This is a genomic window from Neobacillus sp. DY30, assembly GCF_030123065.1.
GTDB lineage: Bacteria > Bacillota > Bacilli > Bacillales > Cytobacillaceae > Neobacillus.
Map to the genome: position 1 here is coordinate 35,001 of NZ_CP126093.1, position 57,671 is coordinate 92,671.

General features: G+C 39.3%; 53 protein-coding genes and 1 rRNA gene (2 of these 54 cut by a window edge). 49 read left to right on the forward strand and 5 right to left on the reverse strand.

Features of this window, described 5'->3' with window-relative positions:
- The 4 genes from rrf to tmk all read left to right on the forward strand — a co-directional run.
- Nucleotides 1-91 (forward strand): 5S ribosomal RNA (gene rrf, locus QNH29_RS00170); it begins 25 nt to the left of the window's first position.
- Between the two features lie 260 nt (nt 92-351).
- Nucleotides 352-567: a sigma factor G inhibitor Gin gene (locus tag QNH29_RS00175; RefSeq protein ID WP_283862941.1), complete on the forward strand. Its 216-nt coding sequence runs from the start codon at nt 352-354 to the stop codon at nt 565-567.
- An 83-nt stretch (nt 568-650) separates the two neighbouring features.
- The gene (locus tag QNH29_RS00180) at nt 651-2,096 is read left to right on the forward strand and encodes an aminotransferase class I/II-fold pyridoxal phosphate-dependent enzyme (RefSeq protein ID WP_283862942.1); all 1,446 of its coding nucleotides are present in this window, start codon (nt 651-653) and stop codon (nt 2,094-2,096) included.
- Between the two features lie 27 nt (nt 2,097-2,123).
- A complete protein-coding gene (gene tmk, locus QNH29_RS00185; protein ID WP_283862943.1) occupies nt 2,124-2,747 on the forward strand; it encodes a dTMP kinase in 624 nt (207 codons plus the stop codon).
- A gap of 57 nt (nt 2,748-2,804) precedes the next feature.
- Here tmk and QNH29_RS00190 read toward each other — a convergent pair whose 3' ends face one another.
- Together QNH29_RS00190 and QNH29_RS00195 are read right to left on the reverse strand one after the other, a co-directional pair.
- The gene (locus QNH29_RS00190; protein ID WP_283862944.1) at nt 2,805-3,791 is read right to left on the reverse strand and encodes a glycoside hydrolase family 43 protein; all 987 of its coding nucleotides are present in this window, start codon (nt 3,789-3,791) and stop codon (nt 2,805-2,807) included.
- Between the two features lie 193 nt (nt 3,792-3,984).
- A complete protein-coding gene (locus tag QNH29_RS00195; protein WP_283862945.1) occupies nt 3,985-4,746 on the reverse strand; it encodes an IclR family transcriptional regulator in 762 nt (253 codons plus the stop codon).
- A gap of 244 nt (nt 4,747-4,990) precedes the next feature.
- Here QNH29_RS00195 and QNH29_RS00200 point away from each other — a divergent pair, with 244 nt between their 5' ends.
- The 7 genes from QNH29_RS00200 to QNH29_RS00230 all read left to right on the forward strand — a co-directional run bounded on the left by QNH29_RS00200 (nt 4,991) and on the right by QNH29_RS00230 (nt 14,217).
- Entirely contained in the window at nt 4,991-6,982 is a 1,992-nt protein-coding gene (locus QNH29_RS00200) for a YjhG/YagF family D-xylonate dehydratase (protein ID WP_283862946.1), read from the forward strand.
- A 105-nt stretch (nt 6,983-7,087) separates the two neighbouring features.
- On the forward strand, nt 7,088-8,023 hold the full coding sequence (locus QNH29_RS00205; RefSeq protein ID WP_283862947.1) for a dihydrodipicolinate synthase family protein: 936 nt from the start codon (nt 7,088-7,090) through the stop codon (nt 8,021-8,023).
- A 28-nt stretch (nt 8,024-8,051) separates the two neighbouring features.
- Nucleotides 8,052-8,891: an aldo/keto reductase gene (locus QNH29_RS00210; protein ID WP_283862948.1), complete on the forward strand. Its 840-nt coding sequence runs from the start codon at nt 8,052-8,054 to the stop codon at nt 8,889-8,891.
- A gap of 78 nt (nt 8,892-8,969) precedes the next feature.
- Nucleotides 8,970-10,355 carry a glycoside-pentoside-hexuronide (GPH):cation symporter gene (locus QNH29_RS00215; RefSeq protein WP_283862949.1) on the forward strand — a complete coding sequence of 462 codons (1,386 nt, stop codon included), beginning with the start codon at nt 8,970-8,972 and terminating at the stop codon, nt 10,353-10,355.
- An 8-nt stretch (nt 10,356-10,363) separates the two neighbouring features.
- The gene (locus tag QNH29_RS00220) at nt 10,364-11,965 is read left to right on the forward strand and encodes a glycoside hydrolase family 43 protein (RefSeq protein WP_283865495.1); all 1,602 of its coding nucleotides are present in this window, start codon (nt 10,364-10,366) and stop codon (nt 11,963-11,965) included.
- 30 nt (nt 11,966-11,995) lie between these two features.
- Nucleotides 11,996-13,477, forward strand: a complete 1,482-nt coding sequence (locus QNH29_RS00225; RefSeq protein ID WP_283862950.1) for a glycoside hydrolase family 5 protein — start codon at nt 11,996-11,998, stop codon at nt 13,475-13,477.
- A gap of 212 nt (nt 13,478-13,689) precedes the next feature.
- Nucleotides 13,690-14,217 (forward strand): glycerate kinase, encoded by a 528-nt coding sequence (locus QNH29_RS00230; RefSeq protein ID WP_283862951.1) that lies wholly within the window; start codon nt 13,690-13,692, stop codon nt 14,215-14,217.
- Between the two features lie 121 nt (nt 14,218-14,338).
- Here QNH29_RS00230 and QNH29_RS00235 read toward each other — a convergent pair whose 3' ends face one another.
- Complete coding sequence (locus QNH29_RS00235) at nt 14,339-15,484, reverse strand: ROK family protein (RefSeq protein WP_283865496.1); 1,146 nt, start codon at nt 15,482-15,484, stop codon at nt 14,339-14,341.
- Nucleotides 15,485-15,599: 115 nt separating this feature from the next.
- Here QNH29_RS00235 and QNH29_RS00240 point away from each other — a divergent pair, with 115 nt between their 5' ends.
- The 7 genes from QNH29_RS00240 (at nt 15,600) to QNH29_RS00270 (ending at nt 23,581) form a co-directional block, all read left to right on the forward strand.
- Nucleotides 15,600-16,673, forward strand: a complete 1,074-nt coding sequence (locus tag QNH29_RS00240) for a Gfo/Idh/MocA family protein (protein WP_283862952.1) — start codon at nt 15,600-15,602, stop codon at nt 16,671-16,673.
- A 177-nt stretch (nt 16,674-16,850) separates the two neighbouring features.
- Complete coding sequence (gene xylA, locus QNH29_RS00245) at nt 16,851-18,182, forward strand: xylose isomerase (RefSeq protein ID WP_283862953.1); 1,332 nt, start codon at nt 16,851-16,853, stop codon at nt 18,180-18,182.
- Nucleotides 18,183-18,260: 78 nt separating this feature from the next.
- Complete coding sequence (gene xylB / locus QNH29_RS00250) at nt 18,261-19,760, forward strand: xylulokinase (protein ID WP_283862954.1); 1,500 nt, start codon at nt 18,261-18,263, stop codon at nt 19,758-19,760.
- Nucleotides 19,761-19,847: 87 nt separating this feature from the next.
- Nucleotides 19,848-21,218: an MATE family efflux transporter gene (locus tag QNH29_RS00255; RefSeq protein ID WP_283862955.1), complete on the forward strand. Its 1,371-nt coding sequence runs from the start codon at nt 19,848-19,850 to the stop codon at nt 21,216-21,218.
- Nucleotides 21,219-21,284: 66 nt separating this feature from the next.
- On the forward strand, nt 21,285-21,941 hold the full coding sequence (locus tag QNH29_RS00260) for an SGNH/GDSL hydrolase family protein (protein WP_283862956.1): 657 nt from the start codon (nt 21,285-21,287) through the stop codon (nt 21,939-21,941).
- A gap of 40 nt (nt 21,942-21,981) precedes the next feature.
- A complete protein-coding gene (locus tag QNH29_RS00265) occupies nt 21,982-22,965 on the forward strand; it encodes an aldo/keto reductase (protein ID WP_283862957.1) in 984 nt (327 codons plus the stop codon).
- Nucleotides 22,966-22,978: 13 nt separating this feature from the next.
- Complete coding sequence (locus tag QNH29_RS00270) at nt 22,979-23,581, forward strand: polysaccharide deacetylase family protein (RefSeq protein ID WP_283865497.1); 603 nt, start codon at nt 22,979-22,981, stop codon at nt 23,579-23,581.
- 202 nt (nt 23,582-23,783) lie between these two features.
- On the opposite strand, the gene QNH29_RS00275 is transcribed toward QNH29_RS00270, so the two are convergent.
- Nucleotides 23,784-24,401 carry a YesL family protein gene (locus QNH29_RS00275; protein ID WP_283862958.1) on the reverse strand — a complete coding sequence of 206 codons (618 nt, stop codon included), beginning with the start codon at nt 24,399-24,401 and terminating at the stop codon, nt 23,784-23,786.
- Between the two features lie 174 nt (nt 24,402-24,575).
- Here QNH29_RS00275 and QNH29_RS00280 point away from each other — a divergent pair, with 174 nt between their 5' ends.
- The 11 genes from QNH29_RS00280 (at nt 24,576) to rsmI (ending at nt 34,949) form a co-directional block, all read left to right on the forward strand.
- Nucleotides 24,576-26,345, forward strand: a complete 1,770-nt coding sequence (locus tag QNH29_RS00280) for a sensor histidine kinase (protein ID WP_283862959.1) — start codon at nt 24,576-24,578, stop codon at nt 26,343-26,345.
- Nucleotides 26,314-27,099 (forward strand): response regulator transcription factor, encoded by a 786-nt coding sequence (locus tag QNH29_RS00285; protein WP_283865498.1) that lies wholly within the window; start codon nt 26,314-26,316, stop codon nt 27,097-27,099. Before QNH29_RS00280 ends, QNH29_RS00285 begins: the two co-directional genes overlap by 32 nt.
- Before the next feature lie 137 nt (nt 27,100-27,236).
- A complete protein-coding gene (locus QNH29_RS00290) occupies nt 27,237-28,529 on the forward strand; it encodes an extracellular solute-binding protein (RefSeq protein WP_481858804.1) in 1,293 nt (430 codons plus the stop codon).
- An 88-nt stretch (nt 28,530-28,617) separates the two neighbouring features.
- Nucleotides 28,618-29,493: a carbohydrate ABC transporter permease gene (locus tag QNH29_RS00295; RefSeq protein WP_283862960.1), complete on the forward strand. Its 876-nt coding sequence runs from the start codon at nt 28,618-28,620 to the stop codon at nt 29,491-29,493.
- A gap of 17 nt (nt 29,494-29,510) precedes the next feature.
- Nucleotides 29,511-30,404: a carbohydrate ABC transporter permease gene (locus QNH29_RS00300; protein ID WP_283862961.1), complete on the forward strand. Its 894-nt coding sequence runs from the start codon at nt 29,511-29,513 to the stop codon at nt 30,402-30,404.
- A gap of 194 nt (nt 30,405-30,598) precedes the next feature.
- Entirely contained in the window at nt 30,599-30,928 is a 330-nt protein-coding gene (locus tag QNH29_RS00305) for a cyclic di-AMP receptor DarA (RefSeq protein ID WP_179603582.1), read from the forward strand.
- Nucleotides 30,929-31,041: 113 nt separating this feature from the next.
- On the forward strand, nt 31,042-32,049 hold the full coding sequence (gene holB / locus QNH29_RS00310; protein WP_283862962.1) for a DNA polymerase III subunit delta': 1,008 nt from the start codon (nt 31,042-31,044) through the stop codon (nt 32,047-32,049).
- Entirely contained in the window at nt 32,042-32,869 is an 828-nt protein-coding gene (locus tag QNH29_RS00315; protein WP_283862963.1) for a PSP1 domain-containing protein, read from the forward strand. Before holB ends, QNH29_RS00315 begins: the two co-directional genes overlap by 8 nt.
- A gap of 12 nt (nt 32,870-32,881) precedes the next feature.
- On the forward strand, nt 32,882-33,253 hold the full coding sequence (gene yabA / locus QNH29_RS00320) for a DNA replication initiation control protein YabA (RefSeq protein ID WP_283862964.1): 372 nt from the start codon (nt 32,882-32,884) through the stop codon (nt 33,251-33,253).
- Between the two features lie 58 nt (nt 33,254-33,311).
- The gene (locus QNH29_RS00325; protein WP_283862965.1) at nt 33,312-34,052 is read left to right on the forward strand and encodes a tRNA1(Val) (adenine(37)-N6)-methyltransferase; all 741 of its coding nucleotides are present in this window, start codon (nt 33,312-33,314) and stop codon (nt 34,050-34,052) included.
- An 18-nt stretch (nt 34,053-34,070) separates the two neighbouring features.
- Entirely contained in the window at nt 34,071-34,949 is an 879-nt protein-coding gene (rsmI, locus tag QNH29_RS00330; protein WP_283862966.1) for a 16S rRNA (cytidine(1402)-2'-O)-methyltransferase, read from the forward strand.
- Between the two features lie 51 nt (nt 34,950-35,000).
- On the opposite strand, the gene QNH29_RS00335 is transcribed toward rsmI, so the two are convergent.
- Entirely contained in the window at nt 35,001-35,285 is a 285-nt protein-coding gene (locus tag QNH29_RS00335) for a transition state genes transcriptional regulator AbrB (protein WP_283862967.1), read from the reverse strand.
- Nucleotides 35,286-35,768: 483 nt separating this feature from the next.
- Between QNH29_RS00335 and metG the strand changes: the two genes are divergently transcribed.
- The 20 genes from metG to QNH29_RS00435 all read left to right on the forward strand — a co-directional run.
- On the forward strand, nt 35,769-37,733 hold the full coding sequence (gene metG / locus QNH29_RS00340) for a methionine--tRNA ligase (RefSeq protein WP_283862968.1): 1,965 nt from the start codon (nt 35,769-35,771) through the stop codon (nt 37,731-37,733).
- Between the two features lie 119 nt (nt 37,734-37,852).
- Nucleotides 37,853-38,620, forward strand: a complete 768-nt coding sequence (locus QNH29_RS00345) for a TatD family hydrolase (protein WP_283862969.1) — start codon at nt 37,853-37,855, stop codon at nt 38,618-38,620.
- Nucleotides 38,621-38,857: 237 nt separating this feature from the next.
- Complete coding sequence (locus QNH29_RS00350) at nt 38,858-40,036, forward strand: resuscitation-promoting factor (protein ID WP_283862970.1); 1,179 nt, start codon at nt 38,858-38,860, stop codon at nt 40,034-40,036.
- Nucleotides 40,037-40,220: 184 nt separating this feature from the next.
- Nucleotides 40,221-40,781 (forward strand): ribonuclease M5, encoded by a 561-nt coding sequence (gene rnmV / locus QNH29_RS00355; protein ID WP_283862971.1) that lies wholly within the window; start codon nt 40,221-40,223, stop codon nt 40,779-40,781.
- Nucleotides 40,774-41,652 (forward strand): 16S rRNA (adenine(1518)-N(6)/adenine(1519)-N(6))-dimethyltransferase RsmA, encoded by an 879-nt coding sequence (gene rsmA / locus QNH29_RS00360; RefSeq protein ID WP_283862972.1) that lies wholly within the window; start codon nt 40,774-40,776, stop codon nt 41,650-41,652. The genes rnmV and rsmA overlap by 8 nt, the downstream gene beginning before the upstream one ends.
- 925 nt (nt 41,653-42,577) lie before the next feature.
- Complete coding sequence (gene yabG, locus QNH29_RS00365; protein ID WP_283862973.1) at nt 42,578-43,462, forward strand: sporulation peptidase YabG; 885 nt, start codon at nt 42,578-42,580, stop codon at nt 43,460-43,462.
- Between the two features lie 202 nt (nt 43,463-43,664).
- Complete coding sequence (gene veg, locus QNH29_RS00370) at nt 43,665-43,928, forward strand: biofilm formation stimulator Veg (protein ID WP_132097037.1); 264 nt, start codon at nt 43,665-43,667, stop codon at nt 43,926-43,928.
- 125 nt (nt 43,929-44,053) lie between these two features.
- Nucleotides 44,054-44,239 carry a small, acid-soluble spore protein, alpha/beta type gene (locus tag QNH29_RS00375; protein WP_283862974.1) on the forward strand — a complete coding sequence of 62 codons (186 nt, stop codon included), beginning with the start codon at nt 44,054-44,056 and terminating at the stop codon, nt 44,237-44,239.
- Between the two features lie 193 nt (nt 44,240-44,432).
- The gene (ispE, locus tag QNH29_RS00380) at nt 44,433-45,302 is read left to right on the forward strand and encodes a 4-(cytidine 5'-diphospho)-2-C-methyl-D-erythritol kinase (protein WP_283862975.1); all 870 of its coding nucleotides are present in this window, start codon (nt 44,433-44,435) and stop codon (nt 45,300-45,302) included.
- Between the two features lie 56 nt (nt 45,303-45,358).
- On the forward strand, nt 45,359-46,189 hold the full coding sequence (gene purR / locus QNH29_RS00385) for a pur operon repressor (protein ID WP_283862976.1): 831 nt from the start codon (nt 45,359-45,361) through the stop codon (nt 46,187-46,189).
- A 3-nt stretch (nt 46,190-46,192) separates the two neighbouring features.
- Nucleotides 46,193-46,567 (forward strand): RidA family protein, encoded by a 375-nt coding sequence (locus QNH29_RS00390; protein ID WP_283862977.1) that lies wholly within the window; start codon nt 46,193-46,195, stop codon nt 46,565-46,567.
- A gap of 182 nt (nt 46,568-46,749) precedes the next feature.
- Nucleotides 46,750-47,040 (forward strand): septation regulator SpoVG, encoded by a 291-nt coding sequence (spoVG, locus tag QNH29_RS00395; RefSeq protein ID WP_003347151.1) that lies wholly within the window; start codon nt 46,750-46,752, stop codon nt 47,038-47,040.
- A 191-nt stretch (nt 47,041-47,231) separates the two neighbouring features.
- Complete coding sequence (gene glmU / locus QNH29_RS00400; RefSeq protein WP_283862978.1) at nt 47,232-48,605, forward strand: bifunctional UDP-N-acetylglucosamine diphosphorylase/glucosamine-1-phosphate N-acetyltransferase GlmU; 1,374 nt, start codon at nt 47,232-47,234, stop codon at nt 48,603-48,605.
- 21 nt (nt 48,606-48,626) lie between these two features.
- Nucleotides 48,627-49,583, forward strand: a complete 957-nt coding sequence (locus tag QNH29_RS00405; RefSeq protein WP_283862979.1) for a ribose-phosphate diphosphokinase — start codon at nt 48,627-48,629, stop codon at nt 49,581-49,583.
- Nucleotides 49,584-49,677: 94 nt separating this feature from the next.
- Nucleotides 49,678-50,313, forward strand: coding sequence for a 50S ribosomal protein L25/general stress protein Ctc (locus QNH29_RS00410; RefSeq protein ID WP_283862980.1), 636 nt, complete (start codon nt 49,678-49,680; stop codon nt 50,311-50,313).
- Nucleotides 50,314-50,476: 163 nt separating this feature from the next.
- Complete coding sequence (pth, locus tag QNH29_RS00415; protein WP_283862981.1) at nt 50,477-51,037, forward strand: aminoacyl-tRNA hydrolase; 561 nt, start codon at nt 50,477-50,479, stop codon at nt 51,035-51,037.
- Between the two features lie 129 nt (nt 51,038-51,166).
- Nucleotides 51,167-51,397 carry an anti-sigma-F factor Fin gene (gene fin / locus QNH29_RS00420; RefSeq protein WP_283862982.1) on the forward strand — a complete coding sequence of 77 codons (231 nt, stop codon included), beginning with the start codon at nt 51,167-51,169 and terminating at the stop codon, nt 51,395-51,397.
- Between the two features lie 100 nt (nt 51,398-51,497).
- Nucleotides 51,498-55,031: a transcription-repair coupling factor gene (gene mfd, locus QNH29_RS00425; protein ID WP_283862983.1), complete on the forward strand. Its 3,534-nt coding sequence runs from the start codon at nt 51,498-51,500 to the stop codon at nt 55,029-55,031.
- A gap of 202 nt (nt 55,032-55,233) precedes the next feature.
- Nucleotides 55,234-55,770, forward strand: coding sequence for a stage V sporulation protein T (gene spoVT, locus QNH29_RS00430; protein ID WP_283865500.1), 537 nt, complete (start codon nt 55,234-55,236; stop codon nt 55,768-55,770).
- A gap of 409 nt (nt 55,771-56,179) precedes the next feature.
- Nucleotides 56,180-57,671 carry the 5' portion of a putative polysaccharide biosynthesis protein gene (locus QNH29_RS00435; protein WP_283862984.1) on the forward strand. 131 nt of this gene lie beyond the right edge of the window, so the window shows 1,492 of its 1,623 coding nt (coding positions 1-1,492); the start codon lies at nt 56,180-56,182; its stop codon lies off the right edge, out of view.

A 57,671-nucleotide genomic window follows, 5' to 3' on the forward strand; every position in this document is an offset into this window, starting at 1 on the left:
CACCCGTTCCCATACCGAACACGGAAGTTAAGCTTCTCAGCGCCGATGGTAGTTGGGACTTTGTCCCTGTGAGAGTAGGACGTTGCCAGGCACACGAAGCACAACCTGATAAGGGTTGTGCTTTTTTTATACGACAAAAAGACAGTAAGAGAATCGTGCCCGTGCAGCGACGTTATTAAACTAAAGCAGTAGGTTTATAAAAAAATAAAAAAAGTACGAAGTGTTTTTCAATAAATCGTTACTAGACATACACCCAAAAGCATTTACCTACATAAGATATATCGAGGGATGCCCTGAAGATGATAATTCTAAATATTGTATACAATTGAAAATGTCGGGAACAATAGATGTATGGAGGTGGTGTGGTTGAGTTCAGCAGCACATAGTCATTATCACGAAACATGCGTTATATGTGAGGATCTAAAACCAAAAGGGATACATCTATATACCTCGTTTATATGTACTGATTGTGAAAAAGACTTAATTCAAACAGAAACACATGATCCAAAATATAAATATTATCTTAAACAGTTAAAGAAAGTAACAACGCCAGAAATTTTTTCATAAAAAGTCCATTTGGACTTTATTTTTTTGCTTAAAAAGGGAGAGGTCATGTAAAATGAATGAGACTCTTTTAAAGGAGTATTCCAATGAATAAACAAAGTCGAATTCCGTTATATGAAGCATTGATTCATTATAAAAATACAGATCCAATTTCATTTCACGTTCCAGGCCATAAGTCCGGAGTTGTTTTAAACAAGCAATCCCAAAATATCTTTAGGGAACTTCTGAAACTTGATGCAACAGAACTATCTGGTTTGGATGATTTGCACTCCCCTGAAGGCGTAATTAAAGAGGCTGAGGAGCTCTTAGCAGCACTTTATCAGGTTAAGAAAAGTTTTTTCTTGGTAAATGGATCAACTGTCGGCAATATAGCTATGATCCTGTCAGTTTGTGAGAAGGATGATGTTATCCTTGTTCAACGAAATTGCCATAAGTCAGTCTTAAATGCTATAAAGTTAGCAAAGGCCAGACCCATTTTTTTAGAACCTGAATATAATCCAGAATGGAAAACGTCAACTGGAGTTTCGAAAGAAATCGTGGAAAAAGCCATTTCCCTCTATCCAAATGCGAAAGCGATTGTCTTAACCTATCCAAACTATTATGGTTTGGTATATGATTTAAAAAGTATCATTGACCTTGCTCACCTAAAAAACATACCAGTATTAGTAGATGAAGCCCATGGCCCTCATTTAATTATTGGTGAGCCCTTTCCGGCGTCCGCAATACAATTAGGGGCGGATATGGTGGTGCACTCAGCACATAAAACCTTGCCGGCCATGACTATGGGTTCTTATTTACATATAAACAGTGAAAGAGTCAACCTCGATAAGGTAAAGGACTACTTGCAAATGCTTCAGTCTAGCAGCCCATCATACGTTATCATGGCTTCACTAGATTTAGCGAGAAACTACTTAGCAACGTATTATGAGAACGATTTAGTCTACTTAAAACAAGAAATATCGAAATTTAAAAAAGAGCTGGCAGCGATTCAAAGCATTAAGGTACTAGAGTATCCTGACTTACCTGGAGATACATTAAAAGTAACCATACAGTCAAGGTCTAAGTTAAGTGGATTTGAACTCCAGAAAAGATTAGAAGATATAGGCATCTATACAGAATTAGCAGATCCTTATAATGTCCTTTTTATCCTTCCCTTATTGAAGGATAACCAAGAATATCCATTAGAAAAAGCAGGTAAAAAAATAAAAGAGCTACTAGAGGAAATACCATATTATCCAGTTGAGGAAGAGGCAACCCTAGTCAGTACAGGAAAGATATCTGAGTTAGCAATTTCCCATGACAAGTTGTCTAATATGGAGAAACGGCTATTACCCATTTCAGAAGCAGCAGGGCAGGTTTGCGCGGAGACAATTATTCCATATCCGCCGGGTATTCCACTTTTGTTAATGGGGGAGTTAATTACGGAGGAAAAGGTGAAACAGCTTACCCAACTAATGAATGCAGGGGCGAGATTTCAAGGAGGCTCTTTCCTCAACCGTAATCAAATCAAAATTGTGAGAGTAAGTTTTTAAATTGAATACATGAATGGAGAAGTTTATATGAGTTACTTTATTACCCTTGAAGGAGTCGAGGGATCTGGCAAATCAACCATCATTAATTTCATAAAAGACTCATTAGAGACTGGTGGAAAAAAGGTGGTTGTAACAAGAGAGCCGGGGGGAATTGATATTGCAGAGCAAATTCGTTCTGTTATACTAGACAAAAAAAACACTAAAATGGAGGGTAGGACAGAAGCTCTCCTTTATGCAGCAGCAAGAAGACAGCATTTAGTGGAAAAGGTAATACCTTCACTTAATGAAGGCTATATTGTATTATGTGATAGGTTTGTAGATAGCAGCTTAGCATATCAGGGATATGCTAGAGGGTTAGGTATTAATGAGGTCTATTCCATTAACAAATTTGCTATTGGAGACTTAATGCCGGATTTAACTTTGTACCTGGATTTGGATCCCCAGATCGGGTTAAGTCGAATTGCCAAAAATAAAGAAAGAGAAATAAATAGGTTAGATTTAGAAGAAATAAATTTCCATGTTAATGTTCGGGAAGGCTATGAAGAAGTAATGAAGATGTTTCCCGAAAGAATGGTAAGAATAGATGCAAATCAAGAAGTTGGAAAAGTTATGGCAGATATCACTGAAGTATTAGCTACGAGGATTAAATAGTATACCTGAAAAAAGGCTGGCTTCAACTAGAAGTCAGCCTTTTTTCTGCTTATTTGCTTATTTATCTCCATATGGATCAATGGTTTGAATCGTTCCATCTTCATTATATTTTAGTTCAGTGTATTTCACAGAGCGCTTGTGGTTTACACCATCTGATAACTCGCAATCATGATAGAACAGGTACCATTTGTCGTTAAACTCAACAATCGAATGATGTGTTGTCCAGCCAATAACTGGAGTAAGAATCGTTCCTTTGAAGACAAATGGCCCTTGTGGATTCTCACTCACTGCATAAACAATTTTATGAGTTGTACCAGTTGAATAAGATAGATAGTAAAGACCATTGTATTTGTGAACCCATGGACCTTCAAAATATCTTCTGTCTTCGTCACTTGCAAGAATTGGGTTGCCCTCTTCGTCAACAATGGAAATTTCTTTTGGCTCACTTTTGAAAGTAAGCATGTCATCACTTAGTTCAGCTACTCTAGGTCCTAATGCAGGTGCATCTGGTGCGGGACCTTCAGCGTCTGGAACAAATGTACCAGTCTGCCACTTTTCCAACTGACCTCCCCAAAGGCCGCCGAAATAAACATAGGCCTTTGAATCTTCATCCACCAATACAGCTGGGTCAATGCTGAAGCTGCCTGGTATGTAGTTTTCCTCTGGCGTAAAAGGACCTGCAGGATTAGGGCTTGTTGCGACACCGATTCTAAAAATGCCATCTTTATCTCTTGCCGGGAAGAATAAATAATACGTGTTGTTTTTATAAGCTGCATCAGGTGCCCACATTTGTTTAGATGCCCATGGAACATCCTTTACATGAAGCGCTTCCCCGTGGTCAACAACAGGTGAAGTTACATCATCCATAGATAGGACATGGTAATCTTCCATTTTATATTGGTCGCCATTATCATTTGAAGGTTCATCGTGATCAAGATCATGAGATGGATAAATATAAAGTTTTCCTTCAAACACATGCGCGGAAGGATCTGCGGTGTAAATGTGAGTAACTAAAGGCTCATTTGGTTTTGAGTTTTTTTCCATAATATCTCCCCATCGAATAGAATAGTGATTTACAAATATATTATAACTGATGTTCCATAACTTTGTATATCCAAACAACTAACTTTTTTTATTACCAATTGGATATAGAATTATGCTCCGGTTTTCCTCAGTTAAAAATAGAAAACAAAAAAGCAAGTGAAGATAAAGGATTCTCCACTTGCCTTATTAGGGATTATTCATTTACATATCTCATTTGTTCCGAAAGTTCGATACAGGATGTTTTGAGGAGCTGAACAAATTGATTCATTTCCTCATCATCTACACGCGAAATTAAGGTGGAAATACTGATTGCTGCTAGTACCTGACCCTTTCCATTGAAAATGGGCACAGCTGCACACCGCACACCTTGTTCATTTTCTTGGTCATCTATTGCAAATCCCTGTTGCTTAACCTTTTCAAGTTCCTTTCGAAAAATGACCTCATTCATAATGGTGCTGGTGGTTTGATACTGAAATTCATAATCTTTTAATAAGATTTCTGTTTCATTCAGTGGTTGATAGGCTAAAAGGACTTTTCCAATGGCAGTAGAGTGCAGGGGAAGCCTTCGACCAATACGAGAATAACGAATAATGGATTGTTCCCCTTCTACTTTATCGATATATACACCTTCCCGGCCATCCAAAATCCCCAAATGGACAGTTTGCCCTGTTTTGGTAGAGAGATCGAGCAGGTACTTCCTTGCAGTTTTTCTTATATCCATATTGTTGATGACTAAATTTCCTCGTTCCGCTAGTTTGAGTCCTAATCTGTATTTTCCATCCTCAGGGTTTTGATCAATATAGGAATGTACCTGAAGTGTTTTTAATAGGGAGTGAACAGTACTTTTATGAAGCCCCATCATCTCACTAATTTCGGTAATTTTAAGCTCTGACTTATGCTCATCGAATAAATCTAGAATTTTCAAAGCCCGTTCAACAGACTGAATAATTGGCATAAATGACTCCTTTTTTGTTTTATATTATAAAATTATATCTTATTATAACAAACAATAGATATAAACATATGTAAATCAAAATGGTCAAAAAAACTGATTTGTAAAGTAATAGGCACATTTTCCCTTTCTACAAAGAAATAGGTATGCTATAATCAACCCGAAACAATATAATAGAACATGGTTTTATATTATAAAACCAAATAACATTCAAAAGCTGTAAATCGTTATTACATGGGAGGTTACGATGTCATTACAATTAATTTTTGGAGAAGAAAATCAATCCATCTATAGCATAAAGACTCATGGTGCAGGACCGAAGGGTTCACTACCACTGACTCCTGAAATGTTGCGTGAACTGCCTAGCGGCGATATTTTTGGAATGACCCAAAATGCCGGAATGGGCTGGGAACCGGCTAAGCTCCTTGGTAAACAAGTACTGATTATTGGAACTTTGGCAGGCATTCGGGATCACGATGGAACACCGATTGCCTTAGGATATCATACCGGAAATTATGAACTAGGATTACAAATGAGAGCAGCTGCTGAAGAGGTTACTAAACTAGGCGGTGTCCCATTTGCTAGTTATGTAAGCGATCCCTGTGATGGCCGATCCCAAGGGACAACGGGGATGTTTGACTCCCTTCCTTATCGTAATGATGCAGCTGTTGTGATGAGGCGCCTAATCCGGTCTATTCCGACAAGGCGGGCGGTTGTAGGGGTTGCTACATGTGATAAGGGTTTGCCGGCGGTGATGATTGCTCTGGCATCCATGCACAATCTTCCAACCGTTCTAGTTCCAGGTGGTGCAACACTTCCTCCTACAGAAGGAGAAGATGCTGGCAAGGTTCAAACAATTGGTGCTAGATTTGCCAATAATGAGCTTACATTGGAGGAAGCAGCAAGACTTGGCTGTGTAGCATGTGGCTCTAGCGGAGGGGGATGTCAATTCTTAGGAACTGCCGGTACCTCGCAAGTAGTGGTGGAAGCATTAGGATTAGCATTGCCTCATTCTGCTTTATCACCATCCGGCCAGCCTGTTTGGGAAGAGATTGCCAAACAGTCAGCTCGCGCCGCGTTGGAAATGGAGAAAAAAGGCATTACAACAAAGGATATCATTACTGATAAAGCGATTGAAAATGCCATGATCCTACACGCTGCTTTTGGTGGTTCAACCAATTTGCTCTTACATCTTCCAGCTGTAGCACATGCTGCCGGCTGCAGAATTCCTACGGTAGATGATTGGGAAAGAATTAACAAGTTAGTACCACGCTTAGTAAATGTATTACCAAACGGACCAGATAACCATCCAACCGTTCGAGCGTTTTTAGCCGGAGGAGTACCAGAAGTAATGCTTCATCTAAGGAAACTAGGTCTGCTGCATGAGGATGTCCTTACCGTTACAGGGGAAACACTTGGAGCAAACCTTGATTGGTGGGAAACCTCAGAACGACGTGCAAAATTTAGAAAACTGTTGGTGGAACATGATGGAATACAACCGGATGAAGTGATTATGAGTCCAACCCAATCAAAACAACGTGGGTTAACCTCGACGGTTACCTTTCCGAAAGGAAACCTTGCACCTGAAGGCTCAGTTATTAAATCAACTAGCATTGATCCATCTGTGGTTGGGGAAGATGGTATTTATCGCCATACTGGCGCAGCAAAGGTTTTCACATCTGAAAAAGCAGCAATCAAGGCGATTAAAACAGGTGGAATTGAAGCGGGTGACATTATGGTAGTTATGGGAGGAGGACCACTTGGGACAGGAATGGAAGAAACCTATCAATTAACTTCTGCCTTAAAGCATTTATCCTATGGAAAACATGTTTCATTGATTACAGATGCCCGTTTTTCAGGTGTATCGACTGGTGCTTGTATTGGCCATGTAGGTCCAGAAGCCTTGGCGGGGGGACCAGTTGGTAAATTACGAGATGGTGATGTAATTGAAATTATAGTGGACAGAAATCAATTAATTGGTTCCGTTAACTTTATTGGAACAAAGGATAAGCAGTTGTCGATAGAAGAGGCAGCTAGAGTATTAGAAGAACGTGAGACTCATCCAGACCTTAAACCTGATCCAGGTTTACCGGATGATACACGATTATGGGCTGCACTTCAAGCCGCTAGTGGCGGAACCTGGCGCGGAAGTGTCTATGACACCGATCGAATCATAGAGGTGTTGAATGCAGGAATGAAAGCGCTAGCGGACGATAATAAGGAAAAAGTTACCCATTAACTTGTATTTATACTAGCAAATGAAAGAAACATTTTTATTATTATTAGGATCTACAGCAGGCTTTGGTAGATTGAGGGCCTGGTAGATTCCAAGGAGAGAGGTCTATTGAAAAAAGCTCAATTTTTAACGCCTGTGGTATCGGCTTTTGATTCTGAGGGCAATTTGGACTATCAGGCTAACAAAAATATTTATGATTTCCTAATAAATGGGGGAGTAGACGGTTTGGTAATTATGGGCAGTACCGGTGAATTTTCCTTTATGGAAGATGCCCAGAAAAAAGAGTTGATTGACTTAGCGGTAAGCTATGTGAATCACCGGACCAAAGTATATATCGGAACTGCGTGCATGACGGTAGAAGATACGGTTCAACTATCCAACTACGCAATTGATGCAGGCGCTGATGGTGTGATGATAATTAGCCCTTATTATTATTATCTCTCGGATGAGAGTGTGGAGTTCTATTTTGACCAATTGGCTCCAAGGGTAAAGGGAGATATTTACTTATATAATTATCCTGCTAGGACTGGTCACGATTTGTCCCCTGAGGTGACGCTTAATCTTTTGCGGAAACATAAAAATATTAAAGGATATAAAGATACTGTTACGGAAATGGGACATACAAGAAAATTAATCCAAACGGTACAGAAGGAGTTCCCGGATTTTATTATCTATTCCGGATTTGATGAAAACTTTGCGCATAATGTTCTTAGCGGCGGAAATGGCTGTATTGGCGGCCTTTCTAACATATATCCAGAAGTATTTTCCGCATGGGTAAATGCAATTAACGCAAAGGACTTGAAAAAAGTGGCTGATATTCAGAGCATTGTTGATAAAATGATGGAGCTATACGATTTTGGCCCAACCTTTATCCCATTTACGAAACAAGCGATGGTCTCTAGAGGAATTAGATTAGAGGGATATTGTCAAAAGCCTCTCATTCAGCCAAATGAGGAACTAACAGAATCTATCAATATGCTTTTACAAGAGTTAGATGCGAGAATCGTTCAGGTCATACCTGACTATAAAAGTGTTTTAGCATAAGATAACAGATGGAAAAGGAGTGTAGCTGATGCTGCAAGGTTTACAAAGTACAACAATATTAACTAATGGTGTGGAAATGCCATGGGTTGGCTTGGGAGTTTTTAAAGTACAAGACGGGGAAGAAGTTGTCAGCTCGGTAAAGGCTGCCGTTGAAGTGGGATATCGAAGTATTGATACTGCTGCCGTTTACGGAAATGAAGATGGTGTGGGCCAAGCAATCGCCGAGTCGAATATACCTCGTGAAGAATTATTTATTACCACAAAGGTTTGGAATGCCGATCATGGTTATGAAGCAACATTAGCAGCATTTGATGTTAGTATGAAAAAGCTGGGGCTGGATTATTTAGACCTTTATTTGATACACTGGCCTCTGCCGTCTCAAGGAAAATATATGGAGACATGGAAAGCGCTTGAAAGACTTTATAAAGATGGTCGTGTCCGCGCTATTGGTGTAAGTAACTTCAAAATTCATCACTTGGAAGACATTATTGCCAACTGTGAAATTAAACCAATGGTCAATCAAGTGGAATATCATCCACGCTTTAATCAAAGGGAGTTGCATGCTTTTTGTAAAAAACATGGGATTCAGCTTGAAGCATGGTCTCCATTAATGCAGGGTGGACTTTTTGAAGAGCCTGTCCTTGTAGAAATTGCCAAGAAATACAATAAGTCAGTAGCACAAATTATCATTCGCTGGGATATCCAAAATGAGGTAGTGACGATTCCAAAATCAGTTAAACCTCACCGGATTGCAGAGAATGCTAATGTCTTTGATTTTGAACTTTCACATGAGGACATGGACAAAATAAATGCCCTCAACACAGATGAACGAATGTTTGCAGATCCTGATGACTTTAGCCGAGTGTAAGAAGGCTTATTATTATCCACTTAGTTTATACACTGTATAAACTAAGTGTTAGCAATTATCATGTAGAGGGGAATCGAAATGAGTACAAGTCTAGCTGAGAAAATAACAGTAGTAGAAGCACCAGAGAAAATTAAAATGAAGGAAAAGGTCGGCTATGCTACCGGGGATTTAGCCTGTAACTTCATTTATCAAACTGTAAGTAGTTATCTATTATTTTTCTATACAGACGTTTTTGGAATTACCGCCGCTGCAGCTGGATTAATGTTCCTAGTAGTTCGATTGGTTGATGCGGTTCTCGATCCATTTATCGGAGCGGTTATTGATAAAACCAATACTAAATATGGAAGATTTCGTCCCTATCTTTTATATGGTGCGTTTCCGTTTGCAGGGGTAGCGATTCTGTGCTTTACCACTCCTGGATTTTCTGATCCTATGAAACTCGTTTATGCCTATGCTACGTATATTATGTTATCGATTACATATTCCGTGATTAACATTCCTTATGCAGCGCTTACTTCAGCGATTACACAAGATAACAAAGAGGTTGTCAGCCTAACTTCAGTACGGATGCTGTTCGGCAACATGGGTGGATTAATCGTTTCATTTGGTGTACCGCTTTTAGCCGGAATTTTTACAAATATGACGGGTGAAACAGGTTCTGGATGGCAAATCACCATGACAATCATGGGAATTATTGGGGCACTCTTATTGTTGTATAGCTTCTATAACACAAAAGAACGTGTTCCGCTTAATCATTCAAAAGAAGCAGAAATTAACTTTAAAGATATCTGGGTTCAATTAAAAACCAATCGTCCACTTTTAATCGTATGCTTTTTCTTTATTCTTAACTTTGGTGTAAACTCGATTGTTAACTCTGTTGGTATTTATTATGTCACGTATAACGTTGCAAAACCGGAATTAGTTAAATGGTACGGTTTAATGGGAACACTTCCTGCACTAATCCTAATGCCATTAATGCCAATGATGTATAAACGGATGGGTAAGAAAAAACTATTGTTTACGGCTTTGTCTTTAAAAGCAATTGGATTATTAGCTCTATTCTTGATTCCGCCAACCTTGGTTCCACTTGTATTTGCAGGACGTTTAATTGCAGCACTTGGTACCATCACAGCAGGTGCGTTTACATGGGCGTTAATTCCTGAAACGATTGATTATGGTGAATATAAGACTGGCAAGCGTGCAAGCGGTGTCATTTATGCATTGGTTGGCTTCTTCTTCAAGTTTGGTATGGCAATTGGAGGAATTGTTCCAGGTTTGATTTTGGCCAACTTTGGTTATGTTGCGAACCAAGCTCAGACTCCAGAGGCTTTGAACGGGATTTTGATTACGATGACCGTCATTCCGGCTGTATTCGTTATCATCGAGCTTGCAGCGATCTTCTTCTATAACTTAGATGAAAAGGAACATAAACGAATTCTGAATGTATTAAGAACGAGAGGATAATGAACACAATGAAAATTCAAAATCCAATATTAAAAGGCTTTAATCCCGACCCTAGCATTTGCAGGGTCGGAGAAGATTATTATATTGCCGTCTCTACCTTTGAATGGTTTCCTGGAGTTCAAATCCATCATTCTAAGGATCTAGTGAACTGGCATCTTGTATCACGTCCGTTGAACAGGGTTTCCTTAATCGATATGAAAGGAAATCCGAACTCAGGCGGTGTGTGGGCACCATGCTTAACCCATGCTGAAGGCAAGTTCTGGTTAATTTACTCCGATGTAAAAATGCATTCTGGTGCGTGGAAAGATACACACAATTACCTGACTACCTGTGACACGATTGATGGTGAGTGGAGCGAACCGGTTTATTTAAATAGTTCAGGTTTTGATCCGTCCCTATTCCACGATGTGGATGGAAGAAAATATATCGTCAATATGTTATGGGATCAAAGAACGTATAAGCATTCCTTTGGAGGAATTGTTCTACAAGAATATTCCCATGAGGAAAAACGTTTGATCGGCAAACCAAAGAACATTTTTGAAGGAACAGATATTAAGTTGACAGAAGGACCGCACTTATACTTTATTGATGGTTATTATTATCTGCTGACAGCAGAAGGCGGAACTCGTTACGCTCATACTGCGACTCTCGCAAGATCAAAAAATATTGACGGGCCGTATGAACTTCATCCGGATCATCCGTTCCTTTCTTCTTGGCATGATCCTCGCAATCCGTTGCAAAAATGCGGACATGCATCGATCGTTCACACTCATACGGATGAATGGTACCTGGCCCACCTGACTGGCAGACCGTTATCTCATGAGGATAAACCAGTGCTTGATTATCGTGGTTTTTGTCCGCTGGGAAGAGAGACTGCGATTCAAAAATTGGAATGGCGGGACGGCTGGCCATATGTTGTCGGCGGCAAACAAGGGTCGCTTGAAGTAGAAGCTCCGAAAATGGAAGAAGTGAAATGGGAGAAGGATTATGATGAGGTCGACCACTTCGACAGCCAAAGCTTGAACCATCATTTTCAGACATTACGGATTCCGTTAACAGAGGACTTTCTGTCATTGACCGATCGACCTGGAAACTTGCGCATTTATGGCAAAGAGTCGTTAACGTCGTGCTTTACTCAAGCGTTGGTGGCACGTCGCTGGCAGTCAATGCATTTTGATGCAAGTACGGCGGTAGCGTTCAAGCCGGATACATTCCAGCAGGCAGCGGGCTTAACATGCTATTACAATACGGAAAATTGGACATCTGTTCAAATTACCTGGAATGAGGAAAAGGGCTGCATCATTGATATTATGACTGCCGATAACTTTACTTTCTCGCAGCCGCTCCAGGGGAAAGAAATTCAAGTTCCGAAATCTGTGGTGTATGTCCACCTAAAAGTGAAGGTAAGGGAACATACCTATCAATACGCTTATTCTTTCGATGGCGAAACTTGGACGGATATTCCAGTAACTTTTGAATCTTATAAACTATCAGATGAATACGTTCGCCTAAACGGATTCACAGGCGCCTTCGTCGGCATGCACTGCCAAGACACAAGCGGCAGAAATCTGCCAGCCGACTTCGACTACTTTACCTATAAAGAACTATAGTATTAATTTTTAGAAGGGAAGGGATATATAATGGAAATGCTTCAGGTGAAAAATAATAAAATTACCGATACATCAGGCAATCCCATTCAACTTAGAGGTACATGCATTGGCGGCTGGATGAACATGGAAGACTTCATCAATGGCTACACTGGTACAGAGCACGCTCTTCGTCATACAGTTATGGAAGTCATTGGAAAAGAAAAAGCGGAATTCTTATTTGATAGAATGCTCCATTATTTCTTTGGTGAGGACGACATCGAGTTTATTAAAAGCTGGGGTGCAACCACCATCCGCATTCCATTAAACTATCGTCATTTTGAGGACGATGAAGCACCGTTTACGTATAAAGAATCAGGCTTCGAGCGCCTGGACAAAATCATTGATCTATGCGAAAAGCACGGCCTATATGTTATTCTCGACCTTCATGCAGTACAGGGCTTCCAAAATACTCACTGGCATTCAGATAACGATGTGCGTCACAGCTTTTTCTGGCATGACAAAACCTATCAAGATCGATTTATCGCTCTATGGGAAGAGTTTGCACGCCGTTACAAAGGCAGAGGCGTCATTGTAGGCTATAATGTCATGAATGAACCTGCGGTGAACACCCCTCACGGTGATTTTCCGCAGACCTTCTTTGGTAATTATAAGCCGGATTGGGAAAGAATGAATCGAATCTACAGACGTGTGGTCGAAGCAATCCGAGCAATCGACCCTGATCATATCATTTTCCTTGAAGGAGATAACTACTCGAAATTATTTGATGGTCTAGAAGCTCCTTTTGCGAAAAATTTGGTGTACAGCAGTCATAACTATACAGCAGCCGGATTCGGGCCTGGGCCATACCCAGGAGTGGCCGATGCCAAAACACCGCGCGTCGTCAGCGGCCAGTATTGGGATAAAGATGTTCAAAAGGAAGTCTTTTATAACCATGAAGGCACCAAATATGCAGAGAAGTATAATGTCCCACTTTGGGTAGGGGAGTTTGGTTCTGTTTATAATGGTCCGGAAAATGAAATTTCTGACCGTTTAAGTGCAATGGATGATCAACTAGACATCTTTGAGGAATTTGGGGCCCATTGGACCACCTGGACGTATAAAGATGTCGGTGTTATGGGCTTAGTGACCCTCGACCCAGAGTCAGAGTATATGAGAAAAGTTGCTTCGATTTTTAAAATGAAACATGCGTTAAATACAGATGATTGGATGATTTGGCTTCCAGGCTTTAAGGCAAGAGAATTAGCGACCGAATTGGCCAGCCATTTGGAAGCGGTAGTCAATCCGGAAATGCACCATGGTTATAACCTGGCCAGCCTTTCCCAAGCCATTTTTACCATCTATGCCGGGGCCTTAATCCAGCCAGAGTATGCAAAGATTTTTAAAGATCTTTCTGAAGAGGAAATTGATCTTGTTATGCAGTCATTTGCCTTCAAAAACTGCAAGATTAACGAAGGGCTGCTAGATATTTTAAAGAAACATTCAAATGAAAGAGTACAGGTAATAAAAAACTAATTTTATGAACCAGTTATTATAAAATCTAGTAGTTCTTGTGCAAAACTTCCTGCACTAAATAAAAAGGCTGATTTCAAAAAAGGTGGCCCGATAGGACCTTTATGGAATCAGCCTTCTCTTTACATATGTTTAAGTGAACTTTAGAAGTAACTGATAATCAGGGGTTTGAATTCTACAGAGCAGATTAATGAAAAGGATAGAATGTGAGGGAAATGGTGGAAAGATATGAAAAAAACTTTGTTATAGTGTTGGCACCAGATTCATTTAAAGAAAGTATGACGGCAAAAGAAGCATGTGAGGCAATGGAACGAGGAATAAAGAAAGCAAATGACCAGATTACGTTTATTCAAGTTCCAATGGCAGATGGTGGAGAAGGCACGATGCAATCTCTAGTCGATGCAACCGGCGGTGAAATCTATAAACTAAAAGTAATCGGTCCTCTTGGGAATGAGGTAGAAGCGTCCTATGGTATTTTAGGAGACAGTGAAACAGGGATAATTGAAATGGCTAGCGCAAGCGGAATTCATTTAGTACCAAAGGAAGACAGAAATCCACTTATTACCACCACCTACGGTACAGGTCAATTAATAAAAGCCTGTTTAAATCATGGTGTTAAAAAACTATTAATTGGTATTGGCGGAAGTGCAACAAATGATGGCGGAGCAGGTGTTATACAGGCATTAGGCGGAAAATTACTTGATGAAAAAGAGTTTAGTATAGAGAAAAAGTTACAGATATGAGGCTAACCAGAAGTATCAAACTGATGGCAGGCCATAAACCATGCATAAAAAATAACCCTGCTCTCGTAAAAAAGCAGGGTTATTTTATGAAAGGATGTAGTAATTTTTTTCAAAACAACAATTAAGAAGATTTTACTTCTTCTTTAATAAATTTCTCAACAACAAAAGCAGACACGCCTAATGCAGTCGAGTATTTTCCAAGCCTCGAAAAATCAATTTGCAACTCTTTTTGGTGATGAGTGAGAGTATGTTTTTGTATCGTTGTCCGGATGGGCTGCTCAATCCATTGCTTTGCCAATGCTAACCGATTTCCTATAATTACTTGGTCGGGGTTAAAGGTGTTAATAATATTATTGATACCATATCCTAGGTAGGTGCCGATTTCCCCTAGAAGTTTATGAGAGGTTTGGTCACATTCCTCTGCTAAAGTAATCATTGACTCAAGTGAATCGGTAGTAGCCTTTTCTAGCAGAGCATGTTCAGATGCGTATGCTTCCCAACAGCCCCGGCTCCCACAGCTGCAAGGTTTTCCGTCGATGTCAATGATCATGTGTCCTAACTCGCCAGAGAATCCATTTTTTCCTTGATATAACTCTTTGTTTAAGATAATACCTACACCGATACCAATTCCAGCGCTTATATAAATAATGTTTTGATAGTCCTGACCAGCACCAAACTGTTGTTCACCAAAAGCCCCAGCGTTTGCCTCGTTTTCAATAATGACAGGAACTTGGAATAGCTTCTCAAGGTCCATTTTCAACTGTATGTTGGTCCAGCCTAAGTTTGGAGCCAGAAGAACAGAACCCTCTTTGTTTACAATTCCAGGTACACCCACGCCAATGCCTACAACTCCATACCTGCTGCCAGGCATTTCATCGATGAGTGACTGAACCATATTTTGAACAGTGCTTAAGATAGTTGGATAGGGGGTTCGGTTAACTCTCTGATTATTCTCAATTAAAATATTGCCTTTCAAATCGGTTAATACACATAACACATAGTTTACCCCGATATCAACTCCAATCGCATATCCTGCGACTTTGTTAAAATGAAGGATCACGGGACGCCGCCCGCCGCTTGATTCCCCTGGTCCTGATTCAAAAATAAGTTCTTCTTCTAGTAACTCATTTACTAGAGAAGATACCGTAGCCTTGTGTAAACCTGATACTTGAGCAATGTCCGCCCTTGAAATGGGCTCTTTTTCCATAATCAATTGTAGTACAAGTGCTTTATTATTCTTTTTAACTACTTGCTGATTCCATGTCATGGTCTCCACTTACAAAAACTCCTTATTTGGTAGTACCTTAATAGTACCATAAACTTTGTTCAATGAATATACAATCATTCGGAACGGTGTTATAATGGGCTCGTTATTATCTTTTGTGAATTATAGACAAGAAAACATGCTTTTATCCTATATTTATCAAGAAGGAGCGATTCCATTGAGAAAAGCCCGTTGGGGAGTTATTAGTACGGCAGAAATTGCCCAGACACAGGTCATTCCAGCCATTTTACGTTCAGAAAACGCTGAGCTAGTCGGCATTGCCAGCAGGGATAATAAAGCAAAGGGTGTGGCAGAAAAATTCTCAATTCCTAATTATTATTTATCCTATGAGGAACTGCTTAGAGATCCAGAAGTTGAAGCTGTATACATACCTCTTCCGAACCATTTACATAGCAAATGGGTAAAAGAGGCAGCCAAGAATGGGAAACATGTCCTTGTTGAAAAGCCAGCCGCCCTAACAACTGAAGAAACAGAAGACATGATTAAAGTTTGCAAAGACAATAATGTAAAATTCATGGAAGCATTTATGTATCAATTTCATCCTCAGCACAAAAGGGTACAAGAAATAATGAAATCGGGCGAGATAGGTGAAATCAAATTCATAAGAGCTGGTTTTTCTTTTTTTCTTGAAGACCGAAAAGGTAATATCCGGATGAATAAAGAAATGGGCGGAGGCAGTATTTATGATGTGGGCTGCTATTGCATCCATGCAGTCCGTAATATCCTTGGTTCTGAGCCAGTTACGGTAGAGGCATTTGCAGAAATTTGTCCTCAAACTGGAATTGATCTATCAGCAATCGTCCATATGAAAATGGAAAATGGCGTGAATTGTGTCATTGATTCTGGTTTTGATATGTCATTTAGACAGGAATACGAGATTGTCGGGACAAAGGGCAGAATCATTGTACCACATGCCTACCGACCTGATGTGGTCAGTCATGACGCTGTTATTAACATCGGAGACAGGTCTGAGAGTATAGCCGGAGATCAATATAAAGTGCAAATTGAACATTTTTCAAAGGCTATTATCAATAACAGTGAACCTTCCTACTCAGCTGAAAATACCCTTAACAATATGCGTGTTATTGAAGCTTGTTATAAATCAATTGAAGAAGGAAAGGCCGTCACTTTAAACAAAAGGCTATGTGAACAAAGCTTAACAAAAAATTAATTTAAAGCGATTTAAAAATTTTTTTAAAAATCTTAGTTTATTCAATAGACAAACTAAGATTGCCTTGCTATAATCTGATTAAACAAAGGTTACAGATTAGTAGAGAAATAAACTTGTAAGCAGTTACATACTAAATCTGAAACCTAAAACCAACCAACTACTAGGAGGAATAACCAAATGGCTTATTTCGAAACAGTTAACAAAATCAAGTATGAAGGTGCTTCATCTAAGAATCCTTTATCATTTAAGTATTATAATCCAGAAGAAGTAATTAACGGCAAGACTATGGAAGAACTTCTTCGTTTCTCTGTTGCTTACTGGCACACATTCAATGCAGATGGATCTGATCCATTTGGTGTAGGTACGGCAATCCGCCCTTGGGATCGTTTCACTGGCTTAGACCAAGCAAAAGCACGTGTAGAAGCTGCATTTGAATTTTTTGGAAAATTAAACGTCCCTTTCTTTGCTTTCCATGATGTGGACATCGCTCCAGAGGGAAGCACATTAAAAGAAACTAATGAAAACCAAGATGTTATCGTTGGTATGATTAAAGAATACATGAAGACTAGCAAGACAAAACTTCTTTGGAACACTGCTAACATGTTCACAAACCCACGCTATACTCACGGTGCGGCAACTTCACCAAATGCAGATGTGTTTGCTTACTCTGCAGCGAAAGTGAAAAAAGCGTTAGAAGTAGCAAAAGAACTTGGCTCAGAAAACTATGTATTCTGGGGCGGCCGTGAAGGCTACGAAACACTTCTAAACACTAACATGCAACTTGAGCAAGACAACTTAGCACGTTTCTTCCACATGGCAGTTGACTATGCAAAAGAAATCGGCTTAAACGTTCCATTCTTAATCGAGCCAAAACCAAAAGAGCCAACTAAGCACCAATACGATTTTGATGTAGCTACTGGTATTGCATTCTTACAAAAGTATAACCTAACTGACTACTTCAAGTTCAACATCGAAGCGAACCACGCTACATTAGCTGGCCACACATTCGAGCACGAGCTTCATGTTGCACGTATCAACGGTATGCTTGGATCTGTTGATGCTAACCAAGGTGATACATTACTTGGATGGGATACTGACGAATTCCCAACTGATCTGTACACTAACACATTAGCAATGTACGAAATCTTGAAAAATGGCGGCCTAGGCAAAGGCGGCTTGAACTTCGACGCGAAAGTACGTCGTGGCTCATTCGAACCAGAAGATCTATTCCACGCACACATCGCTGGTATGGATGCATTTGCAATCGGCACAAAAGTAGCGAACAAGTTACTTGAAGACAAAGTTCTAGAAAGCTTTATCGAAGAGCGCTACAGCAGCTATACAAAAGGAATTGGTTTAGAGATCGTTGAAGGAAAAACAAACTTCCGTGAGCTTGAAGCATATGCTCTTCAGTTAAATGAAATCAAAAATCAATCAGGCAGAACAGAGCGTTTAAAGGCTATCATCAATCAATATTTACTAGAAACACTTTCAAGTGTAACAGTTTAATCTATACTCAATATAAACATGAAAAAAAGTGCTGGCAGCCTATTACTCCAGCACTTTTTTTAGAAAAGGATGATATGGATGAAGTATGTAATCGGGGTTGACCTTGGAACGAGTGCGGTAAAAATTTTACTTGTTAATCAAAAAGGTGAAATGTGTAAGGAAGTTTCTAAATCATATCCTTTAATAATTGAAAAATCTGGTTATAGTGAACAAAACCCAGAAGAATGGGTAGAAAAAACAACTGCAGGAGTAAAGGAACTGATCAATCAATTCGATGGAGATGTAAACGATATTGAAGGAATCAGCTTTTCCGGCCAAATGCACGGCTTAGTTTTATTAAATGAAAGCAATCAAGTACTAAGAAACGCGATCTTGTGGAATGACACGAGAACCACAAAACAATGTCAGGAAATCTACAATGTTGTTGGCAGAGAACGTTTATTAGAAGTAACGAAAAACCCTGCATTAGAAGGCTTTACTTTGCCTAAAATTCTATGGGTGAAGGAAAATGAACCAGAAATTTTTCAACGTGCAAGTGTGTTTGTGCTCCCAAAAGACTATCTACGTTACCGGCTTACAGGAAATATCCACATGGAGTATTCTGATGCCGCGGGAACGTTATTGCTAAACGTAGCTCAGCGTGAGTGGAGCGGTGAAGTGTTAGAAGCTTTTGGACTTTCAGGAGAATTGTGTCCTCCTTTGGTAGAATCCCATGCGTTCGTTGGTACGATTAATGCAGAATTTGCGCAAGCAACAGGATTAACAGAAGCAGTTAAGGTATTTGCAGGCGGAGCAGACAATGCTTGCGGCGCGATCGGGTCAGGGATTTTAACGGAAGCAAAAACGTTAGCAAGTATCGGTACCTCTGGCGTTGTACTCTCTTATGAAGAAAGAAATGATTTGGATTTCGAGGGTAAGGTTCACTACTTTAATCATAGTGAAGAAAATGCTTACTATACAATGGGAGTAACTCTGGCTGCCGGCTATAGTTTAAGCTGGTTTAAAGATACATTTGCGCAAGAAGAGGCGTTTGAACAATTGTTAGCAGGTGTGGATGAAGTTCCGGCTGGAAGCAACGGATTGTTGTTTACACCATATATCGTTGGTGAAAGAACTCCACATGCTGATTCTAATATTCGCGGCAGCTTTATCGGTGTTGATGCAGCTCATGAGCGTAAGCATTTTGCTCGTGCAGTCCTTGAGGGGATAACCTTCTCGTTAAATGAATCCATTGAGGTTTTTAGAAGCAGTGGAAAGATCATTGACTCAGTTATCTCAATTGGCGGAGGTGCTAAAAATGATACCTGGCTGCAAATGCAGGCGGACATTTTTAATGCGAAAATTGAAAAGCTTACGAGCGAACAAGGACCTGGAATGGGTGCTGCAATGTTAGCAGCATATGGCTGCGGCTGGTATCCATCATTAAAAGAATGTGCAGAGGTATTTATCCAAACGGCAAAGACATATTACCCTATACAGGAAAATGTTGATGCCTATAAGAAACTATTTGCCATCTATCAACAAGTATATTCTCAAACGAAGGAATTAAATGAGCAATTAAGAGAGTTTAGAAAATAATACTATATCAATAAAATAATTTCGGTTGGGTGATATACAATTAGAGGTTTATTTAAAAAAATAATAGGGTAAAAAAGAGGATTTATAATGGAAAAATCCGTAAATAAAAACACCCCGCCCATAAGTTTACTCACCATTACTTGGCCAATTTTTATAGAATTATTTCTCCAAGTTATAATGGGCAGCACTGATACGATTATGCTTTCGCATATTTCGGACGATGCTGTCGCAGCCGTGGGTGTGGCAAATCAGCTTATATTTTTATGCATCCTTATCTTTTCATTTGTTTCAAGTGGTACTGCTGTTGTGCTTTCTCAGTACTTGGGTGCAGGTTTAAAAGACGAAGTGAAAACAGTAACAGCCATCTCGATTACACTCAACCTTGTGATTGGCCTGGTAATCAGTTTATTAATGGTTATTTTTAGAACAGAACTATTAAGCTTATTCCACCTGCCAGGACATATCGCAGGACTAGGAGAACAGTATCTTGCAATTGTAGGAGGAACAGTATTTCTTCAAGCAGTTTTGATAACTGTTTCTTCTATACTAAGAGCGAATGGCTATACTAGGGACGCTATGATGGTTTCTATTACAATGAATGTTATTCACCTAATTGGAAATGCCATCTTAATCTATGGATTACTGGGAGCCCCAGAAATGGGGGTAATCGGAGTTTCAATTTCAACTGCGATTAGCAGGGCAATTGCCTTGGCTCTAATTTTAAAGTTATTGTATGATCGCATCCCGATAAATCTTAAATTAAAAGATTATATAACAATTGATGGTATTCAAATTAAGAGAATTATGAAGATTGGGGTACCAGCGGCTGGGGAACAAATTTGTTTCAATCTCAGCCAGCTTGCAATTACGGCCATCATTGCACTGTTGGGTGCTGCTTCGTTAACAACTCGGGTATACACACAAAATATTATGTCTTTTATACTTGTTTTCGGGCTTGCAATGGGACAGGGGACGCAAATTTTAATTGGCTACAAGGCAGGAGCCAGAGATTTTAATGCTGCTTATCATCAATTACTAAAAAGCCTGCGATATAGTTTAATTATGACAGTGGCAATTGCTTTAACAGTAGCGTTCTTTAGAGAACAGCTGTTGAGTTTTTTTACTAAAGATCAAGAAATTGTGTCTATGGGTAGTACATTATTATTGCTATGTCTCATTCTCGAGCCGGGAAGGACCTTTAATTTAGTTGTTATAAATTCTTTACGTGCAACAGGTGATGCAAATATATCTCTTATTATGGGGTTTATATCGATGTGGGGAATAAGTGTCCCATTAGCCTATTTTTTAGGGATACACCTTGGGTTTGGACTGCCGGGAATCTGGATTGCCTTTATTGTAGACGAATGGTTTAGAGGAATTACAATGTACTTTAGATGGAGAAGCCGGGTTTGGGAGAAGAAAGTCTTGGTTCAGAATCAAGTCACGACCACTGTCTAATTATTTTTTATACATCTAGAGGGCTGGCTTTTGCTAGCTCTCTTAAGCTGCAGGGAGGGAAAAGAAATGAAATTAGACCAAGGCCATAAACTTTTATTTATTGGTGACTCAGTAACCGATTGTGAACGAACAAAACCAGAGGGTGAAGGTTTATTCGCTGCTCTAGGTAAAGGATATGTCTCATATATTGATGGACTGCTTCAAGCCGTTTATCCGGAATTAGGAATTCGGATAGTAAATAAGGGTATCAGCGGCAACACCGTTCGTGACTTAAAAAATAGGTGGCAGGAGGATGTACTCGATCAAAATCCAGATTGGTTATCTATTATGATTGGAATTAATGATGTGTGGCGTCAATATGATACTCCATTCATTAGAGAGTGGCATGTATACATAGATGAATACGAAAATACGCTTAGAGAACTGGTGGCAGAGTCAAAGCCGTCTGTAAAGGAAATCGTTTTAATGACTCCATTTTATTTGGAAAGCAATGAACAGGATCAAATGCGCCAGACAATGGATCAGTACGGAAAGGTTGTCAAAAAAATAGCAGAAGAAACAAATTGCTTATTTGTTGATACCCAGGCAGCATTTAATCATATATTAAAAGATTTATATCCAGCATCCATAGCCTGGGATCGTGTTCACCCTTCTACTGCGGGACATATGGTACTAGCCCGCGCCTTTTTGAAAGCAATTGACTTTAATTGGAACCGCTCGTAGAAAAGTATCTAAATCAAATACCGGTAAAGGAGTTATGAATATGAATTATCGTGAGCTAGGTAATACAGGAATTATGATCAGTGAGGTCAGCTTTGGAACATGGGCAATAGGCGGTTCGTGGGGCAGTACGAATGATACAGAAGCTCTGAAATCCTTACAATATGCAATGGACCAGGGTGTTAACTTTTTTGATACTGCTGATGTTTATGGGGACGGTCATAGCGAAGAGTTATTAGCAAAGGCGACAAAGGGGAAAGAAGACCAAATTTATATCGCAACCAAGTTCTGCCGCCAGGGCGACATTTTCGACCCTCAAACTTACAGCTACGAAACCGTCAGCCGTTATGCTGAAGACAGCCTGCGCCGTTTAAATAGAGAAGCAATTGATTTATACCAAATTCATTGCCCTGCAACAGAGATTTTGAAAGATGGAAGTGTCTTCGAAGTGCTGGATCGTCTGAAGAAAGAAGGAAAAATTCGCCACTACGGTGTCAGTGTAGAAACCGTTGAAGAGGGGCTTATTTGTCTAGAACATCAAAATGTTAAGAGCCTGCAGGTTATATTCAATATGTTCCGTCAGAAGCCATTAGAAAAATTAATCCCTGAGGCTTATCAAAAAGGGGTAGGTCTGCTTGTTCGTTTACCGCTTGCCAGCGGGCTGTTAACTGGTAAATTTACCACTAATCATGTTTTTGAAGCCGATGACCACCGCCGTTTTAATGAAAATGGAGAGGCTTTTAATGTTGGGGAAACCTTTGCTGGCCTTGGATTCCGTAAAGGTGTCGAATTAGCAGACGAATTAAAATGGATTGCAGACGGCCGTAAATCAATGGCTAGTGCAGCATTGCGCTGGATATTAGATCAAAAAGAAATTACGTGTATCATTCCTGGATTTAAAAATGTTAAACAAGTAGAAGACAATCTCTCAGCCCTAGATACAAAGCCATTCTCAATAGAAGAACAAAAAGAAATTCAACGTTTCTATCAGGAAAAAGTAAAGGACTTTGTAAGAGGTCCATATTAAGGGGGCGTACATGATGATTAACGAAATTCCTACATCGCAAAGGGCAATTGCGATTACTTTTGATGATGGACCTAATCCTGTCTACACTCCACAGGTATTAGAAATTTTTTCGGAAGCAAAGGGGAAAGCGACTTTCTTTATGATCGGTGAACAAATGAGAAATCATCCAGAGATTGTAAAGCAGGTTGCTGCTGAGGGGCACGAAATTGGAAACCACACCTTTACTCACCCGAAACTTTCTCAGTTGAGTAAGGCAGAATGTTTAACTGAAATTGAACAAACAGAGAAATTAATAGAGGAACTGGCTGGGCAAAAACCAGTTATTTTCCGTCCCCCCTATCTTGATTATAATCAGGAGACGGTAACCTTACTTCAGAACAAGGAATACCCAATGATTGGTGCACTTAATCTAGAGGCGCAAGACTGGGAGCAGCCTGGGGTAGAGCATATTTTTGAAAAATCAAGAGAGGCTGTGAAAAACGGCAGTATTCTTATTTTTCATGATGGTTATGGCGACCGTTCACAAACCATAGAAGCTGTTCGAATGCTTGTTTCCGAATTAACCTTACAAGGCTATAAATTAGTAACGGTCAGCGAACTTTTAGCTCGAGCATAAAAAAGAGGAAGCACAACTATAGTGTTTGTGCTTCCTTTTTTAATCTAGCTCCCGCGGCTAGCCAGTTTTCATCTTCGAGTGGGCTTCTAGAATATCTTGCGAGAAGCGTTAGCTTTGAGCAGCTCGGGGTCAAATAATCTTCGGCAATAAAAGTCAAAAGGCAGACTTTTTTTGCCGAAGATTATTTGCCTGTCGGGGCTGGTCAAGTCGCTTCCGCTTTTTGTCGTTTTTTTTCTATTTTTTGAAATGCTAGATAACAAGATGACATGATAATTCCTGCAGATAAGCTTCCACCGAAGAAGATTGACAGCGCTGGTAAGAACTTCATGACAAAGAATAAAGCCACAAACCCAATTAGCATCATGATACTTGAAACTGGATTCACCATCATAATAAAGAATGAGTTTTTAAACAATTGAAAGAACGTAACGTTATAGTGGACGTAAACAGGAAAGATATACAAAAGTGTCATGATGATTGCAAAAATAATAAGGTATAAAGGAATTTGAATGATTGTATCGAGCTTTATATAGTTCAAATCAATAAAAATAATATAAGCGAGCAGGGCTATGACGATTCCTACTCCATTGCTTCTGAGAAACTCCTTCTTATAGGTATTCCAAAAAGTTTTAAATACAGGAATGTCACTATCACCCATGATCCATTTACGAATAATCGTAAACATCGCCACGGTTGCAGGGCTAATACCAAAGAACATCAGACCAAGAAGCGAGAAGCCAATCCATAATATATTTACATAGGCAAATCTAGTGATCCACTCGGTAAGAGTATAAAGACCATTCATTGATAGCTTATTCATAATCATTCCCCTTATTATGGTACTTACTTTTTTTTACACTATTATAGACGACTGTGTGCATATTGAACATGGTTAAATTTTATAATTGACAGTTTTTTTAGGTATCTTAAAATAATAATACTTAATTCAACAAAAAGCGTTATAGTAGAAAAATCATCTTGGAAGGGCGATTGTATGTTCTCAAGATTACACAAATGGAACACCTTACGAAATCAAATACTGGTCGTGTTCTTAGTAGTCATGCTGATTGTTTTATCTATAGTCAGTTTAATCACTTTTAATAAAGTGTCAACACTATTGAAAACGAATGCAGAAAAACAAATTAATCAAACCGCAGTTGAGGCGAATGGAAGATTAGAATCCTTATATAAACAGATTAGCACCTCATCTAAAATAGTCATGACAAATGACGCAATTCAAAGGACCTTAACAAAAGCCAAGCAAGGAGAGACGATTAGTTTTGCTGAACGGCAGCAATTAGAGGGAATTGTCACCACGATGCAGGCAACTACGAATGGGATTTTTTCTTTTGAGCTCTACACCGATAATATGAATCGCTTAGTCCCTATAGACAACACGAACCTAGTTACTAGACTTGATGGGAAGTGGATCAAGCAGGCAGATAAAGCAAATGGAAGACTAGTTTGGATCGGTGATGATCCGAGTAATTCAGATAACATCCTTGCTCTAAGACGTGTTAATTTAATCAATCGCGGCTTTGAGGATGGCGGATATTTGCTTATTAGTATTTACAGGGGCTATCTTCAGTTTGCCAATCAAGACGTAACCACTATTAAAAATCAATATTCGATTTTATTAGATCAGGATGTAAAGCCGCTAATATCAAACTTCAATGGATCACTTGCTCCGATTATAAAAAGCGATGCTCCCACAATTACATTGGATAATGAGGAGTATATGGTGACCAAACAAACGTCAAATGAAACCGATTGGACATTGGTAATCTTAACCCCTGTTAATGCACTTACAGAAGGAATCACTGTATTACGATCAGGAATTATCATTGCCGGTATCATCGGATTTATTATCTTTTTAGTCAGTACACTCGTCCTATCGACTTTTATTACAAGACCGATTGTCAAATTGACAAAAACGATGCAGCAGGCCAGTGCAGGCTCCTTAACGTTGAATCCTAGTGTTACTGCTGTTAATGAAATTAATGAGTTAAATAGTACTTATAACCAACTGGTAAAAGAAACAAACCATCTGATAAAAATGGTGTACCAAAAGGAAATAACCCGAAGCCGGAGCGAATTGAAAGCATTACAAGCACAAATTAATCCGCATTTTCTCTTTAATACATTGGACGCGCTTAAATGGTCGCTCGAAGATAAAGATGAGGATGAGTTGGCAGAGCTTGTAGTCGCGATGTCCAACTTATTTCGTTATACCATCACCAAGCAAACCGATAGCGATTGGGTTCCAATCCTTGCCGAAATTAAACACATCGAAGACTATATGGAAATTATGAAAATGCGCTTCGGCAATCACTTGGAGTGGAATCTGGACATGCCATGTGAATTAGGGCACGTCAGAATCCCTAAACTGATGATTCAACCGTTAGTCGAGAATGCGGTCCTGCATGGGGCAGGAAATACGATGAAACCATGTACGATTTCCGTATCAATTCATCCAACAGAGGACCAGGGACATTTGCAAATTATTGTAGAAGATAATGGCCCGGGAATCAGCGAAGAAAGGCTAGAAGCGATCCAAAAGGCGATGCAATCAGGCGGAGTCATCTCGAAAACTGGCAGTGGAATAGCGATTTCGAATGTACACAAACGCCTGGAATTATACTACCAAAAATGTGGTCTGACCATTGAGAGTGAAGAAAATAACGGGACAAAGGTTTCGTTTGTCATACCTGTAAAAGGAGAGGAAACCCATGTTGAATACAAAGACCATTTTGATCGTGGATGATGAACCAAGAACCCGTCAAGGGCTGAAAAAGAACTTGGATACCTGGGGAAATGGAAACTACCAAATTATGACCGCAGCTAATGGAGAAGAAGCCATCCAGCTGATGAAAGAGCACAAAGTCCATATCCTCATCACCGACATCCGGATGCCAGAAATAACAGGATTAGAATTATTAAAAATCGCAAAAGAACTTAATATTTTTCCTGTAATCATCGTGATTTCGGCATACTCTGAGTTTGAGTATGCCCAGGAAGCCCTTCGACTAGGGGTAATAAACTATCTCCTAAAACCAATCAGCAAAAAAGCGTTAATTGAGGCTGTAGAAGAGGCGCTTAAGGAGGTTGAGAAAAAACAACGGGCGGGCTTAATAGAAAAAGTAGTCGATACCAAACTCGTGGAAGCCAATACCCAAAATCCATCGAATCGTGAGCCAATCAGAGAAGCAATTGACTATATCAACTACAATCTTAAAAATGAGTTAACTCAGAAGGAAGTTGCGGACCATGTTCATTTAAATCCAAGCTATCTAAGCTCGCTTTTTAAAGAACATGTGAAATTAACATTCAGTGAGTATGTAACCCGCCGGAGAATCCAGCGGGCAAAAGAATTGTTGATGACAACGAATCTTCCAATTAATGATATTGCTGAAGAATCCGGCTATAAAACGGCGAAATACTTCATTAAAATCTTCAGGGAATTAGAAGGTACAACACCAAGTGCTTACCGAAAAAACAATAATGAAAAGGCTTTCTAAAAATAGTGGCATTTTTCCTAATCGTTGTGACCTATTTTTCAGAACTCTCTGAATGTAAGATATATTTGTAAGCGAAATCATAGAAAAGGTCATAGGGGGAATCACAATTGTTTAATAAGAAAACGGTTGCAATCTTCATGTCAGTCATTATGCTGCTCTCTCTAGCACTTGCAGGATGTTCTTCTTCAAGTTCTTCAGAAGAAAGCAGTGCAGATGGTAAAAAGGTTATTAAATTTATGCATTTATGGCCGGAAGGCAGCTCAAATGCTCAATTCACAATCGTAAAAGATGTGATTGCAGAGTATGAAAAAGAGCACAAGGATATTAAAATCGAAACTGAAATCCTAAACCCAGATCAATACCGTGAAAAGCTTAAGGTATTAGCTTCTTCTAATGAACTGCCAGATATCGGTATGACTTGGTCAGATGGTTTCATCAAGCCTTACGTTGAAGGTGACATGTTAGCTCCACTAGACGATGTCGTTGCAAATGATGCAGAACTTAAGGATGCATTCATCCCTGGTGTAAAAGAATCCTATGCAGTAGATGGCAAGACATATGGTCTTCCACTTGAGTTAAACATTTCGTACGTGTTCTATAACAAAGAAATTTTTGAAAAATATGGTCTGGAAGTTCCAAAGACTTTCTCAGAGTATAAAAAGGTAGTAAAAACGTTAGCTGACGATGGAGTTGTTCCTGCAACTGTAGGTGCGAAAGACGGCTGGCCAGCATCATTCTGGTTCATGTACCTTGCTGACCGTATCGGCGGATCTACAATCTTAACAGACGTTATCAAAGGTAAAGCAAAAATGGACGACCCCGCGATTGTAAAAGCAGCTGAAGAAATTCAAAACCTAGTGGACATGGGCGGTTTCGTTAAAGGTGCAAGTGCATTATCGAACGACGATGCAAAAGGTTACTTCATGAACGAACAAGCAGCTATGTTCTTAACAGCTACTTGGGAATTACCAAACTACACAACAAGCCCTGATGTAACACAAGAATTCAAAGATAAGATTGGCTACTTCAAATTCCCGACTTATGAAGGCGGAAAAGGTACAGAAATTAACAGCTATGTTGGCGGACCTGGAGTTGGTTTATTCGTAGCAAAAGATTCTAAAGTTCAAGAAGAAGCAAAAGATTTCGTTGGATACCTTGTGAAGAGATGGGGAGAAAAATCAGTGGTTGACGCTGGCGTAATCCCTGCAACAAAAGTAGACACTGCTAGCTTAAATCTTGCTCCAATGTACATTGAAATCTTAAAAGATCTTGGTGAAGCATCAAACGTTACTACGTACTTTGATACTCAATCCAGCCCAGCAGTATCTGAATTACATCATGATTTAGTAACGGCTCTATTCGGTAAACAAGTAACTCCGAAAGATTTCGTAAAACAACATGCAGATGAACTTGCATCAGAGAAAAAGTAAAACGGCCTAATTAAAATTAGTGAAGAGGGCATACAGGATATGCCCTCTCCCTTTTATCCGCTTTTCAAAAAAGAAGGGAGTATATGAAATGAAAAGTGTAATGTCTAACAAATGGGTTATCAGCCTCTACGTACTTCCATCGTTACTACTTATTCTTCTATTAATTTATATTCCAATTGTCCTGACAGGTTATTACGGGTTAATGGACTGGAACGGCATCGGCAAGATGAAGTTCATCGGTTTAGAGAATTACATTGAATTAGCAAAGGACACAAAATTTTGGCAAAGTGCATGGCATTCCCTATTACTCGGTCTTTTTTCCGCATTGAGCATGGTTGGTTATTTAATTTTATCCTTAATTTTAGCAAGTAAGATCAAAGGAGCTAACTTTTTAAGAAAAATCTACTTAATTCCGATGTTATTATCTTCTGTAGCGATCGGACAGCTTTGGGCGAAGATTTTTGACCCATCGAACGGTATGCTTAACAGATTGCTAGTGTTGGTTGGCGTTGACAATCCTCCGCTTTGGTTAGCGGATTCGAATATCGTATTATATGCCCTGTTCATTCCAATCGTCTGGCAATATGCAGGCTTCTACATCATCATTTTCTATGCAGCATTAAAAAATGTTCCAGAAGAACTGATCGAAGCGGCGAAAATTGACGGCGCAACTCCTATTCAGATTTCGTATAAAATTAAGGTTCCCCTCATTGCAGGTGTCATCAAAGTCATGGTCATCCTGGCAATTGTCGGTTCATTAAAATACTTTGACTTAATTTTCGTCTTAACAGGCGGAGGACCTAACGGTGCATCTGAGGTTATGGCCTCTTACATGTATAAAGAAGCGTTCAGCAAATATAACTTTGGTTACGGAAGTGCAATTGGATTCGGCTTATTGGTCATCTGTATTGTGGCAACTTGGGTAATCCAAAAATTACTTAATACAAAAGATGTTGACTATTAAAAAGGGGAGTGGAACGGATGAGTAAGGTTGCTGTTGAAACACAAAATACGACCCTATCAGCTTCTTATAAAACCAGTAACACACTAGGAAATAAGATTGGATACGGAATTTTATACTTCGTCCTTGCAGTAATTGCGATTGTTCAGGTTTATCCGTTGGTATGGTTATTCCTGTTTTCCTTGAAGACGAATCAAGAGGTTTTCGGGATGTCCCCGTTTGCGCTGCCACAAGATCCTCAGTGGGGCAACTATGCGAAGGCGTGGACAACAGGTCACATTGATGTTTACTTCTTTAACAGTGTATTTTACACGGTTGCTGCGGTTGTAATAACCGTGATTCTTGCAAGCTTTGTTACATTTGCTATTACAAGAATGGAATGGAAATTAAGTGGATTAGTACTAGGTTTATTCATGGCCGGATATATGATTCCACTTCATTCAACCTTAATTCCATTGTTCAATTTCTTTAAATCTGCTAATATGATTGACAATCCATTGTCGGTTATCTTATCGTATGTAGCGTTTAACTTGCCAATTACGATCATGATTTTATCAGGATTTTACAGAACGATCCCTAGGGAGATTGAAGAAGCGGCGGTCGTCGATGGATGTTCCATTCACCGTATTTTCTTCCAGATCACACTGCCAATGACAGTACCAGTGCTTTCAACTACTGTCATCATCAATATGATCTACAACTGGAACGAATTTGTATTTGTTAACACGTTCCTAAGCTCCGACAAATGGAAAACCATTACGGTAGGGGTAAACAATTTCGTAGGACAGTATTTGACTGATTGGGGAGCAATTGGTGCTACTCTGATGATTAGTATTATACCGGTATTGATTGCTTACTTTATTTTAAGTGATCGTATTGTTGAAGGTATTGCAGCAGGTTCTGTAAAAGGTTAATGATAAAGAAAAGGCTGACTTGAAATGGGTCAGCTTTTTTTGTATATAAAACACAAAGACAACTGCTGAGCAGCCTAAAATAAGATTTCAGACAACTTTCAAAGACAACCGATGTCGAATATCAATGTAACAGGGACAAATACCTGTTATAATATAGGAAAGATAAATGAATGTTGACGAAGGGGTTGGTTTAGATGAAACTTATCATCGCTGTTGTGCAGGACCAAGATAGCAATCGGTTATCAAAAGCACTGGTTGATAATAATTTTAGAGCGACAAAGCTGGCGACTACAGGCGGCTTTTTAAAATCCGGCAACACCACCTTTATGATTGGAACAGAAGATATTCGTGTAGACCGTGCCTTGCAAATCATAAAAGATAACTGTAGAGCCCGGGACCAATTAGTGGCGCCCGTTTCCCCTATGGGAGGAAATGCAGACTCTTTTGTACCTTATCCAGTTGAAGTTGAGGTTGGCGGAGCCACAGTCTTTGTACTTCCAATTGAACAATTTATGCATTTTTAATTTAATGGCTGTGTTAAAGGATACTGTTGATTTAAAAACCTGTTGATTGGAGCGCAAATCAACAGCCTTGTTTAACACAGCCAATTCATAATAAATCTAAGTGGGTGATGAACTTGGTGAAAACATGGGACCAACTAGAAGAACTGCAGCCTGCCGTGCTAAAAATGTTAAAGAACAGTTTGTTGAAGACTCGAGTCGCCCACGCCTATTTACTTGAAGGAATCAGAGGGACTGGAAAAAAAGAAATTGCCTTATTAATTACAAAAGCATTATTTTGTGATTCTTTAATAGAAGGCTTTAAACCATGTGAGGCCTGTCATAACTGCCGCCGTATTAATAGCGGTAATCACCCGGACGTCCATAAGGTTGAGCCTGATGGGTTATCAATTAAAAAACAACAAATTCAAGATCTCCAAGAGGAGTTTTCAAAAAAAGGTGTGGAATCGTCAAGAAAGGTTTATATGATTATTGACGCCGATAAGATGAGCGTAAGTGCAGCAAATAGTTTATTAAAGTTCTTAGAAGAACCAAACTCGCAGACAACAGCTTTTCTATTATCAGAGCAGCCGCAGCAACTGCTGCCAACGATCCTCTCACGGTGCCAAATTTTATCATTTAAACCATTATCTCCTCTAGCCATGATTAATCAACTGACTCAAAATGGCGTAAATCCAATGAAAGCACCCTTATTAGCACAGCTAACGAATAACCTTGAGGAGGCATATGAATTAAATGTCGATGATTGGTTTGCACAAGCCCAAAAAATAGTGTTAAAATTATATGAGGTGTTGAGGAAAAATCCTTTAGAAGCAATGGTTACTCTTCAAGGAGATTGGTTCTCACACTTTAAAGAGAAAGAACAGATTAATCGTGGTTTAGATCTTTTACTTCTTATTTTTAAGGATTTATTATATATACAATTAGATAAACAGGAGCAAATTGTCTTTAAAGCTGAAAGTGAACGGTTAAGACAATATGCTCTTGAAACATCCGGACGGCGGTTATCGGATCAAATGTCGGCTATTCTCGAGGCAAAAAGGAAGCTTGCGGCGAATATGAACCCGCAGCTAATGATGGAAGAGCTTGTGTTGAATTTGCAGGAGGGATCTTCATTTGTATGATGTTGTAGGAGTACGCTTTAAAAAAGCGGGTAAAATCTATTATTTTGATCCTGGAGACCTCTCAATTCAAAAGGATGACTTTGTAATCGTTGAAACAGTGCGCGGCGTAGAATACGGCAGGGCAGTTGTTCCACGTAAACAGGTTGAAGAGCACGATGTCGTTTTACCTTTAAAAAAGGTAGTGAGAATTGCAGATCACAAGGATCGAATGATCGTTGAGGAGAATAAACAAGCTGCCCAGGAAGCTTATGATGTTTGTAATGAAAAAGTAATCGGACATCAGCTAGATATGAAACTAGTGGATGTTGAATATACATTTGACCGAAATAAAGTGATCTTCTACTTTACTGCTGACGGAAGAGTAGATTTTCGTGAGTTAGTAAAAGATTTAGCGTCTATTTTTCGGACAAGAATTGAATTACGCCAAATCGGAGTCCGGGATGAAGCAAAAATGCTTGGGGGAATTGGTCCGTGCGGAAGAATGCTATGTTGTTCCACATTTTTAGGTGATTTTGATCCCGTGTCCATTAAGATGGCAAAGGACCAAAATCTTTCACTTAATCCTACTAAGATATCCGGTTTATGCGGCAGACTTATGTGCTGTTTAAAATATGAAAATGATGAATATGAAGCTGCTAAGGAACAACTGCCTGATTTAGGCGAAATAATCCAAACTCCTCAAGGTCGAGGAAAAGTGGTAGGATTAAATATATTAGAACGGGTACTTCAGGTCGAATTAAAGGAACAGGAACGAGTTCTGGAGTATACATTAGACGAAATCATTAAAGAGGGCGCCTTGTCAATACAGTCCACAGATTAAGAGGTGTGCGACGTGGATAAAAAAGAGATATTTGAATCAGTAAGTAATATGGAAACACAAATTGGCCATCTTTACCAACAGCTTGGGGAATTAAAGCAGCATTTAGCCGAGATACTAGAAGAGAATCATTATTTAAAGCTAGAAAATGAACATCTAAGACGCCGTTTAGATGTAACCACGGACAAAGAAAAGAAAGATGAGAAAGTAAAAAAAGGGACAACTTCTCGAGAGTCTGCCGGAGACCGGACACTAGATATCGGAGAGGGCTATGATAACCTTGCTCGTCTATATCAAGAAGGATTTCATATTTGTAATCTCCATTTTGGAAGCCTGCGTAAGGAAGGCGATTGTTTATTTTGTCTCTCCTTCCTTAATAAGAAATAATTTAAAGAGGTTGACTCAGGTCAGCCTTATTTTTTTACATATTTAGAGGTGTATAGGTATGGTTCTGTTAAAGGGTGATGAACGGCTTGATTACTTGCTGGCTGAAAATCTAAGGATAATCCAAAGTCCGTCAGTTTTTGCTTTTTCACTAGATGCGGTTTTACTCGCACGGTTTGTGTATGTCCCAATACAAAAGGGGAATTTAATTGACTTATGTAGTGGGAATGGTGTAATCCCCTTATTTTTAAGTGCCCGTACAAAGGGGAATATTATAGGTGTGGAAATACAGGAACGTCTTTATGACATGGCAGTAAGAAGTATTGAGTATAACAATCTTCAGGAGCGCCTTCAGATGATTCATGGTGATATAAAGGAAATGCCAAAACAATTAGGTTATGGAAAATATGATGTAGTCACCTGCAATCCTCCTTATTTTACAACAGCTTCAAAAGATGAAATAAATCCCAATGAACACCTGGCGATTGCCCGCCATGAGATACTATGTACTCTTGAAGATGCGGTAAAGGCATCAAGCCAGTTGGTGAAACAGGGCGGAAAGGTGGCATTTGTCCATCGTCCAGGAAGATTAATGGATATTATTACGGTTATGCGGCAGTACCGCCTTGAACCGAAGCGCATCCAATTTGTCTATCCAAAGCAGGGGAAAGAGGCAAATACATTATTAATTGAAGCGATTAAAGACGGCAGTCCAGATTTAAAAATTCTTCCACCTTTATTTGTCTATAATGAACAGGGTGATTACACAGCTGAGATTAGTAAGATTTTATATGGAGAATAAGGACAGGGAGTTGTTAGCATGTGGCAGCAAAAAAGCTTTGAAAATGAGGAACAAAAGGGTATCCTTTATCTTGTCCCAACACCAATTGGCAACCTTGAGGATATGAGTTTTCGTGCAGTAAGAATATTAAAGGAAGCAGATTTGATTGCAGCGGAGGATACAAGAAATACGAAGAAGTTATGCAATTATTTTGAAATTCAAACACCAGTTGTCAGCTATCATGAGCATAATAAAGAATCCAGTGGTGAAAAGCTTATTCATAAAATTAAGGAGGGCATGAAAATTGCCTTGGTGAGTGACGCTGGAATGCCAGCTATTTCAGACCCGGGTTATGAGCTTGTAGAGGCAGCAATAAGCGAAAGGGTCCCTGTAGTGCCATTACCGGGAGCTAATGCAGCCCTCCCGGCATTAGTTGCCTCAGGACTTACCTGCCAGCCTTTCTATTTCTATGGATTTTTAAATAGAAGTAAGAAGGAAAAGAAATTAGAGTTAGAGAGTTTGAAAAAGCAAACCGGAACACTTATTTTCTATGAGTCACCTCACCGGCTTAAAGAAACCTTAACCGTCATGAATGAAATTCTCGGAAATCGAAAAGCTGCGATTTGCAGGGAATTAACGAAGAAATTTGAGGAATTCATAAGGGGAAGTTTAGCTGAAGTACTGGAATGGGCTCAAAGGAATGAAATTCGCGGAGAATTTTGCTTGATTATTGAAGGTGCTGATGAAAGCAAGGTAAACGAAGAAGAAAGTACCTGGTGGGAAACCTTGTCGATTGAAGAACATGTAAATCATTACATAAGTTTAAAAAATCTCCCATCAAAAGAGGCAATAAAACAAACAGCAAAAGATCGAGCTATAAATAAACGAGATGTATATCAGTCCTACCATATCGACTAATCATCATAAAAAAGGCTTCTCCCGCTAGCAGCAGGAGAAGCTTCATTTATATTATTTAGCTAATTCAAACTGGCTTTTGATTTCATTAACTAATTGTTCTGCACCTTCGCGGCTAAGGATTAACTTTCCGCCAGCAAGTGCTAAGTTATCATCAGAAACTTCACCAGTTACTTGGCAAGTCATATTAGGCTTATATTTCTTTAAGATAATGCGCTCATCATCAACATAAATTTCTAGTGCATCTTTTTCGGCAATACCAAGTGTTCTTCTTAATTCGATAGGAATTACTACACGACCTAATTCATCAACTTTACGGACAATACCTGTAGATTTCATTTTATTAGCTCCTCTCGTATTTAACCTATTAATTTATTTCTCTATCAATTCGTCATTATTCGACAATATTTTTATAAATTTATAATACCAGCCATTCCCATTTCCGTCAATTATTTTATGGTAAAGAAATGGTGGAAAATATTATCAATTCACAAAAATGTTGATATACCAATAAAAAACTGAATGACTATTCAGATAAAGTGAGATTTTAATATTTTTGTTTTGTAGAAATTACATTTTTTTTTATTATTTTCAATTCGACAAAAAACTACAATAACCAACTATTTACTTCATATAATTTCGACAGAGGGCTCAGTTTTTTGGGGGGGGCGATGGAAAAATAATAAAATAAATCTACTGTTTATAAATGGGCTTTATTGCACATTTATGGTTTTTTGGGTATATTTTGATGATATAAGAGGATGAAATAAGGTAATAATGTTTTAATAGAAATGCCGATTGTCTACTATAGGAGGGTATCAAATGCAAGAAAAGTTAAAAACCTTTTATCTCACCACTCCGATTTATTATCCGAGCGGAAATTTACATATTGGTCATGCCTACACCACTGTAGCTGGAGATGCCATGGCACGTTATAAACGGATGCGTGGCTTTGATGTTATGTATTTAACAGGAACAGATGAGCATGGGCAGAAGATACAGCGCAAAGCAGAGGAAAAGGGGATCTCCCCACAGCAATATGTTGATGAAATTGTTGATGGAATTAAAGACTTATGGAAGAAACTTGATATCTCTTATAACGATTTTATTCGAACAACAGAAGAGAGACATAAACAAGTGGTTGAAAAGATTTTTGCTAGACTGCTTGAACAAGGGGATATTTATCTAGACAAGTATGAGGGCTGGTATTGTACACCTTGTGAATCTTTTTACACTGACCGCCAGCTAGTTGAAGGAAATTGCCCTGATTGCGGCAGAGGAGTAGAGATTGTTAAAGAAGAATCCTACTTTTTTAAAATGAGTAAATATGTTGATCAATTGCTGCAATACTATGAAGAAAATCCTGAGTTTATCCAGCCAGAGTCGCGGAAAAACGAAATGATTAATAATTTTATCAAACCTGGATTAGAGGATTTAGCTGTTTCTAGAACGACATTTGATTGGGGCGTAAAGGTACCGGGAGATCCAAAGCATGTCATTTATGTTTGGATTGATGCGTTATCTAATTACATCACAGCTCTTGGATATGGAACAGATAATGAAAGCAAGTATTTAAATTACTGGCCTGCAGATGTTCATCTTGTTGGGAAGGAAATTGTCCGATTCCATACGATTTATTGGCCAATCATGTTAATGGCTCTAGATCTTCCCCTTCCTAAAAAGGTTTTTGCTCACGGCTGGCTTTTAATGAAAGACGGAAAAATGTCTAAATCAAAAGGAAATGTAGTGGATCCTGTTACATTAATTGATCGTTATGGTCTTGACGCTCTTCGCTATTATTTATTAAGAGAAGTCCCATTTGGGGCGGATGGTGTATTTACACCCGAGGGATTTGTTGAAAGAATTAATTTTGATCTAGCCAATGACCTAGGCAATCTGCTAAACCGTACAGTGGCGATGATTGATAAATACTTTGATGGTGTCATTCCTGTTTATGCTGGTTCTACGGGTGAATTTGATGAGACTTTGCTTCAAGTTAACCGTGAAACAGTTGCTAAATATGAAGAAGCTATGGAGAAAATGGAATTCTCGGTTGCCCTAACATCCATATGGCAGTTGGTGAGTCGTACGAATAAATATATTGATGAAACACAGCCATGGACATTGGCGAAATCGGAAGAGAATAAGAATGAGCTGGCTAGTGTTATGGCGCATTTAGCTGAATCATTAAGAAGAACAGCAGTTCTGCTTCAGCCATTCTTAACCGTGACGCCGAATGGTATTTTTGAACAACTGGGAATTAATAATGAGGACCTCAAAACATGGGATAGCTTAGCTAATTTTGGAATTATTCCAAGCGGGACGAAGGTTTCAAAGGGAAATCCTTTATTCCCACGCCTAGAAATTGCAGAGGAAGTAGAATTTATTCGTGCAAAAATGGGAGGCGCAGCTCCAGTCGTTGAAGAGAAGAAAGTAGACCACGTGGAAAAGCCAGAGGAAATAGATGAAATTGCGATAGATGATTTTATGAAAATTGATTTGAGAGTAGCAGAGGTAGTTCAAGCTGAACCGATAAAAAAGGCAGATAAACTGTTAAAGCTGCAGTTGGACTTAGGTTATGAAAAACGGCAAGTGGTTTCCGGAATTGCTCAATATTATAAACCGGAGGATTTAGTTGGAAGAAAAGTAATTTGTATTACAAACCTAAAGCCAGTGAAACTACGTGGTGAATTATCACAAGGTATGATACTAGCTGGATCAAAAGATGGGGCCTTATCGCTAGCTACTGTTGACCAAACATTACCTAACGGTTCAAAGGTAAAGTAGGTACATGTAGAAATTTTGAATGGAAATGTTCCACGTGAAACAAATTTCGTGGCATTTCCATTTTTTCTTTATTGGTTCGACATGTGAAAGCAATAATATTCTACAAAGGAGTTTGATTTATGTTATTTGATACACATGTACATTTAAACGCGGAACAATATGAGGAAGATCTAGAAGAAGTTATTCAAAGAGCACAGGAAGCGGGAGTATCACATATGGTTTGTGTGGGCTTTGACAGACCAACAATAAACAAAGCAATGGAGCTTGCTGAAAAACACGATTTTATTTATGCCTGCATAGGCTGGCATCCGGTAGATGCCATTGACATGACAGAGGAGGACTTGATTTGGATTGAAGAACTTGCTTCCCATCCAAAGGTAGTCGCAATTGGAGAAATGGGCCTTGATTACCATTGGGACAAGTCTCCGAAGGATATCCAAAAAGAGGTGTTTCGAAAGCAAATCCAGCTGGCTAAAAAGGTAAAACTTCCAATTGTAATCCATAATCGGGAAGCAACAGCTGATATCGTAGAAATATTACGGGAAGAGGGTGCAGCTGAGGTTGGGGGAATTATGCATTGCTTTAGCGGCAGTCCTGAAGTCGCCGTAGAATGTCTAAAAATGAATTTTTATATTTCACTTGGAGGACCTGTTACGTTTAAAAATGCCAAAAAACCCAAAGAAGTGGCAGCGCTCGTTCCAATAGAAAAACTCTTGATTGAAACCGACTGTCCGTATCTAGCTCCCCATCCTTATCGTGGAAAAAGGAATGAACCTGGTTATGTAAAGTTAGTTGCAGAGCAAATTGCTGAAATTAAAGGAATACCATTTGAGGCTGTTGCGGAAATAACCACTGCTAATGCCAAGAAAATATTCGACATAAACTGATAGACAAGCTTGTCGAAGTAAAAAGAAGCTTGTCCGAATTTTTTACTATAACTTAAAGTTCTACACGTCTCCTTTACCTCATAGGATAACCGTGTCGAGAAGTTTTCCTTTGCAAATTTCCCAACTATATGCATAATAGGAAATACGTTCACAACAAATGCAAGGGTTGACAGCCGACAGCATGTTTTACAATAATCTCTCCGAGAGAAGGAGGCGTTTTTCATCGTATTCAAACACATGAAAAACCTGTTTTCCAAGTCTTTGAGTAAGAAAAGGTTGGCGATCACTTTTGCTAGTTTTGTAGTTTTAGCAGCACTTCTTGGTTTTTCATACTATGAAGGATCTAAGTATACCGTTGCCTTGACTCTTAACGGACAGCAAAAAGTAATAAAAACGCATGCCAATACAGTTAAGGATGTATTTGCTCAACTGGGGATACCTCTCAACTCAAAAGACTACTTGTCACCTTCAGCTGATGCTAAGGTGAAGGACAATCAAAACATTGTCTGGAAGCAAGCAAAGCAGGTTCAAATTGTCCTAGACAACGAGAAAAAAACGATATGGACAACAGCAGGTACAGTCGCTGAGCTGCTAAAAGAGCAACAAATTGTATTGAACGAACAGGATGAATTATCACCAAAACCGCAGGACACGATTAAAAGCAAGATGGATATTCGCATCAAACTAGCTCTTCATCTTACACTAGTTGACGGCGGGAAAGAGCAACAGGTATGGTCCACTTCGGCTACGGTCGCTGACTTTTTAACACAACAGGGGATTAAACTTAATGAATATGACCGAGTTGAACCGTCATTATCAGAGACATTGCAAAAGGATGGCGTTATTAACGTCATTCGCGTAGAAAAAGTCACCGATGTAGTGGAAGAACCAATTCAATTTGCCGTTATCACCAAGAAGGATGAGGGCTTAGAAAAAGGAAAACAAGTAACTGTTACAGAAGGTAAACAGGGCATTGTATCCAAAGAATATGAGGTCATCTTGGAAAATGGTAAAGAAGTTTCAAGAAAATTAATTGGTGAGCGGAAGCTTAGAGAGAAACTTGATAAAGTTGTGGCTGTCGGATCGAAGGAATTAGCTATTCAAGTTTCCCGTGGAGCAGAAACAGGAACTGAGTTTTATGTTAATACTACTGCCTATACTGCCTATTGTAACGGCTGTTCAGGAAGAACAGCTACGGGATTTGATCTGCGTGCAAACCCAGGTGCAAAGGTGATTGCCGTTGACCCGCGAGTTATTCCCTTAGGAACAAAGGTTTACGTGGAAGGCTACGGCTATGCTGTAGCAGCTGATACCGGCGGCGCCATAAAGGGCCACAAGATTGATGTTTTTTTCCCAACAAAGGCCGAGGCTTTCCGCTGGGGAGTCAGGAAGGTAAAAATTAAGATATTACAATAAGCTTAACGCTGCAGAGGTTTAATTAGCCTCTGCATTTTGCTTTTTCTCCAATATTCTTTATACTTACAACGAATACATTAAACTCTTTACTAAATAATATGAATGCATTTGTTAATATAGACGATGGACATTACAAAAATGTTTCATTTATTTTAGTTTTTTATCATTCATATCGGAGGAACTAATGAAGATTAAGGAAATCATTGTGGTAGAAGGAAAAGATGATACTACCACAATTAAACGAGCAGTTGACGCAGATACAATTGAAACCAATGGATCTGCAATTAATGAAGAAACAATTGAAAAAATAAAAAGAGCACAAGAAACTAGAGGAGTAATCATTTTTACAGATCCCGATTTTCCAGGAGAAAAAATTAGAAAAACGATTGCCGAAAAAGTACCGGGTGCAAAACATGCTTTCTTACCGAAAGAAGTCGCTATTGCGAAAAATGGAAAAGGTCTTGGCGTGGAACATGCATCTCTGGAGGAAATAAGGAATGCGTTAAGAGACGCACAAACGATGTCAGAAACTATCCATGAGGAAATCACACAAGAAGATTTAATCATGGCGGGACTTGTTGGAGGGCCAGGTTCAAAAGACCGTAGAATTTTGTTGGGAAAACTTTTGAAAATTGGTTATACCAATGGAAAACAATTATATAAAAGGTTAATGATGTTCCAAATCAGCAAGCAGGAATTTGCAGAAGCTCTTGCAGTTGTGATACAGGAGGAAAAAAATGAATAAAGACATTGCTACCCCGATTCGTACACGTGCAATACTTGAAAAATACGGATTTTCTTTTAAGAAAAGTCTGGGTCAAAATTTTTTAATAGATACAAATATCTTACATAGAATTGTTGATTTTGCTGAATTAGGAGACGATTCAGGGGCGATTGAAATTGGCCCTGGAATTGGAGCTCTGACAGAACAGCTTGCACGCAGGAGTAAAAAAGTAGTTGCATTTGAAATTGATCAGAGACTTTTACCAATTTTAGCAGACACTCTTTCACCTTATGAAAATGTAAAAGTAATTCATAAAGATATCCTGGAGGCGGACGTTAAAGAGGTCATAGAAACAGAGCTTACCAATATCAATGACCTAATGGTAGTGGCGAATCTTCCTTATTACGTGACAACCCCAATAATTATGAAACTGTTAGAAGAACAAATCCCAATTCGAGGCATCGTGTGTATGCTTCAAAAAGAGGTCGCAGATCGCATTTCAGCCAAGCCAGGGACAAAAGAATACGGATCGCTTTCCATCGCTGTACAGTACTATACAAGGGCAGAGACAGTTATGATTGTCCCTAAGACAGTTTTCGTTCCACAGCCGAATGTTGACTCTGCAGTTATTCGCTTAACGAGAAGGGAAGAACCAGCAGTAAAAGTAAAAGACGAAAAGTTCTTTTTTCAAGTAACACGAGCAAGCTTTGCTCAAAGGAGAAAAACTCTTTTAAATAACTTAACGAGTCAGCTGCCGGATGGAAAACAAAAGAAAGAAGAAATCATAAGTGCATTAAATGCAGCTGATATTGAGCCGACAAGGAGAGGGGAGACCTTGTCTGTTGAGGAATTTGGCCGGTTAAGTGACGAATTGCTTCACTATTTTCAGTAGACCTTTTTAGGTCTATTTTTTTTTCGTTTTTTGCAGATTGTAGATTAGTTTTTAATCGAGGATCTTGAGGGCGTACGAGCCGAGAGGAGGATTAGTCCCCAATGGAGGTTCTTGAGGACAAATCGCACGAGCGGAGAGGAGGATTATCTTCAATGGAGGGTCTTGAGGACAAATCGCACGAGCGGAGAGGAGGATTAGTCCCCAATGGAGGTTCTTGAGGACAAATCGCACGAGCGGAGAGGAGGATTATCTTCAATGGAGGGTCTTGAGGACAAATCGCACGAGCGGAGAGGAGGAGTAGTCCCCAATGGAGGGTCTTGGGGACAAATCCGTACGAGCCGCCAGGAGGAGTAGTCCCCAATGGAGGGTCTTGAGGACAAAACGTACGAGCCGCTAGGAGGATTAGTCTTCAATGGAGGGTCTTGAGGACAAAACGTACGAGCCGCCAGGAGGATTAGTCTTCAATGGAGGGTCTTGAGGACAAAACGTACGAGCTACCAGGAGGATTAGACCTCAATGGAGGGTCTTGAGGACAAATCGCACGAGCGGAGAGGAGGAGTAGTCCCCAATGAAGGGTCTTGAGGACAAAACGTACGAGCTGCCAGGAGGATTAGACCTCAATGGAGGGTCTTGAGGACAAATCCGTAGAGCCACAAGGAGGATTAGACCTCAATAGAGGTTCTTGAGGACAAATCCGTACGAAGCGCCAGGAGGATTAGTCTTCAATAGAGGGTCTTGAGGACAAATTCGTACGAGCTGCCAGGAGGATTAGACCTCAATAGAGGGCCTTGAGAGCCGAAAATAAGTAGAGCATTTTTCTTTAACTAAAGGCAGTCCATTCACAAAACGCTGTGTAGTTGCATAGCCTATCAAAGAGAAACTTTATTTGGAAGGCCTATAAGCTGGTCTAATTGGAGTGACAGCAGTGAATATAAAGATGATGGATATTGTCGGCAGACGGTCCTATAACTGTGATATTCTATTCCGAGTTATTGATATTCAAACACTAAATGGCCAGAAATTTGCAATCCTATATGGTGAGGATATACGCTTGATGGCAGATGCACCTTATGATGATTTAGTAGTCATTAACTCAAATGTAAGATCAAAAATAGTACAGGAATACAAAAACCTTGAAGAGCAATCCTTCCGTTTATTTGCACAGGACATTGATTTACTGAAGCAAAGGCAGGATTACGAAGCGACAGGCGGCTATGTTAAGCCGGCCAATTATTTTCAGATGCCGGGAAAGGTTCTGCACTTGGATGGAGATAACGATTACTTACAAAAGTGCATGACTCTATACGAGAAAATTGGTATTCCTGTCTATGGCATTCATTGTAACGAAAAAGAAATGCCAAATAAAATAGGCGGTTTAATTGATCAATATCGACCTGATATTTTAGTCATTACTGGTCATGATGCTTACTCAAAGTCTAAGGGGAAAATAACAGATATTAATGCATACCGCCACTCTAAGCACTTCGTCCAAACTGTCAAGGAGGCAAGAAGGAAAATACCACATTTAGACCAACTCGTCATTTTCGCAGGTGCTTGCCAATCACACTTTGAATCCTTGATACATGCAGGAGCAAATTTTGCTAGTTCCCCTTCTCGAATCAATATACACGCTCTAGACCCCGTTTATATCGTAGCAAAAATCAGCTTCACGCCGTTTATGGAAAGTATCAATGTTTGGGATGTACTGAGAAACACACTTACAGGAGAAAAGGGACTAGGAGGCATTGAAACCAAAGGAGTCTTACGTACAGGAATGCCGTATAATCCTGTCCAGGAAGAAGAGTTATAAGCCTTTAAAAAAATTAAAGGTTTATTTTTTTTATATACACATAATCCGCCTTTGTTAGGGAAACTATAATGATTGTTGAAAATTGGGAGAAAAAGTAGAAGAAAAGATATTGACAATCTTTTTGTCGGACTGATATAATTTTATGTTTTTATTTGACAGGACTATGTCAGTGTGATATACTTTACACAGTGAGGTGGACCGAATGCCAAAAACCTTAGCCGATATTAAAAAGGCTCTTGATTCAAATTTAGGGAAAAGATTGTTGCTCAAGGCAAACGGAGGACGTAGAAAGACAATCGAACGATCAGGCGTATTAGCTGAAACGTACCCTTCGGTTTTTGTAATCGAGTTAGATCAAGAAGAGAATTCATTTGAACGAGTTTCATACAGCTATGCAGATGTACTTACTGAAACGGTTCAAATAACCTTCTATGAAGATGCAGCAGGAAACATAGCTTTAAGTTAGAATATAGGGCAATTCTTCAGGGCAGAAAATCATTCGATTTTCTGCCTTTTGCTTTGCATAAAATAAAAACGAATTCTAAATAACATACTAATAGTGCCGTGAGTGATATAAAAGGGGTTGTTTAGATGGCAAGAAGAAGAGGAATTATGTCCAGCCAATTTAAAGAAGAACTAGCAAAAGAACTGGGCTTTTACGATGTCGTTCAAAAAGAAGGTTGGGGCGGCATCAGGGCTAAGGACGCAGGGAACATGGTAAAACGAGCCGTTGAATTAGCTTCCGAACAGTTGATGAAAAACAACAGGAATTCTTAAAAATCAAGGCGGCTGTTGCCACAATTATTAGTCAGGCATTTGCTTCTCAATATTTAAACAAAACAGGCACCACGGTAAGACCAGGGAGATAAAAACCCTGGTCTTTAAATATTATTCATAGACTTTTTTTCCTATCAGAAGTTTTGTGGTAAAATAGGAAAAAATATGAACGATAGAAGTGTAGGTGTGAGTAGTGAAGCTTTTAGTAAAAGCACCAGCCAAAATTAATCTTTCTTTGGATGTTTTATATAAGCGCCCTGATGGTTTTCATGAAGTTGAGATGATCATGACAACGATTGATTTGGCGGACCGTGTTGAACTAACATTATTGGAACAGGATAAAATACATATTCTCTCCCATAACCGCTATGTTCCTGATGATCAAAGGAACTTAGCCTTTCAAGCAGCACAATTGTTAAAAGACCGATATCAAGTTAAAAAAGGGGTCCAAATAACAATTGAAAAAACAATTCCGGTTGCGGCCGGCCTGGCCGGCGGCAGCAGTGACGCAGCTGCAACTCTTCGAGGCCTTAATAAACTATGGAACCTTGGTTTAACGTTGGACGAGTTAGCTAGTCTTGGTTCGGAAATAGGATCGGATGTATCATTTTGTGTGTATGGCGGCACAGCTTTGGCGAGAGGCAGAGGAGAGATGATTACTAACCTGCCAGCTCCGCCAACATGTTGGGTGATCTTAGCAAAACCATTTATTGGTGTCTCGACAGCAGAGGTTTATCGCCGTTTAGATTTAAATGGAATGAAGCACCCTAATATTGGCGAGATGGTCAAAGCGATTCAGAATAATGACTATCAAAATGTATGTGAAAATGTTGGAAATGTCCTAGAGGATGTTACACTAAAACTTCATCCAGAGGTAGCGCAAATCAAGGAGCAAATGAAGCGTTTTGGTGCTGACGCCGTGCTGATGAGCGGAAGCGGGCCCACAGTCTTTGGGATTGTCCAGCACGATTCGAGAATGCACCGGATTTATAATGGACTTAGAGGATTTTGTGATCAAGTATTTGCTGTAAGAATGCTTGGTGAACGACATACCCTTGATTAAAAACGTACGTTAATGATATCCTATAAGTAGAATATTCGTCTTCTTGGAGGATTGCTATGAAGTTTCGCCGCAGTGAACGATTGATAGATATGACAAGCTATTTACTTGACCATCCGCGCCAGCTGGTACCGCTTACCTTCTTTGCTGAACGTTATTCTTCTGCAAAATCTTCTATCAGTGAAGACTTAGCAATAGTTAAAGAAACCTTCGAACAAAGAGGAATCGGAACGCTGCAAACTGTCCCTGGTGCAGCGGGTGGAGTTAAATTTTTTGTAAGTGTAAGTGACGAAGAGGCAAGACCATTTGTAAATAAGTTATGTTCGTTAATTGCCCACCCTGACCGGCTGTTACCTGGGGGGTACTTGTATTTAACTGACATTTTAGGTGACCCATCTGTTGTACAAAAAGCGGGCAGGATAATCGCATCCGCTTATTTAGATACGAAAATCGATGTGGTCATGACTGTAGCTACAAAAGGGATTCCCCTTGCATATGCAGTAGCGAGTCAGTTGAATACACCGGTTGTAATTGTTAGACGAGATAGTAAAGTAACGGAAGGCCCAACTGTCAGCATTAACTATGTTTCTGGGTCAGCAAAAAGAATTCAAACTATGGTTCTTTCAAAAAGAAGTTTGGCTCAGGGCTCGCGGGTCTTGATTGTCGACGACTTTATGAAAGCAGGCGGTACGGTAATGGGAATGATCAGCTTACTGGAAGAATTTAATGCCTCCGTCGCTGGGATTGCCGTTTTGGTAGAAGCTGAAAAAATTGAAGAACGACTTGTAGATGAATACAAATCACTTGTTAAACTGACAGATGTTGATGTAAAAGAAAAGAGAATACAGGTTACAGAAGGAAATTACTTTAAACGAAGAACGGAGGAATAAGCAATGAAAGTTGTTCAAACTAACCAAGCGCCGGCTGCGATTGGCCCATATTCACAAGGAATCATCGTAAATAATTTATTTTATAGCTCCGGTCAAATTCCTTTGACAGCAGAGGGAGTCATGATCGAGGGCGGTGTAAAAGAACAAACCCATCAAGTCTTTAAAAATTTGGCTGCCGTGCTTACAGCCGCAGGGGCTTCTTTTGAAACAGTCGTAAAGGCAACTGTTTTCATTAAAAGTATGGATGACTTTGCTGCGATTAATGAAGTATATGGTGAATATTTTTCAAAGAATAAACCGGCACGTTCTTGTGTAGAAGTAGCAAGATTACCGAAAGATGCTTTGGTTGAGATCGAAGTCATTGCGCTCGTGAAATAATCGAGCGTTTTTTTTATTTTATTCTATAGCCACTATAGTAACGTAAAATATCAGACTTTTTGCAATGTTCACCATTTTGTCTAAAATATTTTTAAAATATTTAATAGATTAAGAAGGATTTACTAGAAGCCTTGTTGAATTTATAAAACTAGCTTTTTAACATAAGAAAAGGGTGTGAGCACATGGAAGTAACAGACGTAAGATTACGCCGCGTTAACACTGATGGCCGTATGAGAGCGATTGCATCAATTACACTAGACAATGAATTCGTTGTTCATGACATCCGCGTTATTGACGGCAACAATGGTTTATTTGTGGCTATGCCAAGTAAACGTACTCCAGATGGAGAATTTCGTGATATTGCGCATCCAATCAACTCTGGGACGCGCGGAAAAATACAAGAAGCTGTCCTTGCTGAGTACCACCGCTTAGGTGAATTAGAAGTAGAATTTGAAGAAGCCGGAGCTTCCTAGAAAGTAGTATTCAACTAGAGCCTACTACACAAGTAGCGCTCTTTTTTTATTTATCCCCCTGCATCCTCTATATTCCTTTCTCTAATTTTTTCAAAATAACAAATTCGGACACTTTTCTTACATTCCTTGAAATGACTGACTAATTACGTTAATATTTTTAATGGATAAAAAGGTAAATTGGAGGACTGTTCATGTCTAATCGTTATGCTGTGATTTTGGCCGCAGGACAAGGAACTCGGATGAAGTCAAAGCTATATAAAGTATTACATCCTGTATGTGGTAAGCCAATGGTTCAACATGTTGTGGATCAAGTGAAGAAGTTAAATATTCAAGAATTGGTTACCGTAATCGGTCATGGGGCTGAAATGGTAAAAGCTCAATTAGGCGAAGAAAGTCATTACGCCCTTCAAGAAGAACAGCTTGGAACTGCACATGCTGTTATGCAGGCACAGAACGCCCTGGAAGGGAAAGAAGGGGTTACCATTGTAGTTTGCGGTGATACTCCTCTAATTAAAGCAGAAACGATGGAGTCTTTATTTAAACACCATGAGGAATTATCTGCAAAGGCAACTATCCTTACAGCAAGAATTGATGACCCAACTGGATACGGTCGGATTATTCGAAATGAAAATGGTTTTGTAGAAAAAATTGTTGAGCATAAAGATGCAACAGATACAGAACGGGAAATAAATGAAATTAATACAGGCACCTATTGTTTTGATAATGCTGCTTTGTTTGAAGCGTTGAAGAAGGTTTCAAATGATAATGTACAGGGCGAATTTTATTTGCCAGATGTTGTCGAAATCTTAAAAAATCAGGGAGAAGTTGTTACTGCTTTTCAAACGACCGATCTTGAGGAAACGTTAGGTGTTAATGATAGAGTTGCTTTGGCTGAAGCAGAAAGGATTATGCGCAGCCGTATAAATGAAAGTCATATGCGAAATGGAGTTACCATTATTGATCCTGCAAATACCTACATTGAATCCGATGTTGTAATTGGTCAGGATACAATTGTTCTTCCGGGTACAATCTTAAAAGGCAGAACCGTAATTGGTGCAGATTGCCAAATTGGACCAAACACAGAAATTGATACATGTGAGGTTGGAGATGAAACGGTAATCCGCCAATCTGCCGCTTATAGTAGCTCGATTGGGTCCCTTGTAACTATTGGTCCGTTTGCACATATTAGACCTGATTCCGATATACACGATGAAGTTAAAATTGGGAACTTTGTTGAGATTAAAAAGGCGGTTTTCGGCAAGGGAAGTAAAGCTTCTCATCTTAGCTATATTGGTGACGCTGAGGTTGGCAGTGACGTGAATATCGGCTGTGGATCGATAACTGTTAATTATGATGGAAAAAATAAATTTTTAACAAGGATTGAGGATGGAGTCTTTATAGGTTGTAACTCCAATCTAGTTGCACCGGTTACCGTTGGAATAGGAGCGTATGTGGCTGCTGGTTCAACCATTACGAAGGATGTTCCTGGTAACGCATTATCCATTGCACGTGCACAACAGGTAAATAAGGAAAACTACGTCGATAAGCTTAATAAGAAAAAATAAGCATTAATATTGGAGGGCATTATGTCGAATCAATACTTAGATCCAAACTTAAAGGTTTTCAGTCTAAATTCAAATCTACCTTTAGCGAGAGAGATTGCCAAGGTTATTGGTGTGGAATTAGGAAAAAGCTCTGTAACAAGATTTAGTGACGGAGAAATTCAAATCAATATTGAAGAAAGTATCCGCGGCTGTGATGTATATGTCATTCAATCGACTAGCTCACCTGTTAATGAAAACATCATGGAATTGTTAATTATGATTGACGCTTTAAAAAGAGCATCTGCTAAGACAATTAATATTGTTATGCCGTATTATGGTTATGCCCGTCAGGACCGTAAAGCACGTGCTCGTGAGCCGATTACTGCTAAACTAGTGGCAAACCTTCTTGAAACTGCAGGGGCAACTCGCGTCATTTGCTTAGACTTACATGCTCCACAGATTCAAGGCTTCTTTGAAATTCCAACAGATCATTTAATGGGTGTACCAATTCTAGCGGATTATTTTAAGAAGAGAGAATTTAATGGTGACATTGTTATCGTCTCTCCTGACCATGGCGGTGTAACGAGAGCTCGGAAATTAGCTGAACGATTAAAGGCACCGATTGCGATTATTGACAAACGTCGTCCACGCCCAAATGTTGCAGAAGTAATGAATATTGTCGGTAATATCGAAGGTAAAATTGCTATCTTAATTGATGACATCATTGACACAGCAGGGACCATCACACTTGCAGCAAATGCATTGGTAGAGAACGGGGCAAAAGAGGTATATGCTTGCTGTACACACCCTGTTTTATCAGGTCCGGCGATGGATAGAATTCAAAATTCAAAAATTAAAGAATTAGTTATTACCAATTCTATCGCTATGCCAGAAGAGAAAAAGACAGATAAAATTATTCAACTTTCTGTGGCACCTCTAATGGGCGAAGCGATTATCCGCGTCCATGAAGAACAATCTGTAAGTACATTATTTGATTAATCCCGTTCTTTTGTAAAAAAATTGTTTAGACCTTCCTGTTTTGGGGAATTTTTATAGAGACAAGAAGAACAAAACTAGGAAGGTGACTAAACGCATGAGTACCGTTTTACAAGCCAAGGAACGTAAGGAACTGCGCAGTTCGGAGTTAAGAAGGATTAGAGAAACAGGGAATATTCCTGCTGTAATATATGGTCGGAAGGTTGAAAGCAAACCTGTTTTCGTCAGTTCGGCTGACTTAACTAAAACAATTCGAGATGTTGGCAGGAATGGAGTAATTTCTCTTGATATAAACGGCAGTACGCATAATGTCGTATTAACGGATTATCAAGAGGATTTTATTAAAAAGGAAATCATTCATGTCGATTTTCTAGCCGTTGATAAATCATCGAAGATTAACGTAACGGTAAGACTCGTCCTAACTGGCGATGCCGCTGGGGTAAAGGATGGAGGAGTTCTGCAGCAGTCTGTTCATGAATTATCGATTACCGCTACTCCAACAGAAATTCCACAGCAAATTGAAGTAGATGTAAGTAATCTTCAGGTGGGTGAAACGGTAAAGGTTTCCGATATCCTCTATCAAGGGTCTTTTACGATTAATCATGAAGAAGATGAAGTAATCGCAAGCATTCTCCCTCCTCGTCAAGAAGAGGAAATCGATGCAGGTGAGCAGCAAGAAGGCGGTCACCCTGATAACGAAGAAGGCAGAGAAACAAATCCAACAGGCGAATAGAAACGGGCAGCGCCAGCCGGACAATAAGTATTCGGACGTAATCCTCATAAGGGTTACGTCTTTTGTCGCATTTATCATTAAAAAGACGTATTATTAAATGGGAGAGATGATGGTGCTCCGAAAATTACTAAACAGGTGGACTGGGCCGAAAGAGAGGGTAAGAATGAAATTAATTGTTGGTTTAGGAAACCCTGGGAAGCAGTATGAAAATACGAGGCATAATATTGGATTTGAGGTCATTGATGAACTTGCGGATCAGTTAGATATCCCTTTAAATCAATCAAAATTCAAAGGGCAATATGGAATTGGTTTTTATAAAGGTGAAAAAGTGATCTTACTAAAACCGCTGACATATATGAATCTCTCTGGAGAATCAATTAGAGCAATCATGGACTATTATCAGATTGAGTTAGAAGAATTTGTAGTGATTTACGATGATCTTGACTTACCAGTCGGAAAAATCAGGCTCCGCCAAAAAGGAAGTGCTGGCGGGCATAATGGAATAAAATCTACAGTAGCACACCTTGGAACCCAAGAGTTTAACCGAATACGGATAGGAATTGACCGTCCTAGAAATGGTATGAAAGTTCCTGATTATGTGTTAGGACGTTTCAATGAAGACGATCTTCCATTAACAAAAGATGCTGTAAAAAAAAGTGCGGAAGCTTGTAAGACTTGGATAGAAAAGCCATTCTTACAGGTAATGAATGAATTTAATCAGTAATTGTTCATGAGACAACCTTTACTATCATAAAATAAAACAATTCTCTTCTGTGAAGGTATCAGATGAATAACTTCCCTTTTCAACGTAAATACTATTATTAATAGTAGTAGAATAGGGAGGGTACCTAAAGTGGCCATTCATTACCATTGCCGTCATTGTGGCACAAACCTAGGCTCCATTGAACAGTCATCCATACACAGCGAAGCACTTGGGCTTCATAAATTAACAGATGAAGAAAGACAAGAGATGGTCGCATACGATTTAGCTGGTAATATAAACATCACAGCGATATGTGAGGATTGTCAGGAGGCATTAGAAAGAAATCCAGAATATCACCAATATGATTTCCTTATTCATTAAACAGCTTTGGAAGCTCTCCAAAGCATTTTTCTATTTTTTAAAATACCAACTCTAAAATTATCATACGAATAAAAGTTTCAAAGAGAGGAGGAACGGACTTTTGAAAGGTTTAAAATCATTATTTTTAGATCAAGAAGATATTCACTCTATAATCTCTGGAGTTCAGGAAGGCTTGAAGGAGCAGCTTATTGCTGGTTTATCCGGTTCATCAAGGACAGTGCTAACTGCTGCCATTTATGAGCAGATGAACAGACCTATTCTATTTATTACTCATAATCTCTTGCAAGCACAAAAACTCTATGATGATATTGTAAATCTATTAAGTGAGGATGAAGTTTTTCTTTTTCCAGCAAATGAATTAATAGCCGCTGAGATGAGTATTGCGAGTCCAGAGTTAAAAGCACAAAGGATCGACGCTTTAAACCATTTTAGTAAGAAAAACAAAGGGATTATTATCGTTCCTGTTGCTGGGCTAAGAAAAGTCATTCCTCCAAAAAACCTTTGGAAGAAACACCAGTTGACTTATAAAATTGGTGATGACCTTGAGGTAACGGATGTACTGACAACCTTTGTCAAGATGGGATATGTCCGAGTAGATATGGTATCGACCCCAGGGGAGTTTAGTATTAGGGGCGGTATTATTGATATTTATCCGCTGACTGTGAGTAATCCGATAAGAATTGAATTATTTGATACCGAGATTGATTCAATCCGTTATTTTTCCTTAGAGGACCAGCGTTCCATTGAGAAAATAGGTGAAGTTTTAATTGGACCTGCTACGGAGGTTCTCTTTGAGGCAGAGAATTATAGTAGGTTAATCGGTAACCTGGAGGATGGATTAGCTAAAAGCCTGCGAAAATTAAAGGACGATAAAGCTAAAATTCAGCTCTCACAAAATATAAGTTACGAGCTTGAGCAATTAAAAAATGGCCTTAAACCAGATCATGTATTTAAATATCTTTCACTGGCCTACGAAGGCGGTACTAGTTTACTAGACTATCTGCCTCCTAATGGAATGGTGTTTATTGATGAAATAAGCCGAGTACAAGAAATGAATGACTCATTAATAAAGGAAGAAGCAGAATGGTATACAGCCCTGCTTGGTGAAGGTCAAATTATACATGATTTGGCTATTTCCCATGATTTACACGGACTGCTTCATAAAAATGGGTTTCCAATTCTTTATATGAGTTTATTTCTTCGCCATGTTGCGAATACGAGTCCGCAAAATATTATCAATGTTTCCTGTAAACAAATGCAGAATTTCCATGGACAAATGCACTTGCTGAAGGCAGAAGTAGACAGATGGAAAAAAGGAAATTATACGATTCTCTTTTTAGGACCAGATGATGAAAGAGTTAAAAAGTTAGAACGAGTTTTAGAGGATTATGAAATAGATGCCTCCATCGCACGCAGCGGTCAACAGCTCATACCGGGGAAAGTGCAGATTATGAAAGGGAATCTGCAAACTGGATTCGAGCTTTCGATTCAGAAATTGGCTGTCATTACAGAGGAAGAGCTTTTCACTAAACGAGTCAAAAAATCTGCCAACAGACAAAAGCTTTCAAATGCCGAAAGGATAAAGAGTTATTCAGAACTTAAGGTCGGAGATTATGTTGTCCATGTCAACCATGGAATCGGAAAATACCTAGGTATTGAAACCTTAATCATAAACGGTGTTCATAAGGATTATCTTCATATCCGTTATCATGGATCTGATAAACTTTATGTTCCAGTGGAACAAATTGATCTTGTTCAGAAATATGTAGCTTCAGAAGGCAAAGAGCCAAAGATATATAAACTTGGGGGCAGTGATTGGAAAAAAGTTAAAAAGAAAGTTCAATCCTCCGTTCAAGACATTGCAGATGATTTAATTAAACTCTATGCAGAACGGGAAGCAGCAGTAGGTTACGCCTTTTCTCCGGATGGGGACATGCAAAGGGAGTTTGAAACAGCTTTTCCATACCAGGAAACAGAGGACCAGCTCCGATCCATTCACGAGATTAAAAAGGATATGGAAAGATCTAGACCAATGGATCGTTTGCTTTGTGGTGATGTAGGCTATGGAAAAACAGAGGTTGCAATTCGAGCTGCCTTCAAAGCTATAGCTGATGGTAAACAAGTGGCACTGCTGGTGCCAACAACCATTTTAGCGCAACAGCACTTTGAAACCATGCGGGAAAGATTCCAAGATTACCCGATTAATATCGGTTTATTAAGTCGCTTCCGTTCTAAAAAGCAGCAAACAGAAACGATAAAAGGATTAAAGGCAGGTACAGTTGATGTGGTAATTGGAACACATCGAATCCTTTCGAAAGATATCGTTTATCGTGATTTAGGTTTATTAATCATTGATGAAGAGCAGAGATTTGGGGTAACCCACAAAGAAAAGATAAAAAAGTTAAAAACAAATATTGACGTTTTGACATTAACGGCAACACCGATACCAAGAACGCTGCATATGTCTATGCTTGGTGTGCGCGATTTATCTGTAATTGAAACGCCGCCGGAGAACCGTTTTCCAGTTCAAACTTACGTAATGGAATACAATGGAGCACTTGTCAGAGAGGCAATCGAGAGAGAACTGGCACGTGATGGACAAGTGTATTTTCTATATAACAGAGTAGACGATATTGAACGGAAAGCCGAAGAAATCTCAATGCTGGTTCCTGATGCACGGGTAACCTTTGCACATGGACAAATGTCAGAAAATGAATTGGAATCTGTTATGCTTAGCTTTTTGTCCGGTGAGTTTGATGTACTGGTTAGCACAACTATCATCGAGACCGGGGTAGATATTCCTAATGTCAACACGTTGATTGTCTATGATGCCGATCGTATGGGACTTTCACAGCTTTATCAGCTACGGGGGCGAGTCGGAAGGTCAAATCGTGTGGCATACGCTTATTTCACGCACCGGAAGGATAAGGTGTTGACAGAAGTAGCAGAAAAACGTTTACAAGCTATAAAGGAATTTACTGAGCTTGGTTCCGGATTTAAAATTGCTATGCGTGACTTATCAATTCGGGGTGCAGGTAATTTACTAGGTGCACAACAGCATGGATTCATCGATTCAGTCGGATTTGATCTGTATTCTCAGATGCTTAAAGAAGCGATTGAGGAAAGAAAAGGCGATTTAAAAGCAGAGCAAAAAGCAACTGTTGAAATTGATTTGGAAATCGATGCCTATATCCCTGATACCTACATTAAAGATGGTCATCAAAAGATTGAAATGTATAAGCGGTTTAGAGGCTTACAAACACTAGAAGACATTGAAGAACTACAAGCAGAAATGCTCGATCGTTTCGGAGAATATCCTGAAGAAGTCGACTATCTGTTCCAGGTGGCAGAAATGAAGGTGTATGCGCTTCTAGCGGGGGTTGAAAGTATTAAGCAGGCCAAACAGGAAGTAACTATTTTAGTCAATGAACCAGTCAGCGCCACGATTGATGGACAAAAGGTCTTTGCGATGAGCAGTAAATATCCAAGAATGATTGGACTTGGAATGGAGGGCCAGAAACTTAAAATGACCCTTCAGACTAAAGGGGCCGACACTGCACATTGGTTAAATATAGCGTTTGAGATGATAAAGGGACTCCAAGCTGCAAAAAGAGGCCAGGAAAACCCTGTATAGTTAGGATAACTATGTAAATTGGCAGGGGTTAATTTTCTCCTTTAATAGGATAAATTTACTGTTTGTGAAAAAATATTGCGAATGTGTATATAACTTTCCAGATGAAAGATACTAAGTTCAAAGTTGGTGATGATTCCATCTACAGGAAGGATTATCAAAACCAAGTTAGTAAAATCATCAGATGAAAGTGAGGCAACATTGGATGAAAGCAACTGGAATAGTTCGTCGAATCGATGATTTGGGTCGTGTTGTCATTCCCAAAGAAATACGCAGAACACTGCGTATCCGTGAGGGGGATCCGTTAGAGATCTTTGTGGATCGGGATGGAGAAGTTATTTTAAAGAAGTATTCACCAATCAGCGAGTTAAGCGATTTTGCCAAAGAGTATGCGGAAGCCCTTTTTGACAGCCTCGGGAACCCGGTATTAATTTGTGATAGGGATAGTTATATTGCAATAGCAGGAAGTTCTAAAAAAGATTATCTAAATAAAAATATAAGCGATTTAGTTGAGAAAACAATGGAAGACCGTAATTCGGTTCTTGTAACGCAGCAAGGCGATATTGCGTTAGCTGATGGCAACGATGAAACCATTTCATCTTATACAATTGGACCTATCATTGCAAATGGTGATCCAATTGGAGCCGTTATCATCTACTCAAAAGAAGGAACTCTCGGTGAAGTAGAGAAAAAGGCTGTAGAAACTGCTGCTGGATTCTTAGCAAGACAAATGGAGTCTTAGAACTAATAATAACTCACAAATAAAAGAGACAGCCTTCGCTGTCTTTTTTATTTGTCTTGAAATTCAGCTCTACAAAGTGCATAGTGCCGATAAATTAAGAGATCTGGGTTTAAGGGAACTATAAGTGTTTTATAGTGCCGATAAATTAAGAGATCTGGGTTTAAGGGAACTATAAGTGTTTTATAGTGCCGATAAATCAGGAGAGCAGGTTATATGGGAACAATTAGAGGCGCATAGTGCCGATAAATCAGGAGAGCCGAGTTTTACGGGGATAAGGTCCCGTCAATAAGGTAAAGACCAACCTTCTTGCCGGACCGTCTTATACCTGCCGCCCCTAAACAGGCGCTTCCGCCTTTTATTCTATGTTATAATACTTTCGAGTTTAGGTTAGTCAGGAGATAAAAAATAAATGAAGCATGTAAACCAATCTAAGGCTCTTTTTAGAGGGGCTTTTATTTTAGCGGTTGCAGCATTAGTAACAAAAATCCTAAGTGCTGTCTATCGGATTCCGTTTCAAAATATTGTTGATGATGTTGGCTTTTACATATATCAGCAGGTATACCCGTTTTATGGTCTTGCCATGGTCTTGGCGACAACAGGTTTTCCGGTGGTGATTTCTAAGTTATATGCTGAACAAAAGGAAAAAGGTGACCATGAGAAAATAAGAGTGCTTTTATTTGTCTCGTTTATCATTTTACAGTTATTTGGAATTATATGTTTTCTTATACTATATTTTGGAGCAGGTCATATTGCGAGTTGGATGAACGATGAGAAATTATCGATTCTGCTAAGGGTTGTCTCGATTGTTTTTTTATTATTTCCAATTACCTCTATTTTGAGAGGCTATTACCAGGGGAAGGGAGATATGATTCCAACTGCTCTATCGCAGGTAGGTGAACAATTAATAAGAGTTTTCACCATTCTCATATTGGCATATGTTCTAACGGAGTTAGGCTATTCGCTGTATCTAGTCGGCGGCGGTGCCATGTTTGGGTCAATTACCGGAAGTATGGTTTCAGCCATTATTTTGTTTACATTCCTTTGGATTCGTAAAGAATGGGGAATGATTGCTCCTCGAAAAGGAATGCTGTTGGACTATTTTCCAGAAGCAGGCATGATTGTAAAAAAACTGACGTATCAAGGTCTTACGATTTGTATAAGTGGTATGCTGATGATTTTCATTCAGATGGCTGACGCATTGAATCTATACTCTTTACTTACAGAAAATGGATATGAAAAAGAAATGGCCAAAAGAATAAAGGGAATATTTGACCGTGGGCAGCCATTAATCCAGTTAGGGACCATTGTAGCTGCATCCATGTCCTTATCACTTGTACCGTTAATAACAAGTGCAAGAATACAAAAGGATGTTTCTTTCTTACAGGATAAAATTCAATTGGCTGTACGAATCGCTGTCGTCATTGGTGTCGGCGCTTCTTTTGGGCTTTGGGCCATAATTGAACCAGCCAATATTATGTTATTTGAAAATAACTCAGGTTCAGCAGTATTAGGAATGCTTAGCTTTGTTATTCTCCTAAGCTCAATCATTACAACACTAATTGCCATTATGCAGGGGCTGGGATCATTGCTTTTTCCTGCAGCGGCAGTTTTAGCAACCTTACCATTAAAGTACGTTTTAAATCATTTTTTAGTCCCCGTATTTGGGACAATGGGGGCCGCTTATGCAACCATCATCACGTTATTTTTTGCATGCTGCCTTCTTTATATAAAATTTAAAAAAATGCAGCCGATAGAGCTGCTATCGTTTCATTTCCTTCGAACCGTTTTAGCAGCTGCTCTCACGATGGTGCTCCTTCTTAAAGGCTTTCTAGCCATCACAAATATGATCACGATACCAGTTGAAATACAGAGGATAATGGCAGCCATTCAGGCGCTCGGGG

Coding starts and splice junctions, on each gene's coding strand:
- xylB (WP_283862954.1), top strand. CDS start 18,261: ATGAAGTATGTAATCGGGGTTGACCTTGGAACGAGTGCGGTAAAAATT.
- QNH29_RS00195 (WP_283862945.1), bottom strand. CDS start 4,746: ATGCCAATTATTCAGTCTGTTGAACGGGCTTTGAAAATTCTAGATTTA.
- glmU (WP_283862978.1), top strand. CDS start 47,232: ATGTCTAATCGTTATGCTGTGATTTTGGCCGCAGGACAAGGAACTCGG.
- rnmV (WP_283862971.1), top strand. CDS start 40,221: ATGAAGATTAAGGAAATCATTGTGGTAGAAGGAAAAGATGATACTACC.
- QNH29_RS00225 (WP_283862950.1), top strand. CDS start 11,996: ATGGAAATGCTTCAGGTGAAAAATAATAAAATTACCGATACATCAGGC.
- QNH29_RS00180 (WP_283862942.1), top strand. CDS start 651: ATGAATAAACAAAGTCGAATTCCGTTATATGAAGCATTGATTCATTAT.
- QNH29_RS00220 (WP_283865495.1), top strand. CDS start 10,364: ATGAAAATTCAAAATCCAATATTAAAAGGCTTTAATCCCGACCCTAGC.
- metG (WP_283862968.1), top strand. CDS start 35,769: ATGCAAGAAAAGTTAAAAACCTTTTATCTCACCACTCCGATTTATTAT.
- QNH29_RS00390 (WP_283862977.1), top strand. CDS start 46,193: ATGAAAGTTGTTCAAACTAACCAAGCGCCGGCTGCGATTGGCCCATAT.
- QNH29_RS00345 (WP_283862969.1), top strand. CDS start 37,853: ATGTTATTTGATACACATGTACATTTAAACGCGGAACAATATGAGGAA.
- QNH29_RS00230 (WP_283862951.1), top strand. CDS start 13,690: ATGGTGGAAAGATATGAAAAAAACTTTGTTATAGTGTTGGCACCAGAT.
- spoVT (WP_283865500.1), top strand. CDS start 55,234: ATGAAAGCAACTGGAATAGTTCGTCGAATCGATGATTTGGGTCGTGTT.
- QNH29_RS00290 (WP_481858804.1), top strand. CDS start 27,237: ATGTCAGTCATTATGCTGCTCTCTCTAGCACTTGCAGGATGTTCTTCT.
- QNH29_RS00190 (WP_283862944.1), bottom strand. CDS start 3,791: ATGGAAAAAAACTCAAAACCAAATGAGCCTTTAGTTACTCACATTTAC.
- purR (WP_283862976.1), top strand. CDS start 45,359: ATGAAGTTTCGCCGCAGTGAACGATTGATAGATATGACAAGCTATTTA.
- pth (WP_283862981.1), top strand. CDS start 50,477: ATGAAATTAATTGTTGGTTTAGGAAACCCTGGGAAGCAGTATGAAAAT.
- QNH29_RS00255 (WP_283862955.1), top strand. CDS start 19,848: ATGGAAAAATCCGTAAATAAAAACACCCCGCCCATAAGTTTACTCACC.
- QNH29_RS00300 (WP_283862961.1), top strand. CDS start 29,511: ATGAGTAAGGTTGCTGTTGAAACACAAAATACGACCCTATCAGCTTCT.
- QNH29_RS00210 (WP_283862948.1), top strand. CDS start 8,052: ATGCTGCAAGGTTTACAAAGTACAACAATATTAACTAATGGTGTGGAA.
- QNH29_RS00265 (WP_283862957.1), top strand. CDS start 21,982: ATGAATTATCGTGAGCTAGGTAATACAGGAATTATGATCAGTGAGGTC.
- QNH29_RS00405 (WP_283862979.1), top strand. CDS start 48,627: ATGTCGAATCAATACTTAGATCCAAACTTAAAGGTTTTCAGTCTAAAT.
- QNH29_RS00410 (WP_283862980.1), top strand. CDS start 49,678: ATGAGTACCGTTTTACAAGCCAAGGAACGTAAGGAACTGCGCAGTTCG.
- QNH29_RS00200 (WP_283862946.1), top strand. CDS start 4,991: ATGTCATTACAATTAATTTTTGGAGAAGAAAATCAATCCATCTATAGC.
- veg (WP_132097037.1), top strand. CDS start 43,665: ATGCCAAAAACCTTAGCCGATATTAAAAAGGCTCTTGATTCAAATTTA.
- QNH29_RS00215 (WP_283862949.1), top strand. CDS start 8,970: ATGAGTACAAGTCTAGCTGAGAAAATAACAGTAGTAGAAGCACCAGAG.
- rsmI (WP_283862966.1), top strand. CDS start 34,071: ATGTGGCAGCAAAAAAGCTTTGAAAATGAGGAACAAAAGGGTATCCTT.
- QNH29_RS00305 (WP_179603582.1), top strand. CDS start 30,599: ATGAAACTTATCATCGCTGTTGTGCAGGACCAAGATAGCAATCGGTTA.
- QNH29_RS00335 (WP_283862967.1), bottom strand. CDS start 35,285: ATGAAATCTACAGGTATTGTCCGTAAAGTTGATGAATTAGGTCGTGTA.
- tmk (WP_283862943.1), top strand. CDS start 2,124: ATGAGTTACTTTATTACCCTTGAAGGAGTCGAGGGATCTGGCAAATCA.
- QNH29_RS00350 (WP_283862970.1), top strand. CDS start 38,858: ATGAAAAACCTGTTTTCCAAGTCTTTGAGTAAGAAAAGGTTGGCGATC.
- spoVG (WP_003347151.1), top strand. CDS start 46,750: ATGGAAGTAACAGACGTAAGATTACGCCGCGTTAACACTGATGGCCGT.
- QNH29_RS00375 (WP_283862974.1), top strand. CDS start 44,054: ATGGCAAGAAGAAGAGGAATTATGTCCAGCCAATTTAAAGAAGAACTA.
- xylA (WP_283862953.1), top strand. CDS start 16,851: ATGGCTTATTTCGAAACAGTTAACAAAATCAAGTATGAAGGTGCTTCA.
- QNH29_RS00325 (WP_283862965.1), top strand. CDS start 33,312: ATGGTTCTGTTAAAGGGTGATGAACGGCTTGATTACTTGCTGGCTGAA.
- QNH29_RS00175 (WP_283862941.1), top strand. CDS start 352: ATGGAGGTGGTGTGGTTGAGTTCAGCAGCACATAGTCATTATCACGAA.
- QNH29_RS00295 (WP_283862960.1), top strand. CDS start 28,618: ATGAAAAGTGTAATGTCTAACAAATGGGTTATCAGCCTCTACGTACTT.
- QNH29_RS00270 (WP_283865497.1), top strand. CDS start 22,979: ATGATTAACGAAATTCCTACATCGCAAAGGGCAATTGCGATTACTTTT.
- QNH29_RS00235 (WP_283865496.1), bottom strand. CDS start 15,484: ATGACATGGAATCAGCAAGTAGTTAAAAAGAATAATAAAGCACTTGTA.
- rsmA (WP_283862972.1), top strand. CDS start 40,774: ATGAATAAAGACATTGCTACCCCGATTCGTACACGTGCAATACTTGAA.
- QNH29_RS00280 (WP_283862959.1), top strand. CDS start 24,576: ATGTTCTCAAGATTACACAAATGGAACACCTTACGAAATCAAATACTG.
- QNH29_RS00260 (WP_283862956.1), top strand. CDS start 21,285: ATGAAATTAGACCAAGGCCATAAACTTTTATTTATTGGTGACTCAGTA.
- QNH29_RS00275 (WP_283862958.1), bottom strand. CDS start 24,401: ATGAATAAGCTATCAATGAATGGTCTTTATACTCTTACCGAGTGGATC.